General features: G+C 37.6%; 54 protein-coding genes and 1 pseudogene (2 of these 55 only partly in view). 54 read left to right on the top strand and 1 reads right to left on the bottom strand.

The window, feature by feature from the left end; translation table 11 throughout:
- The 11 genes from priA to spoVM form a co-directional block, all read left to right on the top strand.
- Nucleotides 1-783, top strand: partial view of a primosomal protein N' gene (gene priA, locus I6L50_RS25165; RefSeq protein ID WP_219303422.1) — the 3' end only. Its footprint begins 1,623 nt before the window's first position; 783 of the gene's 2,406 nt are visible here — the last part of the coding sequence; the start codon falls outside the window, past its left edge; its stop codon occupies nt 781-783.
- 11 nt (nt 784-794) lie between these two features.
- On the top strand, nt 795-1,265 hold the full coding sequence (gene def, locus I6L50_RS25160) for a peptide deformylase (protein WP_219303421.1): 471 nt from the start codon (nt 795-797) through the stop codon (nt 1,263-1,265).
- A gap of 22 nt (nt 1,266-1,287) precedes the next feature.
- A complete protein-coding gene (fmt, locus tag I6L50_RS25155; protein WP_219303420.1) occupies nt 1,288-2,232 on the top strand; it encodes a methionyl-tRNA formyltransferase in 945 nt (314 codons plus the stop codon).
- Nucleotides 2,229-3,563 carry a 16S rRNA (cytosine(967)-C(5))-methyltransferase RsmB gene (gene rsmB, locus I6L50_RS25150; protein ID WP_219303419.1) on the top strand — a complete coding sequence of 445 codons (1,335 nt, stop codon included), beginning with the start codon at nt 2,229-2,231 and terminating at the stop codon, nt 3,561-3,563. The genes fmt and rsmB overlap by 4 nt, the downstream gene beginning before the upstream one ends.
- Nucleotides 3,564-3,567: 4 nt before the next feature.
- Nucleotides 3,568-4,656 carry a dual-specificity RNA methyltransferase RlmN gene (gene rlmN / locus I6L50_RS25145; protein ID WP_002014500.1) on the top strand — a complete coding sequence of 363 codons (1,089 nt, stop codon included), beginning with the start codon at nt 3,568-3,570 and terminating at the stop codon, nt 4,654-4,656.
- Nucleotides 4,657-4,660: 4 nt separating this feature from the next.
- Nucleotides 4,661-5,413 carry a Stp1/IreP family PP2C-type Ser/Thr phosphatase gene (locus tag I6L50_RS25140; protein ID WP_002137950.1) on the top strand — a complete coding sequence of 251 codons (753 nt, stop codon included), beginning with the start codon at nt 4,661-4,663 and terminating at the stop codon, nt 5,411-5,413.
- An 8-nt stretch (nt 5,414-5,421) separates the two neighbouring features.
- Complete coding sequence (pknB, locus tag I6L50_RS25135) at nt 5,422-7,395, top strand: Stk1 family PASTA domain-containing Ser/Thr kinase (protein ID WP_002088215.1); 1,974 nt, start codon at nt 5,422-5,424, stop codon at nt 7,393-7,395.
- A 270-nt stretch (nt 7,396-7,665) separates the two neighbouring features.
- Nucleotides 7,666-8,547, top strand: a complete 882-nt coding sequence (gene rsgA, locus I6L50_RS25130; RefSeq protein ID WP_002088214.1) for a ribosome small subunit-dependent GTPase A — start codon at nt 7,666-7,668, stop codon at nt 8,545-8,547.
- A 2-nt stretch (nt 8,548-8,549) separates the two neighbouring features.
- Nucleotides 8,550-9,194 (top strand): ribulose-phosphate 3-epimerase, encoded by a 645-nt coding sequence (gene rpe / locus I6L50_RS25125; protein ID WP_002014505.1) that lies wholly within the window; start codon nt 8,550-8,552, stop codon nt 9,192-9,194.
- Between the two features lie 96 nt (nt 9,195-9,290).
- Nucleotides 9,291-9,971, top strand: a complete 681-nt coding sequence (locus I6L50_RS25120; protein WP_002088210.1) for a thiamine diphosphokinase — start codon at nt 9,291-9,293, stop codon at nt 9,969-9,971.
- A gap of 66 nt (nt 9,972-10,037) precedes the next feature.
- Complete coding sequence (gene spoVM, locus I6L50_RS25115) at nt 10,038-10,118, top strand: stage V sporulation protein SpoVM (RefSeq protein WP_001213599.1); 81 nt, start codon at nt 10,038-10,040, stop codon at nt 10,116-10,118.
- A 73-nt stretch (nt 10,119-10,191) separates the two neighbouring features.
- On the opposite strand, the gene rpmB is transcribed toward spoVM, so the two are convergent.
- The gene (rpmB, locus tag I6L50_RS25110; protein ID WP_000124776.1) at nt 10,192-10,380 is read right to left on the bottom strand and encodes a 50S ribosomal protein L28; all 189 of its coding nucleotides are present in this window, start codon (nt 10,378-10,380) and stop codon (nt 10,192-10,194) included.
- 378 nt (nt 10,381-10,758) lie between these two features.
- On the opposite strand from rpmB, the gene I6L50_RS25105 reads away from it, so the two are divergent.
- From I6L50_RS25105 to rnpM, 43 genes and pseudogenes are all read left to right on the top strand, one after another.
- On the top strand, nt 10,759-11,121 hold the full coding sequence (locus I6L50_RS25105; protein ID WP_002014507.1) for an Asp23/Gls24 family envelope stress response protein: 363 nt from the start codon (nt 10,759-10,761) through the stop codon (nt 11,119-11,121).
- Nucleotides 11,122-11,143: 22 nt separating this feature from the next.
- Nucleotides 11,144-12,820 carry a DAK2 domain-containing protein gene (locus I6L50_RS25100; RefSeq protein WP_113936790.1) on the top strand — a complete coding sequence of 559 codons (1,677 nt, stop codon included), beginning with the start codon at nt 11,144-11,146 and terminating at the stop codon, nt 12,818-12,820.
- 424 nt (nt 12,821-13,244) lie between these two features.
- Nucleotides 13,245-15,293: an ATP-dependent DNA helicase RecG gene (gene recG, locus I6L50_RS25095; RefSeq protein WP_219303418.1), complete on the top strand. Its 2,049-nt coding sequence runs from the start codon at nt 13,245-13,247 to the stop codon at nt 15,291-15,293.
- An 88-nt stretch (nt 15,294-15,381) separates the two neighbouring features.
- A complete protein-coding gene (gene fapR, locus I6L50_RS25090; RefSeq protein ID WP_000747354.1) occupies nt 15,382-15,975 on the top strand; it encodes a transcription factor FapR in 594 nt (197 codons plus the stop codon).
- The gene (gene plsX / locus I6L50_RS25085; protein WP_002088207.1) at nt 15,972-16,964 is read left to right on the top strand and encodes a phosphate acyltransferase PlsX; all 993 of its coding nucleotides are present in this window, start codon (nt 15,972-15,974) and stop codon (nt 16,962-16,964) included. Before fapR ends, plsX begins: the two co-directional genes overlap by 4 nt.
- A gap of 14 nt (nt 16,965-16,978) precedes the next feature.
- On the top strand, nt 16,979-17,923 hold the full coding sequence (gene fabD, locus I6L50_RS25080) for an ACP S-malonyltransferase (RefSeq protein WP_219303417.1): 945 nt from the start codon (nt 16,979-16,981) through the stop codon (nt 17,921-17,923).
- Nucleotides 17,923-18,663, top strand: a complete 741-nt coding sequence (gene fabG / locus I6L50_RS25075) for a 3-oxoacyl-[acyl-carrier-protein] reductase (protein WP_219303416.1) — start codon at nt 17,923-17,925, stop codon at nt 18,661-18,663. The genes fabD and fabG overlap by 1 nt, the downstream gene beginning before the upstream one ends.
- Before the next feature lie 69 nt (nt 18,664-18,732).
- Nucleotides 18,733-18,966 carry an acyl carrier protein gene (acpP, locus tag I6L50_RS25070; RefSeq protein ID WP_002014515.1) on the top strand — a complete coding sequence of 78 codons (234 nt, stop codon included), beginning with the start codon at nt 18,733-18,735 and terminating at the stop codon, nt 18,964-18,966.
- Between the two features lie 58 nt (nt 18,967-19,024).
- Nucleotides 19,025-19,762, top strand: a complete 738-nt coding sequence (rncS, locus tag I6L50_RS25065) for a ribonuclease III (protein WP_113936793.1) — start codon at nt 19,025-19,027, stop codon at nt 19,760-19,762.
- A 148-nt stretch (nt 19,763-19,910) separates the two neighbouring features.
- A complete protein-coding gene (gene smc, locus I6L50_RS25060; RefSeq protein WP_219303415.1) occupies nt 19,911-23,480 on the top strand; it encodes a chromosome segregation protein SMC in 3,570 nt (1,189 codons plus the stop codon).
- 14 nt (nt 23,481-23,494) lie between these two features.
- A complete protein-coding gene (ftsY, locus tag I6L50_RS25055; protein WP_002088200.1) occupies nt 23,495-24,484 on the top strand; it encodes a signal recognition particle-docking protein FtsY in 990 nt (329 codons plus the stop codon).
- Between the two features lie 132 nt (nt 24,485-24,616).
- The gene (locus I6L50_RS25050; RefSeq protein WP_002033794.1) at nt 24,617-24,949 is read left to right on the top strand and encodes a putative DNA-binding protein; all 333 of its coding nucleotides are present in this window, start codon (nt 24,617-24,619) and stop codon (nt 24,947-24,949) included.
- A gap of 12 nt (nt 24,950-24,961) precedes the next feature.
- Nucleotides 24,962-26,311 carry a signal recognition particle protein gene (gene ffh, locus I6L50_RS25045; protein WP_002014519.1) on the top strand — a complete coding sequence of 450 codons (1,350 nt, stop codon included), beginning with the start codon at nt 24,962-24,964 and terminating at the stop codon, nt 26,309-26,311.
- A gap of 100 nt (nt 26,312-26,411) precedes the next feature.
- Nucleotides 26,412-26,684, top strand: coding sequence for a 30S ribosomal protein S16 (rpsP, locus tag I6L50_RS25040; protein WP_000268750.1), 273 nt, complete (start codon nt 26,412-26,414; stop codon nt 26,682-26,684).
- 14 nt (nt 26,685-26,698) lie between these two features.
- Nucleotides 26,699-26,926, top strand: coding sequence for a KH domain-containing protein (locus I6L50_RS25035; protein ID WP_002088196.1), 228 nt, complete (start codon nt 26,699-26,701; stop codon nt 26,924-26,926).
- Between the two features lie 121 nt (nt 26,927-27,047).
- Nucleotides 27,048-27,563 carry a ribosome maturation factor RimM gene (gene rimM / locus I6L50_RS25030; protein ID WP_002014521.1) on the top strand — a complete coding sequence of 172 codons (516 nt, stop codon included), beginning with the start codon at nt 27,048-27,050 and terminating at the stop codon, nt 27,561-27,563.
- Nucleotides 27,563-28,297 carry a tRNA (guanosine(37)-N1)-methyltransferase TrmD gene (gene trmD / locus I6L50_RS25025; protein ID WP_219303414.1) on the top strand — a complete coding sequence of 245 codons (735 nt, stop codon included), beginning with the start codon at nt 27,563-27,565 and terminating at the stop codon, nt 28,295-28,297. The genes rimM and trmD overlap by 1 nt, the downstream gene beginning before the upstream one ends.
- A gap of 146 nt (nt 28,298-28,443) precedes the next feature.
- Nucleotides 28,444-28,788, top strand: coding sequence for a 50S ribosomal protein L19 (rplS, locus tag I6L50_RS25020; RefSeq protein WP_002014524.1), 345 nt, complete (start codon nt 28,444-28,446; stop codon nt 28,786-28,788).
- Nucleotides 28,789-28,888: 100 nt separating this feature from the next.
- Nucleotides 28,889-29,440 carry a signal peptidase I gene (gene lepB, locus I6L50_RS25015; RefSeq protein ID WP_219303413.1) on the top strand — a complete coding sequence of 184 codons (552 nt, stop codon included), beginning with the start codon at nt 28,889-28,891 and terminating at the stop codon, nt 29,438-29,440.
- Nucleotides 29,441-29,460: 20 nt separating this feature from the next.
- Nucleotides 29,461-30,351, top strand: a complete 891-nt coding sequence (ylqF, locus tag I6L50_RS25010) for a ribosome biogenesis GTPase YlqF (protein WP_002088188.1) — start codon at nt 29,461-29,463, stop codon at nt 30,349-30,351.
- Nucleotides 30,352-30,406: 55 nt separating this feature from the next.
- Nucleotides 30,407-31,180 (top strand): ribonuclease HII, encoded by a 774-nt coding sequence (locus I6L50_RS25005; protein WP_219303412.1) that lies wholly within the window; start codon nt 30,407-30,409, stop codon nt 31,178-31,180.
- Nucleotides 31,181-31,373: 193 nt separating this feature from the next.
- Nucleotides 31,374-32,534: an ADP-forming succinate--CoA ligase subunit beta gene (gene sucC / locus I6L50_RS25000; protein ID WP_002014529.1), complete on the top strand. Its 1,161-nt coding sequence runs from the start codon at nt 31,374-31,376 to the stop codon at nt 32,532-32,534.
- 19 nt (nt 32,535-32,553) lie between these two features.
- Complete coding sequence (sucD, locus tag I6L50_RS24995; RefSeq protein WP_002033796.1) at nt 32,554-33,456, top strand: succinate--CoA ligase subunit alpha; 903 nt, start codon at nt 32,554-32,556, stop codon at nt 33,454-33,456.
- Between the two features lie 88 nt (nt 33,457-33,544).
- Nucleotides 33,545-34,414: pseudogene (dprA, locus tag I6L50_RS24990) on the top strand (DNA-processing protein DprA).
- A 144-nt stretch (nt 34,415-34,558) separates the two neighbouring features.
- Nucleotides 34,559-36,637: a type I DNA topoisomerase gene (gene topA, locus I6L50_RS24985; RefSeq protein ID WP_002088184.1), complete on the top strand. Its 2,079-nt coding sequence runs from the start codon at nt 34,559-34,561 to the stop codon at nt 36,635-36,637.
- Between the two features lie 48 nt (nt 36,638-36,685).
- On the top strand, nt 36,686-37,990 hold the full coding sequence (trmFO, locus tag I6L50_RS24980) for an FADH(2)-oxidizing methylenetetrahydrofolate--tRNA-(uracil(54)-C(5))-methyltransferase TrmFO (RefSeq protein ID WP_002066796.1): 1,305 nt from the start codon (nt 36,686-36,688) through the stop codon (nt 37,988-37,990).
- A 71-nt stretch (nt 37,991-38,061) separates the two neighbouring features.
- Nucleotides 38,062-38,961 carry a tyrosine recombinase XerC gene (gene xerC / locus I6L50_RS24975; protein ID WP_078175468.1) on the top strand — a complete coding sequence of 300 codons (900 nt, stop codon included), beginning with the start codon at nt 38,062-38,064 and terminating at the stop codon, nt 38,959-38,961.
- Between the two features lie 42 nt (nt 38,962-39,003).
- Nucleotides 39,004-39,546, top strand: a complete 543-nt coding sequence (hslV, locus tag I6L50_RS24970) for an ATP-dependent protease proteolytic subunit HslV (protein WP_002014538.1) — start codon at nt 39,004-39,006, stop codon at nt 39,544-39,546.
- Nucleotides 39,547-39,568: 22 nt separating this feature from the next.
- Nucleotides 39,569-40,960, top strand: coding sequence for an ATP-dependent protease ATPase subunit HslU (hslU, locus tag I6L50_RS24965; RefSeq protein WP_002014539.1), 1,392 nt, complete (start codon nt 39,569-39,571; stop codon nt 40,958-40,960).
- Between the two features lie 77 nt (nt 40,961-41,037).
- Nucleotides 41,038-41,817 carry a GTP-sensing pleiotropic transcriptional regulator CodY gene (codY, locus tag I6L50_RS24960; protein WP_002014541.1) on the top strand — a complete coding sequence of 260 codons (780 nt, stop codon included), beginning with the start codon at nt 41,038-41,040 and terminating at the stop codon, nt 41,815-41,817.
- Nucleotides 41,818-42,170: 353 nt separating this feature from the next.
- Nucleotides 42,171-42,872 carry a 30S ribosomal protein S2 gene (rpsB, locus tag I6L50_RS24955; RefSeq protein ID WP_002088178.1) on the top strand — a complete coding sequence of 234 codons (702 nt, stop codon included), beginning with the start codon at nt 42,171-42,173 and terminating at the stop codon, nt 42,870-42,872.
- A 103-nt stretch (nt 42,873-42,975) separates the two neighbouring features.
- A complete protein-coding gene (gene tsf / locus I6L50_RS24950) occupies nt 42,976-43,863 on the top strand; it encodes a translation elongation factor Ts (protein WP_002088177.1) in 888 nt (295 codons plus the stop codon).
- 66 nt (nt 43,864-43,929) lie between these two features.
- Nucleotides 43,930-44,652, top strand: coding sequence for a UMP kinase (pyrH, locus tag I6L50_RS24945; protein WP_002014544.1), 723 nt, complete (start codon nt 43,930-43,932; stop codon nt 44,650-44,652).
- A gap of 3 nt (nt 44,653-44,655) precedes the next feature.
- Nucleotides 44,656-45,213 (top strand): ribosome recycling factor, encoded by a 558-nt coding sequence (frr, locus tag I6L50_RS24940; RefSeq protein ID WP_000531506.1) that lies wholly within the window; start codon nt 44,656-44,658, stop codon nt 45,211-45,213.
- A gap of 85 nt (nt 45,214-45,298) precedes the next feature.
- Complete coding sequence (locus I6L50_RS24935; protein ID WP_002014545.1) at nt 45,299-46,075, top strand: undecaprenyl pyrophosphate synthase; 777 nt, start codon at nt 45,299-45,301, stop codon at nt 46,073-46,075.
- Between the two features lie 17 nt (nt 46,076-46,092).
- Nucleotides 46,093-46,884 carry a phosphatidate cytidylyltransferase gene (cdsA, locus tag I6L50_RS24930; RefSeq protein WP_113936799.1) on the top strand — a complete coding sequence of 264 codons (792 nt, stop codon included), beginning with the start codon at nt 46,093-46,095 and terminating at the stop codon, nt 46,882-46,884.
- A gap of 23 nt (nt 46,885-46,907) precedes the next feature.
- Complete coding sequence (dxr, locus tag I6L50_RS24925; protein WP_002014547.1) at nt 46,908-48,050, top strand: 1-deoxy-D-xylulose-5-phosphate reductoisomerase; 1,143 nt, start codon at nt 46,908-46,910, stop codon at nt 48,048-48,050.
- A gap of 17 nt (nt 48,051-48,067) precedes the next feature.
- Nucleotides 48,068-49,324, top strand: a complete 1,257-nt coding sequence (gene rseP / locus I6L50_RS24920) for an RIP metalloprotease RseP (protein ID WP_002088169.1) — start codon at nt 48,068-48,070, stop codon at nt 49,322-49,324.
- Between the two features lie 109 nt (nt 49,325-49,433).
- On the top strand, nt 49,434-51,134 hold the full coding sequence (locus I6L50_RS24915; RefSeq protein WP_219303411.1) for a proline--tRNA ligase: 1,701 nt from the start codon (nt 49,434-49,436) through the stop codon (nt 51,132-51,134).
- A 124-nt stretch (nt 51,135-51,258) separates the two neighbouring features.
- Nucleotides 51,259-55,560 carry a PolC-type DNA polymerase III gene (locus I6L50_RS24910; RefSeq protein WP_002014551.1) on the top strand — a complete coding sequence of 1,434 codons (4,302 nt, stop codon included), beginning with the start codon at nt 51,259-51,261 and terminating at the stop codon, nt 55,558-55,560.
- Between the two features lie 333 nt (nt 55,561-55,893).
- Nucleotides 55,894-56,364: a ribosome maturation factor RimP gene (rimP, locus tag I6L50_RS24905; RefSeq protein ID WP_002146103.1), complete on the top strand. Its 471-nt coding sequence runs from the start codon at nt 55,894-55,896 to the stop codon at nt 56,362-56,364.
- A gap of 17 nt (nt 56,365-56,381) precedes the next feature.
- A complete protein-coding gene (nusA, locus tag I6L50_RS24900; protein WP_219303410.1) occupies nt 56,382-57,488 on the top strand; it encodes a transcription termination factor NusA in 1,107 nt (368 codons plus the stop codon).
- Nucleotides 57,489-57,499: 11 nt separating this feature from the next.
- A protein-coding gene (gene rnpM / locus I6L50_RS24895; RefSeq protein ID WP_002088161.1) for an RNase P modulator RnpM crosses the window boundary here: on the top strand, nt 57,500-57,671 show its 5' portion. The gene runs 101 nt beyond the window's last position; only the first 172 of its 273 coding nucleotides appear in the window; it begins with the start codon at nt 57,500-57,502; its stop codon lies off the right edge, out of view.

Below are 57,671 nucleotides of genomic sequence, written 5' to 3'. Positions count from 1 at the left end.
AATATGCCAACGGAGTGTCCTGCTTGTAATAGTACGTATATTCGTTTCTTTGGTACAGGGACGCAAAAGGTTGAAGAAGAAATCACAAAACTATTCCCTGAGGCGCGGGTCATTCGAATGGATGTGGATACAACAAGCCGTAAAGGAATGCATGAAAAATTATTAAAGGCGTTTGGTGAAGAGAAAGCAGATATATTACTTGGAACACAAATGATTGCAAAAGGGCTTGATTTTCCGAAGGTGACGCTTGTTGGGGTTTTAACGGCGGATACGATGCTTCATCTACCTGATTTTCGGGCGAGTGAAAAGACGTATCAGCTATTGACACAAGTGAGTGGACGTGCAGGAAGACATGAATTGCCAGGGGAAGTTGTAATTCAAACGTATACGCCGGAACATTACAGTGTAGAATTAGCAAAGAATCAACAATATGATGTATTTTATGAGCACGAAATGCAAATGAGGCAAATGAGACAATATCCGCCATATTACTACGTTGTACTTGTAACTGTATCTCATCCGGAATTATTAAAGGCAGTCCAAGTGACGGAAAAAATTGTCGGTCATTTACGAACGCATTGTTCAAGGAAAACGATGGTGTTAGGGCCGGTTGCTTCAGCAATTCCAAGGATAAAAGATAGATATCGTTACCAATGCATGATAAAATACAAACGGGAACCAAACTTAAAGAACGTGCTCAAAATGGTAAATGAACATTATCAAGCAGAAATGCAAAAAGAGCTACAAATCTCAATTGATTTTAATCCAACAATGTTAATGTAGCGGAGGGAAATATGTCAGTTTTAGAAATTGTAAAGCATCCAAATGAAGTGTTAGAAACACCATGCGAAAGAGTAATTAACTTTGATAAAAAGTTAGTGAAATTGTTAAAAGATATGCATGAAACAATGTTAATTGCAGACGGAGTTGGTCTAGCTGCGCCACAAGTGGGTGTAAGCTTACAAGTCGCTGTTGTTGATATAGGTGATGATACGGGTAAAATTGAATTAATTAATCCTGTTATTTTAGAAAAACGTGGTGAACAAGTAGGTCCCGAAGGCTGCTTAAGCTTTCCGGGACTTTATGGTGAAGTGGAGCGCGCAGATTACATTAAAGTACGTGCACAAAATCGTCGCGGTAAAATATTTTTATTAGAAGCGGATGACTTCTTAGCGCGTGCAATTCAGCATGAAATCGATCATTTACACGGTGTTTTATTTACATCTAAAGTGAAAAGGTATTATGAAGCAGGCGAATTAGAATAGGTTTAAAAGGAGCGGTTTTTGAATGATGAAAGTAGTATTTATGGGGACACCGGACTTTTCTGTGCCGGTGCTTCGTCGTCTTATCGAGGACGGATATGACGTAGTTGGTGTTGTAACGCAACCTGATCGTCCAGTTGGTAGAAAAAAGGTTTTAACACCTACTCCTGTTAAAGTAGAAGCGGAAAAACATGGTATTCCAGTAGTACAGCCGTTAAAAATTCGTGAAAAAGACGAATATGAAAAAGTATTAGCACTAGAGCCAGACTTAATTGTAACAGCAGCATTTGGACAAATCGTACCGAATGAAATTTTAGAAGCGCCAAAGTATGGATGTATTAATGTCCACGCATCATTACTTCCAGAACTTCGCGGTGGTGCACCAATTCATTATGCGATCATGGAAGGTAAAGAGAAAACAGGTATTACAATTATGTATATGGTAGAAAAATTAGATGCTGGCGATATATTAACGCAAGTAGAAGTAGAAATTGAAGAGCGTGAAACAACAGGTTCATTATTTGATAAGTTAAGCGAAGCAGGAGCACACCTTTTATCTAAAACGGTTCCTTTACTAATTCAGGGTAAACTAGAACCAATTAAACAAAGTGAAGCTGAAGTGACGTTTGCATATAATATAAAACGTGAGCAAGAGATAATTGATTGGACAAAAACAGGTGAAGAAGTATACAATCACATTCGCGGATTGAATCCATGGCCAGTTGCTTATACGACTTTGGCAGGACAAGTTATTAAAGTATGGTGGGGAGAGAAGGTCTCTATTGCAGAGAAAGCTGAACCAGGTACAATAGTAGCTCTTGAAGAAGATGGATTTGTTGTTGCAGCAGGGAACGAGACAGGCGTTAAAATCACTGAATTGCAACCATCTGGTAAAAAGCGTATGAGTTGTTCACAATTTTTACGTGGAACAAAACCTGAAATTGGTACGAAGTTAGGAGAAAATGCATGAGACAAAATGTTCGTGAGTTAGCTCTGGATGGCTTAATTCAAGTAGAAAAAAGTGGTGCATATAGCAACTTACTTTTAAATAATTTGATTGAAAAAAATACAATTGACAGAAAAGATATTGGTTTATTAACTGAAATGGTATATGGAACAATTCAACGTCGTGACACACTAGATTATTATTTACAACCATTTTTAAGAAAAAAGGTTGAAGCGTGGGTAAGAGTGTTGCTTCGCCTATCTCTATATCAAATGCTATATTTAGACCGAGTTCCAGAAAGAGCGGCTATTCATGAAGCAGTTGAGATTGCAAAGCGTCGTGGGCATAAAGGGATTTCAGGCATGGTGAACGGAGTATTGCGTTCAATTCAGCGAGAAGGTGTACCTTCGTTAGAAGAAATTGAAAATCCAGTAGAACGACTTGCGATTGCAACGAGTCATCCAATGTGGCTTGTACAAGAATGGGCATCCGAATATGGTTTAGAGACAGCAGAGAAAATGTGTGAAGTAAATATGTTGCCACCTGTACCAACAGCACGTGTAAATGTTGATAAAGTAACGGTAGAAGAAGCGGTTGCGTTATTAGCTGATGAGGGTATAGAAGCAAAACGTGGCGAATTGTCAGAGGATGCAATTCAAATTGAAAGAGGAAATGTCGCACATACAGAAGCGTTCAAAAAAGGTTTCCTTTCTATTCAAGATGAAAGCTCAATGCTTGTAGCACGTGCTTTAGAACCGAATAAAGGAGATACAGTTCTAGATAGTTGTGCTGCTCCTGGCGGAAAAACAACTCATATTGCAGAGCGTTTGGACGGAACTGGTAAGGTAATGTCGCTTGATTTACACGCACATAAAGTACGTTTAATTGAACAACAGGCGAAGAGACTTGGTTTAGAAAATGTAGAAACGATGGCTTTAGATGCTAGAAAAATTCAAGAGCATTTTGCAAATGAATCTTTTGACAAAATATTAGTAGATGCACCATGTTCTGGATTTGGTGTTATTAGACGTAAACCTGATATTAAGTTAGGTAAAGATAAGGGCGATAGTGAAAGGTTATCAACGATTCAACTTGCGATACTAGAAAAAATAGCACCATTGTTAAAACAAGGTGGTCGCCTTGTTTATAGTACGTGCACAATTGAAAAAATAGAAAATGAACAAGTAATAAAGCAATTTTTACAAGAGCATCCTGAATTTGAATGGGATACTACGATAAAAGATCGCATGCCAGAAAAGTTAAATCCGTATATTGATGAAGGTCAAGTACGAATTTTACCGCATTATTTTGCAACAGATGGCTTTTATATTGCTTGTTTAAGAAAGAAGGTGTAGCATCATGGAAACGACTGTAAAAAAACAAAAGAAAAATCTAGAAACAAAGAAACCATCAATTTATTCTTTACAACTTCATGAAATGCAAGATTGGTTAAAGGAACAAGGGGAACCTAAGTTCCGTGCAGGACAAATTTTTGATTGGCTATATAAAAAACGTGTAAAAAATTATGAGGATATGTCAAACCTTGCTAAAGGATTGCGCGATAAATTGTCGAATTCCTTTGATATTACAACTTTAAACACTTTAGTAAAACAAACGTCTTCGGATGGAACGATTAAATTCCTATTCCAGTTATATGATGGGTACTCTATTGAAACTGTACTAATGCGACATGAATATGGAAATTCCATTTGTGTAACAACACAGGTGGGTTGCCGCATTGGCTGTACATTCTGTGCATCTACACTTGGTGGATTAAAACGAAACTTAGAGGCTGGAGAAATTGTAGCGCAAGTAGTAGAAGTTCAGCGTGCGCTTGATGAAACAGAAGAACGTGTAAGTTCTCTTGTTGTTATGGGAATTGGAGAACCATTTGATAATTATGATAACTTAATGTCATTCTTACGCATTGTAAATCATGAAAAAGGAATTCATATTGGTGCAAGACATATGACAGTTTCAACAAGTGGAATTGTTCCAAAAATTTATAAGTTCGCTGAAGAAGATATGCAAATTAATTTTGCGATTTCATTGCATGCTGCAAATACAGAGATACGTTCAAAATTAATGCCGATCAACCGTGCTTATAAGCTACCTGATTTAATGGAAGCTGTTAAATACTATGTAAATAGAACAGGGCGTCGTATTACATTTGAATATGGCTTATTTGGAGGAGAAAATGACCAAGTTGAGCACGCTGAAGAACTTGCTGCGCTCTTAAAAGGTGTAAAATGTCATGTAAACTTAATTCCGGTAAACTACGTGCCAGAACGTGATTATGTACGTACGCCACGAGAGCAAATTTTCTTATTTGAAAAGACGCTAAAAGATCGTGGAGTGAATGTAACCATTCGCCGTGAACAAGGTCATGATATTGATGCAGCCTGCGGTCAGTTGCGTGCAAAGGAGCGCAAAGAAGAGACGAGGTGACTAGATGAAAGCCGTGTTTCTATCGGATAAAGGAAAAGTTCGTCAACATAATGAAGATAGTGCAGGAGTTTTTCGCAATTTAGATGGAAATATTTTAGCGGTAGTAGCAGATGGAATGGGAGGTCATCGAGCTGGCGATGTAGCTAGCTCGATGGCTATTCAATTATTCCATGATTATTGGAAGCAAACGCATAATATGAATGAGCCTAAAAAGGTAGAAAAGTGGTTACATACTAACGTTGGAATTATTAATGAGCGCATATATGCTTACTCTCAGCAGCATGTAGAATGTAATGGCATGGGAACAACGGTTATCGTGGCGATTTGTACACCTAGTTTTGTAACAATAGGTCATATAGGAGATAGTCGTTGTTATATGGTATCAGAGGGAGAAATATCGCTTGTAACGGAAGACCACTCACTTGTAAATGAACTTGTTAGGCACGGTGAAATTTCAAAAGAAGATGCAGAATATCACCCGAAAAAGAATGTTCTGTTAAGAGCGTTAGGAACAGAAGAAAAAGTCGGACTAGATGTTAAAACATTGGTGCTCGAAGAAGACGATCAATTGCTTCTTTGCTCTGATGGATTGTCTAACAAAGTCCCTATGGCTGATATGCAACAAATTTTACAATTGAATGAACAGCTCGAGGCGAAGGGAGAGCATCTCATTCAATTAGCAAATGATCGTGGTGGAGAAGATAATATTACCCTCGTTATTATTGATTATACGGATTCGACAAACGAAAGTAGGTGAAGTGCAACGTGCTGATTGGAAAACGCTTAAATGACCGTTATAAGCTGCTGAAAATGATTGGCGGTGGAGGAATGGCCAATGTATATTTAGCTCATGATGATATACTTGGTCGAGATGTAGCGGTAAAAATATTAAGACTCGACTATTCAAATAATGAAGAGTTTATTAAACGTTTCCATCGAGAAGCGCAATCTGTTACAACGTTGTCGCATCCAAATATTGTGAATATGTATGATGTTGGGGAAGAGGATGATATATATTATCTTGTAATGGAATATGTACCTGGACGAACATTGAAGCAATACATAATTGATCGAGGGATGTTACCGATAGGAGAGGCTCTTGATATAATGGAGCAGTTAACGTCCGCTATGGCACACGCCCATCATTTTGAGATTGTACATCGCGATATTAAACCGCACAATATTTTGATTCGAGATGACGGAGTGGTCAAAGTAACAGACTTTGGAATTGCGACAGCTACAAGTGCAGCAACGATTACACATACAAATTCGGTGCTCGGTTCGGTGCATTATTTATCACCAGAACAAGCGCGCGGCGGTATAGCGAATAAACAATCAGATATTTATTCACTTGGAATTGTTATGTTTGAATTGTTAACAGGAAGACAACCGTTTTCTGGTGAATCTGCTGTTGCAATTGCGTTAAAACATTTACAAAATGAAATGCCATCTCCAAAAAGATGGAATGAAAATATTCCACAAAGTGTTGAAAATATTATATTAAAGGCAACTGCGAAAGATCCGTTCCATCGATATCAATCTGCTAACGCGATGAAACGAGATATTGAAACAGCACTATACCCAGAACGAATAAATGAACAACCATTTTACATACCAGAAGATATGGAAGCAACGAAAGCGATTCCAATTATTCAACAAGAACAACTATTTCAAAATGTAAGTGATGAAACGATTGTATTAAAAGGAAGTAAAGTGGATGAACAAGTAAGAAAAGAAGAGACCAAATCAGGTAAGAAGAAAAAGCGAAATAATAAATGGCTGAAAGTTTTAATTACAACATTTTTACTTTTAGCGATAGGGATAACCTTAGCACTTACTGTTATTCCAGGCTTCTTTATTCCGAAAGATGTGAAGGTTCCTGATGTGGCTGGTATGAAATATACGACAGCTGTAAATACATTAGTTGAAAAAGGTTTTGAAGTTACTGAACCTAATCTTGTATATACAGATGATGTTGAAGCCGGAAAAGTGATAAAAACAGATCCTATAGCAGGAAGAGTAGTGAAAGAAAACTCTAAAATTACTATCTATCAATCAGGTGGGAAAAAGAAAAGCAAGATGCGTGATTTGACAGGAAAAGATTTCGAGAGTATAAGAGCTGAGTTAGAAGAAAAATATAAACAAGTTACAATAAATTATATTGAAAATGATAAGCCGAAAGGTGAAATTGTAGAGCAAATACCAACGCCTGATCAAATGGTTATAGAGGCAGAACAAGAACTGAAAATTTGGGTAAGTAAAGGACCTTATCAAATAAGACCAGGTGACTTTTCAGGATGGACTGAAAATAGTGTAAAAGGTTATTTAAATGAAAGAAAGCTTGTTTCTGATATAAAAAGAGAGTATTCAGATACGGTTGATAAAGGTCTTGTTATTTCACAGTTACCAAAGCCTGGGACACCTTTAAAAGAAGGAGATAAAGTATCGATTGTTATCTCCGATGGTCCGAAGCCTAAAGTGACGAAAACGGTAAAAGTGGATAACATTTCTATCCCATATGAAGCTTCTGCAACAGGTGAGAAAAAGCCGCAAACAATAGAAATTTATAAAGAAGATATGCAGCAAAAAATGGATAAACCAGTTGAAACGAGAACAATTACTGAGTCAGCGATTATTTCTTTAGAATTTGTAATTCAAGAAGGTGCAAAGGGACACTATAAAATTGTCCGAGATGGAGTAACGATTATGGACAAGGAAGTACCATATCCAGCTCAATAATAGTGAATTCCATCGTCCTTATATAGAAGATGGAATTTATTACTCTTGCCTGTTATGCTGTCTACATCGTGGACTGTATAACAGGCAAAAATATATGATTCAAAAAGCTGTAAAAGTGATACTGTTGTAAATAATATTTCAAATTTGATGGTAGATTAAATATATGAACCTGGATATATATTTGGTGGGCTTTGAAATAATTGTTTAAAGAACGCTAGTCTATTCATATTTAATTGCAGTTTCATTTTATACAAAATAAAGGAGAATTATATGCCAGAAGGAAAAATTGTAAAAGCTCTAAGTGGGTTTTATTATGTGCAGAATGAGGAAGGGATTACACAATGTCGTGGGCGTGGTGTATTTAGAAAGAATAAAATTACGCCACTTGTAGGAGACCAAGTTGTTTTTCAAGCGGATAATCCGAGTGAGGGTTATGTGTTAGAAGTATTTGATCGGAAAAATGAACTTGTTAGACCTCCTATTGCTAATGTTGATCAAGCTATTCTTGTTTTCTCAGCGGTAGAACCAGATTTTAATCCAGGACTGTTAGATCGATTTTTAGTATTAATTGAATATCATAACATCAAACCAATTATTTGTATTAGTAAGATGGATTTAGTAGATGAAAAAATGAGAGAAACTGTTGAATCTTATGCAAATGATTATCGTGAAATGGGTTATGATGTGTTGTTTACTTCTATAAATACATCGGAAAGTATTGATATTCTGAAACCATTCTTAGAAGGTTGTATTTCCGTCGTTGCAGGCCAATCTGGTGTTGGGAAATCTTCAATGCTAAATGTATTACGTCCAGATTTAGAATTGAAAACTAATGATATTTCTTCACATTTAGGACGTGGAAAGCATACGACAAGACACGTAGAATTAATTACAGTTGGAAGCGGACTTGTTGCGGATACACCTGGTTTTAGTTCGCTTGATTTCATAGATATAGAGGTAGAAGATCTTACATATTGTTTTCCAGAGTTGAAAGAAGCGAGCCAATACTGTAAATTTAGAGGGTGTACACACCTTGCTGAACCGAAATGTGCGGTGAAAGCTGCGGTTGAAGAAGGAAAGATTACCGAATATCGTTATAAGAATTACAAACAATTCGTAGAAGAAATTAGAGAGAGAAAGCCGAGGTATTAGTCATGATTAAAATTGCACCATCGATTTTATCAGCAGATTTTTCAAGATTAGGGGAAGAGATTAAAGATGTAGAAAAAGGCGGAGCTGACTACATTCACGTCGATGTAATGGATGGGCATTTCGTACCAAATATTACGATTGGACCATTAATTGTAGAAGCAATCCGTCCGATTACATCATTACCGCTAGATGTACATTTAATGATTGAAAATCCTGATAACTATATCCCAACTTTCGCAAAAGCGGGAGCGGATATTATTACTGTTCACGTAGAAGCGTGTCCTCATTTACATCGTACAATTCAGTTAATTAAATCTCATGACATTAAAGCAGGGGTTGTATTAAATCCGCATACTCCAGTTTCAACGATTGAGCATGTATTAGAAGATATAGACATGGTATTACTTATGACAGTAAACCCTGGATTTGGCGGACAGAAGTTTATTCATTCTGTATTACCGAAAATCAAACAAGTTGCAGAAATGGTTAAAGAGCGAAATCTAGAAGTGGAAATTGAGGTTGATGGTGGTGTCAACGCTGAAACGGCAAGACTTTGTATTGAAGCAGGAGCGAATGTTCTTGTAGCGGGATCAGCAGTATACAATCAAAAAGACCGCGGTGAAGCAATTCGTGTAATTCGCGGATAAAGAACGAACCTTTATCCTAGTGAAGCTTCTAGTTCATTAAGACTTCACTATTTATACATGTTAGAGTGACAAATAAGGAGAAAGGCAATCTACCGAATGGCAGATTGCCTTTTTACAATAGAAGGGGAAGGAAAAATGATTATTCATATTTTAGCGGGAGGACCTGCAGAATACTGCGCAGATTTTTCTCGGTATGAAAATGAAGAAGTAGTTTGGGCGGCCGTTGATAGAGGAGTGTACCGTTTGTTGAAAAGAGGGATCACTCCGGCTGTTGCGTTTGGGGATTATGATTCAGTTACTGATGAGGAATTAGCATGGATGAGGCAGCAAACAAATGAATTACATATTGTCCCGCGAGAAAAAGATCAAACAGATTTAGAAATTGCAATTAGCTGGGCTTTAGAACAGAAACCAAAGTTAATTCGTATTTTTGGTGCTACTGGTGGAAGACTTGATCATGGTTTAGCAAATATTCAGATGCTTTTAAAGGGATTAGAAGTAAACATAGAAATGTGTATTGTGGACAATAAAAATGAAATAATGGTGAAAAAGTTTGGTATGTATATAATTGAAGGAAACGAACATTTTCCATACGTATCATTTGTACCAGTTACTGAAAGGGTAGAAGGTATTACACTTCACGGTTTTAAGTACCCTCTTACTAATAAAACAATAGAGTGGGGATCGACACTTTGTATTAGTAATGAACTCATTGAGGAAAAAGGTAATTTTTCATTTACTTCTGGCATATTAATGATGATAAGAAGCACTGATTGAAGAAACAATTTTGCTCCTTGCATCATATAGTGAACAAGTGGAGTAATGGGGATTAGGAGGGAAACCATGAGATTTTATACAATTAAGTTACCTAAATTTCTTGGTGGAATTGTTCGTGCGATGTTAAATACCTTCAAAAAAGACTAAAAAAAGCACCTATTACCGGTGCTTTTTCCAATGGTATAATAAAAAAAGAGCCTAGCGGCTCTTTTTTTTATTATTAAACACGTTCGATTTTGCCAGATTTTAATGCTCTAGCAGAAACGTAAACACGTTGAACTTTTCCGTCGATGCGTACGCGAACTTTTTGAAGGTTAGCGCCCCATTTACGTTTTGTAGCGTTCATTGCGTGAGAACGAGAGTTACCAGAACGAGCTTTTCTTCCAGTGATAGCACAAACACGAGCCATTTATATTTCCCTCCCTTAACTACCGTAACATACGTAATTTTTCAATGTTAGTCTTTTATGCGATGCTAAAAACACTACTATAATTTAACACAACTAAAAAGAGAATGCAACACCGTAGGAAAAAGAAATCAAGAAAAAATACTTGACACTATATGTCAATGAAGAAAAGGTGAAATCAAGAAAAATTGCTTGACATATTATAGTGGTACATGTTGTATAATAACAATGGACTATTTTGCTCATCATAAAAAAATGTAATTTAAAACATAAAATATGAGAGTGAAAAAGAAAGAACGATGGAATTTTCTTTAAAAAGATTATATGATAGTAACTAAAGTAGTCTAGCTCACTTTCACCATTTATGAAGGGGGAAACGAGATGTCAATTGAAATTAAAACGAAGTACGGTCAAATTGATATTAGTACAGATGTAATTGCAACAATTGCTGGAGGTGCCGCAGTAGATTGCTACGGTATCGTAGGCATGGCATCAAAAAATCAGTTAAAAGATGGATTAACAGAAATTTTACGAAAAGAAAACTTCACTAGAGGCGTTATTGTTCGTAAAAATGAAGATGAAGTACATATTGATATGTATATTATTGTGAGCTATGGTACGAAAATTTCAGAAGTAGCACATAACGTGCAGACTAAAGTGAAATATACATTAGATCAAACTGTAGGACTAGCAGTAGATTCTGTAAACATCTACGTACAAGGAGTTAAAGTAATAAACTTGTAATGTGCATTAAGGAGGAAAATCTGTGTCAATTCAAAAAATTGATGGAAAACGTTTATCACAAATGATCATTCAAGGAGCCAATAATTTAACAAATAATGTTCAGCTTGTTGATGCATTAAACGTATTCCCAGTTCCAGATGGCGATACCGGTACAAACATGAACTTATCAATGACTTCAGGCGCGCGTGAAGTGAAAGCAAATCCTTCACAGCATGCTGGTAAAGTTGGTGTAAGTTTAGCCAAAGGATTATTAATGGGAGCTCGTGGTAACTCTGGGGTTATTTTATCTCAGTTATTCCGTGGTTTCTCTAAATCCATTGAACAAAAAGAAGAATTAACGACAGTTGATTTTGCTGCAGCTTTAGAAGCTGGAGTAGAGGCAGCTTACAAAGCGGTTATGAAACCAATTGAAGGAACGATTTTAACGGTTGCAAGAGAAACGGGTAAATATGCAGTGACAGTTGCGAAAAAACAGCGCGACTTTGTTTTGTTTATGGAAGACGTTGTAAAAGAAGCGAACGCATCGTTAAATCGTACGCCAGATTTATTACCTGTATTAAAACAAGTTGGCGTTGTAGATAGCGGTGGTAAAGGTCTTGTTGTTGTATATGAAGGGTTTTTAGCTGACTTAAAAGGAGAAACGATTTCTTCTAATATGCCTGCCCAATCATCTATGAATGACATGGTACGTGCAGAACATCACCGTAGTGTACAAAGCCAATTGAGTACAGAAGATATTAAGTATGGATATTGTACGGAATTCATGGTGAAATTAGAGCCTGAAAAAATGAAGGAACATAATTTCTCTGAACAAAAATTCCGTGAAGATATTAGTGTGTACGGAGATTCACTACTTGTTGTATCGGATGATGAGGTTGTAAAGGTTCATATTCATGCGGAACATCCTGGAGATCCTATGAACTATGGACAACGTTACGGTAGTCTAATTAAGATCAAAGTAGAAAATATGCGTGAACAGCATACTGCTTTATTAGATGAACCTACCATGGTACCTGAACAAACGAATCAGCCAATAGAGAAACAACCGTATGGTATTGTAACTGTAGCTATGGGATCGGGTATTAAAACTCTATTTGAGAGCATTGGTGCAACGAAAGTTATCGAAGGTGGCCAAACGATGAATCCGAGTACGGAGGATATTGTGAAGGCGATTGAAGAGGCGAATGCTGAAAAAATCATCATCTTACCAAATAACGGGAATATCGTGATGGCAGCAGAACAAGCAGCGTCAGTTGTAGAACAAGAAGTTATTGTTATTCGTTCAAAAACAGTTCCTCAAGGTATGGCTGCAATGTTAGCATTTAATCCAGTTGGAACGCTAGAAGAGAATGAAGAAAACATGAAAGAAGCTTTAGCTCATGTGAAAACAGGTCAGATTACGTATGCTGTTCGTGATACGGAAATTGACGGTGTAGCGATTCAAAAAGATGATTTCATGTGTATTGCAGATGGAAAAATTGTATCTACAAATGCTGAGAAAGTAGGAGCTGCAAAGCAATTACTAGAAGCGCTAATTGATGAGGATTCTGAAATCGTAACGATTCTACAAGGTGAAGATGCAACAGATGAAGAAGTGGCTAAATTAGTTGCGTTTGTAGAAGAGAACTTTGAAGATGCAGAAGTAGAAGTACATGCAGGGAACCAACCGGTGTATTCTTTCATCTTCTCTGTAGAATAAGAAAAGATTCGATTTGAAAATAAATGGGTTACTTACTTGCTAATGGATAAGGAATAGTGATATGAAGTTTATTACTAGTTTTTATTCAAAAGGCTAGCATATTGATGATAGAAAAGAGCCTTGCTGCTAATAGTGAGGCTCTTTTCTTACGTATTGTACAACTTTGTTTTATCCCGCTATTTGTGGGCAGTAAAACTTCCACCCCCTATATTCGGCTGGAGCAAAGAAGTTAAGTGGGAGAATAACTGCCCGTAAACCCCCAATGATTATAGTTTCACTTTATATAGAGGGATTAGAGTAGTTTCTCTTAGAATGCCTATGATAGAATATATAAGGTGAAAGAGAGCGATTACAGATGTCAATGATATTAATGGATAATCAATAGAATGAATCAAAGAAAATAATGTGACGGAGCGTGAGAATCTTGAATGAAGTTGTACAAGTTCCTGTTACGGATGTAAAGGGAATCGGAGGAGAAACATCTGAGTTGTTACACGAGATGGGAATTTATACAGTTTCTCATCTATTAGAACATTTTCCGTACCGCTATGAAGACTATGCGATGAAAGATCTTGCTGAAGTAAAGCATGACGAGCGTGTAACGGTTGAGGGGAAAGTTCATAGTGCTCCTTTACTGCAATATTATGGGAAGAAGAAGTCACGTCTTACAGTTCGTGTTCTCGTCGGTCGTTATTTAATTACAGCTGTATGTTTTAATAGACCATACTATAAACAAAAGTTAAATTTAGATGAAACGGTAACGATTACTGGTAAATGGGATCAGCATCGCCAAACAATTGCTGTATCAGAACTGAATTTCGGACCGGTTGTACGACAACAAGAAGTAGAACCTGTATATTCAGTGAAAGGAAAACTGACAGTAAAACAGATGCGCCGGTTTGTTGCACAAGCATTTAAGGAGTATGGAGATTCTATAGTCGAAGTGTTACCAGATGGTTTGTTAAGTCGATATAAATTATTATCACGCTATGAAGCGCTCAGAGGGTTACATTTTCCAGTGGGACAGGAAGACTTAAAGCAAGCGCGTCGCCGTTTTGTATATGAGGAGTTTTTCTTGTTTCAGTTGAAAATGCAAACATTACGGAAAATGGAAAGGGAAAACTCGAAAGGGACGAAAAAGGAAATTTCATTAGTAGAATTGCAAGAGTTTACTGATGCGCTTCCGTTTCCATTAACTGGCGCACAACGCCGGGTTGTAGATGAAATAATGAAAGATATGATATCTCCGTACCGAATGAATCGATTATTGCAAGGGGATGTAGGTTCTGGGAAAACAGTTGTGGCTGCGATTGCTCTTTATGCGGCGAAATTGGCTCATTATCAAGGTGCTTTGATGGTTCCTACAGAAATTTTAGCCGAGCAACATTATCAGTCGCTCGCGGAGACGTTTTCACATTTCGGTATGAAGGTTGAATTGCTAACAAGTTCTGTTAAAGGTGCGAGACGTCGAGAAATTTTGTCGAGATTAGAACAGGGAGAAGTAGACATCCTTGTTGGAACGCACGCTTTAATTCAAGACGAAGTTATATTTCATAGGTTAGGTCTCGTTATTACCGATGAACAGCATCGATTTGGTGTGGGGCAGCGCCGGATTTTACGTGAGAAAGGTGAAAGTCCAGATGTATTGTTTATGACGGCGACCCCAATCCCGCGTACGTTAGCTATCACTGCATTTGGAGAGATGGACGTTTCTATTATTGACGAAATGCCAGCTGGTAGAAAGGTAATCGAAACGTACTGGGCAAAACATGATATGTTAGATCGTGTCCTCGGCTTTGTGGAGAAAGAGATAAAAAAAGGAAGACAGGCATATGTTATTTGCCCTCTTATTGAAGAGTCTGAGAAGCTTGATGTACAAAATGCTATCGACTTACATAGTATGCTGACTCATCATTATCAAGGGAAATGCCAAGTTGGATTAATGCATGGGAGACTATCATCTCAAGAAAAAGAAGAGATAATGGGACAGTTTAGTGAAAATAAAGTGCAAATTCTTGTGTCGACAACAGTTGTTGAAGTAGGCGTGAATGTACCAAATGCGACTGTTATGGTTATTTATGACGCGGAACGTTTCGGTTTATCGCAGCTCCATCAGCTGAGGGGGCGTGTTGGGCGTGGTAGTGAACAATCATATTGTTTATTAATTGCGGACCCGAAATCAGAAACAGGAAAAGAAAGAATGCGCATTATGACTGAAACAAATGATGGATTTGTATTGTCAGAAAAAGATTTAGAGTTACGAGGTCCTGGGGATTTCTTTGGAAGTAAGCAAAGTGGTCTACCAGAATTTAAGGTTGCTGATATGGTACATGATTATCGGGCGTTAGAAACGGCAAGACAAGATGCAGCGATACTAGTTGATTCAGAAGCGTTTTGGCATAATGATCAGTATGCTTCGCTGCGTACTTATCTTGATGGGACAGGTGTGTTCCAGGGAGAGAAGCTCGATTAAAAGTAGTCTGCAAAAGTTTTTGTTGCATTCTACTTTTAATGATTATATACTACTTTTAGTACCTAGTCATAAAAATGGATGGTGCGGTATGAAAAAAAGAAGAAGTAAAAAAGAAAGACAAGAATTATTACAACAAACAATAGAAACGAATCCTTTTATAACGGATGAAGATTTAGCGGAAAAATTTCAAGTGAGCATACAAACTGTTCGTCTTGATCGTATGGAATTATCTATTCCTGAATTAAGAGAACGAATTAAGCATGTGGCTACAAAACAACATGAAGAAGATGTGAAATCTTTACCGTTAGAAGAGGTTGTCGGAGAAATTATTGATATAGAATTAGATAGACATGCGATTTCTATCTTTGAAGTAAAGGTGGAACATGTATTTAAAAGAAATCAAATTGCTCGTGGGCATCATTTGTTTGCACAAGCAAACTCACTAGCTGTTGCGGTTATTGATGAAGAATTAGCTTTAACTGCAAAGTCCACCATTCGATATATTCGTCCTGTAAAATTAGGAGAGCGTGTTGTTGCAAAAGTACGTGTTGAAGATGTAGAGAATGATAAAGGACGGACGGTTGTCAAAGTGCGTAGCTTTGTTGGAGAAGAACTTGTCTTTACAGGCACTTTTGAAATGTATCGATCTAGTAATTATAGTGAGGAAGGTAACAACTTATGAAAATCGCAATAGATGCAATGGGCGGCGATCATGCACCAAAGGCTGTAGTATTAGGAGCAATGAAAGCTATTAAGGAATACTCAGATTTACATATTACGTTAGTAGGGAAAGAAGAGGGGATTCGTCAATATTTAACGAGTGAAGAGCGAATTACTATACTTCATACGGACGAAAAAATCGAATCGACAGACGAACCAGTAAGAGCGGTTCGTCGAAAAAAACAAGCTTCAATGGTACTAGCGGCGCAGCAAGTAAAAGACGGCGTAGCGGATGCTTGTATATCAGCAGGTAGTACAGGAGCTTTGATGGCAGCTGGATTGTTTGTTGTTGGTCGTATGGAAGGAATTGAACGACCAGCTTTATCGCCTACAATGCCAACTGTTGATGGAGAAGGTTTTGTTATGTTAGATGTTGGAGCCAACGTTGATGCAAAACCAATTCATTTATATCAATATGCAGTAATGGGCTCTGTTTACGCAGAGAAGGTAAGAGGAATTAAAAATCCACGCGTTGGACTTTTAAACGTTGGAACAGAGGATGGTAAAGGAAACGAGCTTTCAAAACAAGTCTTTGCTATGCTCAAGGATGCACCAATTAATTTCGTTGGAAACGTTGAATCAAGAGATTTATTGCAAGGTGTAGCAGACGTTGTTGTATGTGATGGTTTTACGGGTAATGTAGCGCTAAAATCATTAGAAGGAACAGCACTTGCGTTATTCTCTATGTTAAAAGAACAATTAATGAGTTCGTTTACGAGCAAATTAGCAGCAGTGGTATTAAAACCAAAACTTATGGTATTGAAAGATAAAATGGATTATTCGGAGTATGGAGGAGCGGCGCTGTTTGGATTGAAAGCTCCTGTCATTAAGGCTCACGGTTCTTCTAATGACCAATCGATATTTAGTGCGATCCGTCAAACGAGAGAAATGGTAGCGAAAGAAGTAATTCCTACAATTTCAAGTGTAATGGAGAAGGAGCCGCTTCAATAAGAGGAGGATTTGAAATGGGAAAAATAGCATTTCTTTTTCCGGGCCAAGGTTCACAGGCAGTTGGAATGGGTAGACAGTTAGCGGAGAATAATAAAGAGGTTGCGAAAGTGTTTGCAAAAGCGGATGAGGTTTTGCATGATTCTCTTTCAGAAGTGATTTTTGAAGGACCGCAAGAAAATTTAACATTAACGACAAATGCGCAGCCGGCACTATTAACAACGAGCTTTGCAATTTTAACAGCTTTGAAGGAGTATGATATTACACCTGATTTTGTCGCAGGACATAGTTTAGGTGAATATAGCGCTCTTGTAGCTGCTGGTGCATTAACATTCGAAGACGCTGTATATGCTGTAAGGAAACGCGGGGAATATATGGAAGAAGCTGTTCCAGGCGGGGAAGGTGCAATGGCAGCTATTTTAGGTGCGGATCCGGATATGCTGAAACGAGTTACAGCAGAAGTAACAAGTGAAGGATATGCAGTACAAATTGCTAATATGAATAGTACGAAGCAAATTGTTATTTCTGGAACAAAGCAAGGAGTAGAACTTGCTTCTCAAAGAGCGAAAGAAAATGGTGCTAAAAGAGCAATTCCGCTCAAAGTAAGTGGACCGTTTCATTCCTCGCTTATGAAACCAGCTGCTGAGAAATTCCAAAGTGTTTTAAATGAAATTACAATTCAAGACACGAATATTCCTGTTATTGCAAATGTTACGGCAGATGTTATTACGAGTGGTACAGATATTCAAGCAAAGCTAATTGAACAGCTCTATTCGCCTGTATTATGGTACCCATCTATTGAGTATATGGTGAATCAAGGGGTAGATACATTTATTGAAATCGGACCTGGAAAAGTACTTGCTGGTCTTATGAAGTCGATTGATTCTTCAGTGAAAGCATATGCGGTATATGATGAAGAGACATTAAAAGATACCATTTCAAATTTGAGAGGAGAAAGCTGATGTTAAAAGGGAAAGTAGCATTAGTAACTGGTGCTTCACGTGGGATTGGTCGTGCGATTGCTATTGATTTAGCGAAACAAGGGGCAAATGTTGTAGTAAATTATGCTGGTAATGAGCAAAAGGCGAATGAAGTAGTTGATGAAATAAAGAAATTAGGTCCAGATGCCATTGCAGTAAGAGCAGATGTTGCAAATGCTGATGATGTTACTGCAATGGTGAAACAAACTGTAGATACGTTTGGACAAGTGGATATTCTTGTAAATAACGCTGGTGTAACAAAAGATAATTTATTAATGCGTATGAAAGAAGAAGAATGGGATACAGTTATTAATACAAACTTAAAAGGTGTTTTCTTATGTACGAAAGCAGTATCGCGCTATATGATGCGTCAACGTCATGGACGTATTATTAATATCGCTTCTGTTGTTGGTGTAACAGGAAACCCAGGACAAGCAAATTATGTTGCTGCTAAAGCTGGTGTAATTGGATTAACAAAAACATCAGCAAAAGAATTAGCGAGCCGAAATATTACTGTAAATGCAATTGCTCCAGGGTTTATTGCGACTGATATGACGGATGTATTAGATGAAAATATAAAAGCCGAAATGTTAAAATTAATTCCTGCAGCTCAGTTTGGAGAAGCACAAGATATCGCAAATACTGTAACGTTTTTTGCTTCTGATCAAAGTAAATATGTTACAGGTCAAACGTTAAATGTTGATGGCGGTATGGTAATGTAATAAAAGAATCGATTTCACCTAGTTTTTTTGGACAATATTTTATATAATATTTGAGGGGAGGTGAATAGAATGGCAGATGTTTTAGAGCGTGTAACCAAAATTGTCGTTGATCGTTTAGGAGTAGAAGAAACTGAAGTAGTACCAGCTGCAAGCTTCAAAGAAGATTTAGGCGCAGACTCCCTAGATGTAGTAGAACTTGTAATGCAATTAGAAGATGAATTTGAAATGGAAATTTCTGATGAAGATGCTGAAAAGATTGCTACTGTTGGCGATGCTGTGACTTACATAGAGAGTCATCTATAATGCTTAAGTGAAGTCCCGTTTTTTAACGGGGCTTCTCGGCTTATATCTGGAGGGACCTATGCCGTACCGAAAACATAAAGAAAAAAAATACGAAGCAAAATATCGTGAAGCTTTTAAAGTATTTCAAGAAAAGATAGGTATTACGTTTACAGATGAAAAATTATTGATTCAAGCATTTACGCATTCATCGTATGTGAATGAGCATCGAAAAAAACCGCATGAGGACAATGAGCGTCTTGAGTTTCTTGGCGATGCTGTATTGGAACTCACTGTATCACAGTATCTGTTTCAAAAATATCCGACAATGAGCGAAGGAGAGTTAACAAAACTACGTGCAGCTATTGTATGTGAGCCATCTCTTGTTCGTTTTGCAAACGAAATGTCATTTGGTAGCCTTGTTTTATTAGGGAAAGGTGAGGAAATGACGGGTGGACGTGAACGACCAGCTTTATTAGCGGATGTCTTTGAAGCGTTTATTGGTGCCCTTTATCTTGATCAAGGGCTAGAAACAGTTTGGGGATACTTAAAAGAAGTTGTATATCCAAAAATTAATGAAGGTGCTTTTTCTCATGTGATGGATTATAAGAGTCAATTGCAAGAATTGATTCAGCGTGATGGTAGTGGCAATATTGAGTATCAAATTTTGCAAGAAAAAGGACCGGCCCACAACCGAGAATTTGTGTCCCGTGTAACTTTAAATAATGAGGCATTAGGTCTTGGAAGTGGTAAGTCAAAAAAAGAGGCAGAGCAACAAGCTGCTGCAGAAGCATTGAAAAAATTAAAAGAACAATCATGAGGAATCCCCCTTTGAATGAGGGGGATTCCTTATGCATAGAATGAAACTTTCCTTTTATTTATAAATAAAAGGAGTGGGAAATCCGTATAGTAGTTTGTTTTCGTACAGACAACGTTTACAACAACGGAGAATAGGAGGAAGGCCTTTCGTGTTTTTAAAAAGATTAGAAATAGCAGGATTTAAGTCTTTTGCTGAGCGTGTATCTGTCGATTTTGTTCCAGGTGTAACTTCTGTAGTAGGACCTAACGGGAGCGGGAAAAGTAATATTACTGATGCAATTCGCTGGGTACTTGGTGAACAATCTGCAAAGTCATTACGCGGTGCAAAGATGGAGGATATTATTTTTGCCGGCAGTGATACGAGAAGAGCGGTTAATGTTGCTGAAGTTACATTAACTTTAAATAATGAAGACCAACGCTTACCGATTGAGTATAACGAGGTGTGTGTAACGCGTCGTGTATCTCGTTCGGGTGATAGTGATTTTTATATTAATAAACAATCTTGTAGATTAAAAGATATTATTGATTTATTTATGGACTCTGGTATGGGAAGGGAAGCTTTTTCGATTATTAGCCAGGGGAAAGTCGAAGAGATTTTGAGTAGTAAATCAGAAGAACGTCGTGGTGTATTTGAAGAAGCTGCGGGTGTGCTGAAATACAAACTTCGTAAAAAGAAAGCTGAAGGGAAATTGGCGGAAACACAAGAAAACTTAAATCGTGTACAAGATATTATTCACGAATTAAGTAGTCAAGTAGAACCACTAGAAAGACAAGCTTCTATTGCGAAAGATTATCTTGAGAAAAAAGAAGAATTAGAGAAAGTAGAAGCTGCGCTTATTGTACATGAAATTGAAGAATTACATGAAAAGTGGGAAGCGCTTCGAAATCAATTTGGGCATAATAAAGATGAAGAAGCTAAAATGTCGGCGAACTTACAAAAAAGTGAAGAAGAGCTTGAGGAATTACGCGGGCAATTACAAGCCGTTGATGAATCTGTAAATTCCTTACAAGAAGTTCTACTTCTGTCTAGTAAAGAACTAGAAAAACTAGAAGGGCAACGCGAGCTGTTAAAGGAAAGAAAGCAAAATGCAACGACACATTGTGCGCAGCTTGAAAAGCTAATTGTTGAGTTGACAGAGAAAACTACAAGTTATGATGGCGAAATTGAAACAAGTACAGAAGCTTTAATGCAATTTGTGAATCAAGTAAAAGAATTGGAGAAGAAATTGCATGATAACGAGCAATTACTTGCGACTTTTGCTGAGAATTTAGAGGAACAAATTGAGAATTTAAAAGGTGACTATATTGAACTTTTAAATCAACAAGCAAGTCTTCGTAATGAATTATCTATGATTGAAGAACAATCAAAACAGCAAAACTCTAAAAACGAACGACTTGATGAAGAAAATGAAAAGTATGTACAGATGCGTGTGGAAATTACAGCAAAAAAGGCGAAACTTGTAGACAGTTATGAGCAAGCGAGAGAGAAAATAGCTGGCATTATTTCTAACATACAGAAGACAGAAACGGCACTTGGGAAATGTAAGTCACAGTATAGTGAAAATGAAACGAAACTGTATCAAGCGTATCAATTTGTGCAACAGGCGCGCTCTCGGAAAGAAATGTTAGAAGAGATGCAAGAGGACTACTCTGGCTTCTATCAAGGGGTACGTGAAGTATTAAAGGCTAGAGAAAATAGACTACAAGGTATTGAGGGAGCTGTTGCAGAACTTCTGACCGTGCCGAAAGAATATGAAATCGCAATGGAAATCGCCCTTGGGGCAGCGATGCAACATATCGTAGTACAAACAGAAGAGCATGCTCGTAATGCAATTGCATTTTTAAAGCAAAATAAACATGGCCGTGCAACGTTTTTACCTCAAGCTGTTATTAAAAGCCGATCGCTATCATTTGATCAATTACGCATTGTGAATCAGCATCCATCGTTTGTCGGTGTAGCGGCAGAACTTGTGCAGTACAATAATAAATATGAGAATGTAGTTTCAAGTTTATTAGGTACAGTTGTTGTTGCGAAAGATTTACGCGGAGCAAATGAGTTAGCGAAACAACTGCAATACCGCTATCGTATTGTAACACTCGAAGGTGACGTAGTGAACCCGGGTGGTTCTATGACGGGTGGAGCTGTAAAACAGGCGAAATCCTCTTTATTGGGACGTCAACGTGAACTGGAAGAGTGGACTAAGAAACTAACTGACATGGAAGAAAAAACAACGAAGCTAGAAAACTTTGTTAAAGCAGTAAAGCAAGAGATTCAAGAAAAAGAAGTACAAATACGAGAGCTACGCCAAGGTGTAGAGACCGAACGTGTAGATGAACAGAAGCTAAGAGAAGAAATTAATCGTTTAGAATTAGATGAACATCGTATTAATGATCGTTTATCGATTTACGATTTAGAGATTGAAGGATTTTTACAAGATCAAGTAAAAATGCAAGGGCGCAAAGAAGAGTTAGAAAAGATTTTAGCGACTCTTCAAGCTGAGATTGGGGAATTAGATAGCAAAATCGTCGTTTTAACGAAACAAAAAAGTGAACAATATTCTTCAAAAGAAAAAGTTCAGAAGGAAATGACGGAGCTAAAAGTACAAGCTGCTGAACAACAACAACGTTTGTCTAATCAAAAAGAAAAAGTCGAACGATTGACGAAGGAAAAAGAAGAGACTGATGCGACGCTTGTAAAAACGAAAGAAGATTTAGCGTTCTTAAAGCAAGAGATGACATCTAATTCAAGTGGCGAAGAACAAATTACGAATATGATTGAGAAGAAAGCGTATGATCGTAATCAAACTTCGGAGTTAATTCGTTCTCGTCGTGAACAACGCGTATCATTGCAAGAAAGAGTCGAGCATTTAGAGCGCGGTGTGAAAGAAACAATAGGTAAACATAAATATATTCTTGAGATGCTGAAAGATCAAGAAGTGAAAATTAACCGACTTGATGTAGAGCTGGAAAATAGATTGCAACATTTACGTGAAACATATACTATTTCATTTGAAGCAGCAAAACTTAAGTATACAATGATGATGCCTGCAGAAGATGCACGTAAAAAGGTGAAACTAATTAAACTATCCATTGAAGAGTTAGGCGCAGTAAATGTAGGGGCAATTGATGAGTATGAACGTGTAGCAGAGCGCCATACATTCTTATTAGAGCAAAGAGATGACCTAGAAGAAGCAAAATCGACATTGCATCAACTTATTACGGAAATGGATGAAGAGATGAAAAAACGCTTTTCTACTACGTTCGAAGGGATTCGAACAGAGTTTCAATCTGTATTCTCTGAATTATTCGGGGGCGGTAGAGCGGATTTAGTAATGACAAACCCAGAAGATTTACTAAATACGGGTATTGATATTGTAGCGCAACCACCAGGAAAGAAACTACAAAATTTAGGTTTACTTTCAGGGGGAGAGCGTGCTTTAACGGCAATTGCGCTCTTATTTGGTATTTTAAAAGTACGCCCAGTTCCATTCTGTGTTCTAGATGAAGTGGAAGCAGCTCTTGATGAGGCAAACGTTGCTCGTTTTGCGCAGTATTTAAAGAAATTTAGTGATGAAACGCAGTTTATTGTAATTACACACCGAAAAGGTACAATGGAAGAGTCTGATGTATTGTACGGTGTAACAATGCAAGAATCAGGGGTGTCGAAGCTTGTTTCTGTTCGTTTAGATGATGGCGAAGAACTTGTTGCAAGTAGATAGGAAGGATGGGAAGTATGAGCTTTTTAAAAAAATTAAAAGAAAAAATTTCAAAACAAACGGATACGGTAACAGAGAAGTTTAAACAAGGATTAGAAAAAACGAGAAATTCATTTGCTGATAAAGTAAATGACTTAGTGTACCGTTACCGCAAAATAGACGAAGATTTCTTTGAAGAATTAGAAGAAATTTTAATTAGTGCGGATGTCGGAGTTTCGACAGTGATGGAATTAATTGATCAGTTGAAAGAAGAAGTGCAACGTCGTAACATTCAAGATCCGAAAGAAGTACAGGCTGTTATTTCTGAAAAGCTAGTGGGCATTTACAAAGGTGACAGCGATTTTAGTAATGAAGTTAATATACAAGAGGATCAATTAACAGTAGTTTTATTTGTTGGTGTGAATGGTGTGGGGAAAACGACGACGATTGGTAAGCTTGCACATAAATTTAAATCAGAAGGTAAGTCTGTCCTATTGGCGGCAGGAGATACATTCCGTGCTGGGGCGATTGAGCAATTAGAAGTATGGGGCGATCGTGTTGGTGTAGAAGTAATTAAGCAAGGATCAGGATCTGATCCAGCGGCTGTTATGTATGATGCTGTACAAGCGGCAAAGGCCCGTAAAGTGGATGTATTGCTATGTGATACAGCGGGACGCTTACAAAATAAAGTAAACTTAATGAATGAGTTAGAGAAAGTGAAGCGTGTAATTGAGCGTGAAGTACCAGGGGCTCCTCATGAAGTATTACTTGTTATTGATGCAACAACAGGGCAAAATGGTTTAAGCCAAGCGAAAACATTCCGTGAAGCAACGAATGTTACTGGTATTGTTTTAACGAAGTTAGATGGAACTGCTAAAGGTGGTATCGTCTTAGCGATTCGTAACGAAATGGATGTTCCGGTGAAATTTGTTGGGCTAGGAGAGCAAATGGATGATCTGCAACAGTTTGATCCAGAACAATATGTTTATGGTTTGTTTGCGAACGTAGTAGAAACAGAAGAAGTGTAAGTGAAAGAAGTGGTATTTCCGCTTCTTTTTTTATAAAAATATGTGATGTTAAGAAAAAAACTTGACACTCTTTTATACTCCATGTAAACTAAGTCATGTAAAGGGAAATCACTTAACAAAGGATGATCCAACATGCTCGAGAAAACAACGAGAATGAACTATTTATTTGATTTTTATCAATCGTTGTTAACGCAAAAACAAAGAAGTTATATGTCGCTTTATTATCTAGATGATTTATCTCTTGGTGAAATTGCGGAAGAATTTGATGTAAGTCGCCAAGCCGTGTATGATAACATTAAACGGACTGAAGCGATGCTTGAAGAATATGAAGATAAATTAGTATTACTTCAAAAGTTTCAAGAGCGACAGCGACTTGTTGCAAAGCTAAAACAGCTACTCAGCGAAGAAGAGCATGTGAATGAAGAAATGAAACAAGTTGTTGAAGCTATCGAAAAATTAGATTAGGAGGGCGGCAATATGGCATTTGAAGGATTAGCCGACCGACTTCAACAGACAATGCAAAAAATCCGCGGCAAAGGAAAAGTTTCTGAAGCCGATGTAAAAGAAATGATGAGAGAAGTTCGTCTAGCTCTTTTAGAAGCGGATGTTAACTTTAAAGTAGTAAAAGATTTTATAAAGCGTGTGTCTGAGCGTGCTGTCGGACAAGATGTAATGAAAAGTTTGACACCTGGACAACAAGTAATTAAAATCGTACAGGAAGAACTTACAGAACTTATGGGCGGAGAGCAAAGCAAAATTGCTGTTGCTAATAAGCCACCTACTGTTATAATGATGGTTGGTCTGCAAGGTGCGGGTAAAACAACGACGACAGGTAAGCTTGCAAATTTGCTTCGTAAAAAGCATAATCGTAAACCGATGCTTGTTGCAGCGGATATTTACCGTCCAGCAGCGATTAAACAGCTTGAAACATTAGGGAAGCAATTGGACATGCCTGTTTTCTCTTTAGGAGATCAAGTAAGTCCGGTTGAAATTGCGAAACAAGCGATTGCGAAAGCAAAAGAAGATCATCACGATTACGTTTTAATCGATACAGCGGGTCGCCTGCATATTGATGAAGAACTAATGGGTGAATTAGCGAAAGTCAAAGAAGTTGCGAAGCCGGATGAAATTTTCCTTGTTGTCGATGCGATGACAGGACAAGACGCGGTAAATGTAGCACAAAGTTTCCATGAACAGTTAGGATTAACAGGTGTTGTACTAACGAAATTAGATGGTGATACGCGCGGTGGTGCGGCATTATCTATTAAGGCTGTAACAAATACACCAATTAAATTTGCTGGTATGGGTGAAAAACTAGATGCAATTGAAGCGTTCCATCCAGAACGTATGGCATCCCGTATTTTAGGGATGGGCGACGTCTTAACATTAATTGAAAAAGCGCAAGCTACAGTTGATGAAGAGAAAGCAAAAGAACTTGAGCAAAAAATGCGTACGCTTTCGTTTACGCTTGACGATTTCCTAGAACAACTTGGACAAGTGCGTCAACTTGGACCACTTGACGAATTGTTAGGAATGCTTCCTGGTGCAAATAAAATTAAAGGGCTGAAAAATGCACAAGTTGATGAAAAACAAATTGGGCATATTGAGGCAATTATTCGTTCTATGACTAAAGTAGAACGAGAACAACCGGAAATAATCAATGCTAGTCGTAAAAAGCGCATTGCCAAAGGTAGCGGTACAACGGTACAAGAAATCAATCGTCTAATCAAGCAATTTGATGATATGAAAAAAATGATGAAGACGATGACGGGAATGCAAAAAGGTAAGAAAAAAGGACTAGGTGGATTGAAGTTTCCATTCATGTAAGGAAAAAAGATGGCTCTGTTAAGAAAAAATACTTTACAAAGCAATAGTCTTTTTGCTAATATAATTATCTGTGTGAAATAAATTCGGAGGTGCTTTATAAATGGCAGTTAAAATTCGTTTAAAACGTATGGGAGCTAAAAAAACTCCTTTCTATCGTGTAGTTGTTGCAGATTCTCGTTCTCCTCGTGACGGACGTTTCATTGAGGAAATCGGTACTTACAATCCGGTTGCTCAACCAGCGGAAGTTAAGATCAACGAAGAAGCAGCATTAAAATGGTTAGGAAATGGTGCTAAACCATCTGATACAGTTCGTAACCTTTTCTCTAACCAAGGTATCATGGAGAAATTCCACTTATCTAAACAAGGTAAGTAATTGAGGCAATGACAATGAAAATGTTAGTCGAGACAATTGTTAAACCTCTTGTGGATCATCCTGGAGATGTAAAAGTTACACAGGAACTTTGCAACGGAGAAATAAAGTATCGATTAACTGTACATCCTGAGGATGTTGGAAAAGTCATTGGAAAGCAAGGGAAAGTTGCGAAAGCGATTAGAATGCTCTTGTATTCAGTGGGACATCATAATGATGAGAACGTCACACTGGAAATTCAATAAACGTAAAAAGGGCGAGGAGTTATTTCCTCTCCCTTTTTTAACATTTAAAGAGAAATTGCATGTTCCATATATAAAATGGAAATGCTTAATTTATATAGAAACCAGGGGTGACATACTATTTATGACAAAGTGGTTTAATGTAGGGAAAATTGTAAATACTCATGGCGTAAAAGGAGAAATTCGTGTTATTTCTCGTACTGATTTTCCAGAAGAGCGATATAAAGTAGGGAACACGTTATACATATGGGATGAGAAAGGTACAGACTATCTTACAGTGAAGGTAACTTCTCATCGTCAACATAAGACATTTGATTTATTAACACTTGAAGGATACAACAATGTAGATGAAGTAGAGAAGTTAAAAGGTTCTTTAATAAAAGTGCCAGAAGAGCAGTTAGGCGAACTAGCTGAAGGCGAATACTACTACCATGAAATTATTGGTTGCAACGTTGTAACGGAAGAAGGAGAAGCGTTAGGGACAATCAAAGAGATTCTATCTCCTGGTGCGAATGACGTTTGGGTGATTAAACGTCCAAAGGGTCAAGATTTGTTAATTCCTTATATTGATGACGTTGTACTTCAAGTTAACATTGAAAATAAATTAGTAACCATTCATGTAATGGAAGGGCTACTATAATGAAAATTGACATTTTAACATTGTTTCCAGATATGTTTACGGGTGTATTTGGGTCTTCAATTTTAAAGAAAGCACAAGAAAAAGAAGCGGTAGAGCTTCGTGTTGTCAATTTTCGTGAGTATACAACTAGTAAGCATAATAGTGTAGATGATTATCCGTATGGTGGGGGCGCTGGTATGGTATTAACCCCACAGCCTATCTTTGACGCAGTAGAAGAGTTAACGAAGGAAACAGACCGTAAGCCGAGAATCGTCTTAATGTGTCCACAAGGAGAGCGTTTCACGCAGAAGAAGGCAGAAGAGCTTGCTGGAGAAGAGCATGTTATTTTTGTATGTGGCCATTATGAAGGATACGATGAACGAATTCGTGAGCATCTTGTAACAGACGAGATTTCTATTGGGGATTACGTATTAACGGGTGGAGAATTGGCTTCTATGGTAGTCACTGACAGTGTTGTACGTCTTTTGCCAGGAGTGCTTGGGAATCAAGCGTCACAAGTGGAAGACTCTTTTAGCACAGGTTTGTTAGAACACCCACATTATACACGTCCTGCTGATTTTCGTGGTATGAAGGTACCGGATGTACTAATGTCAGGAAATCATAAAAACATTGATGAATGGCGCCATAAAGAGTCACTACGTCGTACGTACACACGTAGACCGGATTTACTGGAAGAACGAGAATTATCTAAGCAAGAAGAGAAATGGCTGGAACAGATTAAAGAAGACCGATAAGGGCTTGATATATTTTCTATTGCAACAGTCCTAGCAATATGCTATTATAACATTTGTGCTACTGAAATCAGTAGCCGTATTAACGATGTTCCGCTGTAATTTAATAAGACTTTATAAGAGCATCTGTTTAAAGGAGAGAATTTAATATGCAACAATTAATCACAGAAATCACAAAAGGCCAATTGAAAACTGACCTTCCTTCATTCCGTCCTGGAGACACTTTACGTGTACACGTAAAAGTAGTTGAGGGAACTCGTGAAAGAATTCAGCTTTTCGAAGGTGTTGTAATTAAACGTCGTGGTGGCGGAATCAGTGAAACATTCACAGTTCGTAAGATTTCTTACGGTGTAGGTGTTGAGCGTACATTCCCAGTTCACACGCCAAGAATCGCGAACATCGAAGTACTTCGCCGTGGTAAAGTACGTCGTGCTAAGTTATACTACTTACGTAACCTTCGCGGTAAAAAAGCACGTATTAAAGAAATTCGATAAGACATGTATGGGAGCTTGTAAATACACAAGCTCCCTTTTTCCAATCTATATGAAATTTTGGTATAATACGAGCAGCTTACATAACAGTGGAGGGGAAAGCATGAAGAAAGAGAAGAGCTCACTTTGGGAATGGATCAAAGCAATTTTGATTGCTGTTGTATTAGCGGGCGTAATTAGACAGTTTTTCTTTGCCCCAATTCTCGTAGACGGTGTATCGATGTCGCCGACTTTACATGACCGTGATCGAATGATTGTTAATAAAATTGGCTATCACATAGGTGATCCGAAACGCTTTGATATTATTGTATTCCGAGCGACGGAAGAAAAAGATTATATTAAGCGTATTATTGGCCTGCCAGGCGACGAAATCGAATACCGTAATGATAAACTATATGTTAACGGGAAACCTTATGAGGAGCCGTATTTAGATAAGCAGAAAAAACAACTTGCTGACGGACCGCTTACATATGATTTTACTCTTGAAGAAATGACAGGAAAGAAAATTGTTCCAGAAGGTCAATTATTTGTTTTAGGCGATAATCGTCGTTTTAGTAAAGATAGCCGTTCGATTGGTACAATTTCAATGGACCAAATGATAGGTAAAGCAAATATGCTATATTGGCCGTTAAAAGATGCACGTATTGTGAAATAAAAGAAAAAGAAGGTGGCAACATGGTAATTCAATGGTTCCCAGGACATATGGCAAAGGCTAGACGCCAAGTAACAGAAAAATTAAAGTTAATTGATGTTGTAATTGAGCTTGTAGATGCTCGATTACCTTTATCTTCTCGTAATCCAATGATTGATGAAATTATTACACATAAACCAAGGCTTGTTGTTTTAAATAAAGCGGATATGGCGGATGATCGTCTTACAAAGCAGTGGATTGCATATTTTGATGAAAGAGGTCAAAAGGCAATTTCAATTAATGCGCAAGCTGGACAAGGTATGAAAGAAATTGCAGCAGCTTGTAAAGTTCTTGTCAAAGAAAAATTCGATAAAATGGTTGCTAAAGGTATTAGACCAAGAGCAATTCGTGCTTTAATTGTAGGTATTCCAAACGTTGGTAAATCTACACTGATTAATAAATTAGCGAAGAAAAATATAGCAAAAACAGGAGATCGTCCTGGTGTGACAACGGCCCAGCAGTGGATTAAAGTTGGGAAAGAAATGGAATTATTAGATACACCAGGTATTTTGTGGCCTAAATTTGAAGATGAATTAGTTGGTCTTCGTTTAGCGACGACTGGTGCAATTAAAGATTCTATATTAAATTTACAGGATGTAGCTATTTATGCGTTACGTTTTATGGAAAAACATTATCCAGAACGTTTAAAAGAGCGATATAATTTAAATGACATTCCAGAAGAAATTGTGGAGTTATTTGATGCGATTGGAAAAAACAGAGGTTGCTTAATGGGCGGCGGAATGATTGATTATGATAAAACATCTGAGCTTATACTTCGTGAGCTTCGTGGTGGAAGATTTGGAAAAATGACGTTTGAAACACCAGAAGAGTTTGCAGAGCAGGTAGAAGATGTGGAAAAAGTAGAAGAAGTATAAGACGTGCGTTTGTACGTCTTTTCTTTTTGGTTACGTTTAAAAGGAGTGTAAATAGATGCAAAAAATGACTATTCAAGAAGTTGAATGTTTGCTGCAAGAAATTATGAATGAAGAAGACGAGCGTTTTCAAATGTTAGTGAACGATGAGCGAAAAGGTGTTCAAAAACTAATTTTGAAGTGGTATAAACAAAAAGAGTTAGCGCAAAAAGAAAGAGAAAAATTTCTAGAAATGTCAAAGTACGAAAATGAGTTACGTGAAAAAGGGCTCACATACATTGCTGGTATTGATGAAGTGGGTCGTGGGCCGTTAGCAGGACCGGTTGTGACGGCGGCTGTCGTCCTTCCGGAAGATTTTTATATTCCAGGATTAAATGACTCGAAAAAATTAAGTGAAGCGAAACGTGAGCGTTTTTATGATGAAATTAAAGAGCATGCAATTGCGATTGGAGTTGGAATTATATCACCACAAGTTATTGATGAAATAAATATTTATCAAGCGACGAAGCAAGCGATGTTAGATGCCGTTGCTAATTTATCGTGTACACCAGAATATTTATTAATCGATGCGATGAAGCTTCCTACATCAATTCCGCAAACATCAATCATTAAAGGTGATGCGAAAAGTGTCTCTATTTCAGCTGCATCTATTATTGCGAAAGTGACGAGAGATCGCATGATGAAAGAGTTAGGAGGAAAGTATCCTGCATATGGATTTGAACAACATATGGGATATGGGACGAAACAACATTTAGAAGCGATTGAAGCGCATGGAGTATTAGAGGAACATCGAAAATCATTCGCGCCAATTAAAGATATGATTCAAAAATAAGCTGTATATTCACAGCTTATTTTTTATTTTGGTATATAAACATTATTATTTCCGAAAAAGAATAAAGCGATTTCAGTTTTCTGACACTTTATTGTAGACAGCGTGCCAATCATCTTATACAATGGCAATGTAATGTTTTTTAAACATTAAAAAACTTTTCGAGTAAAACAGGAAAACAGGGGAGGATGGGACCATGAATATCCATGAGTACCAAGGTAAGGCAGTCCTTAGAAGCTATGGGGTTAGCGTTCCGAACGGGAAGGTTGCATTTACAGTAGAAGAAGCTGTAGAAGCAGCGAAAGAATTAGGAACGGAAGTATGTGTAGTTAAAGCGCAAATTCACGCTGGTGGACGCGGCAAAGCTGGCGGTGTAAAAGTTGCGAAAAATTTAGAAGAAGTTCGTACATATGCAGAAAGCATTTTAGGAACTACACTTGTGACGCATCAAACAGGTCCTGAAGGTAAGGAAGTAAAACGCTTACTTATCGAAGAAGGTTGCGATATTAAAAAAGAATATTATGTAGGTCTTGTATTAGATCGTGCAACTTCTCAAGTTGTTTTAATGGCATCTGAAGAAGGTGGAACAGAAATTGAAGAAGTAGCAGAAAAAACGCCTGAAAAAATCTTTAAAGAATATATTGATCCAGCAGTAGGTTTACAAGGTTTCCAAGCGCGTAGAATCGCGTTTAACATCAATATTCCAAAAGAACTTGTAGGACAAGCTGTGAAGTTTATGATGGGCTTATACAGTGCGTTTATCGAAAAAGATTGCTCTATCGCTGAGATTAATCCACTTGTTACAACAGGTGACGGTAAAGTTATGGCGTTAGATGCAAAATTAAACTTTGATTCTAATGCGTTATATCGCAATAAAGATATTTTAGAACTTCGTGATCTTGAAGAAGAAGATTCAAAAGAAATTGAAGCTTCTAAATATGACTTAAACTACATTCCTTTAGATGGAAATATCGGTTGTATGGTTAATGGTGCAGGTTTAGCAATGGCTACAATGGATATCATTAAACATTACCATGGTGACCCGGCTAACTTCTTAGATGTTGGTGGCGGCGCAACAGCTGAAAAAGTTACAGAAGCATTCAAAATTATCCTTTCTGACAAAAATGTAAAAGGTATCTTCGTTAACATTTTTGGTGGCATTATGAAGTGTGATGTTATCGCAGAAGGTGTTATTGAAGCGACGAAGCAGGTAGGTCTTGAGTTGCCTTTAGTTGTACGTCTTGAAGGTACAAACGTAGAGCTAGGAAAGAAAATTTTAAATGAGTCTGGTTTAAATATTGTTGCAGCAGAATCTATGGCAGACGGTGCACAAAAAATTGTTTCACTAGTGGGCTAATAGAAAGCGGGGGAGAAAAATGAGCGTATTAGTTAATAAAGATACAAAAGTTATTGTTCAAGGTATTACAGGTTCTCAAGGATTATTCCATACAAAGCAAATGATTGAATACGGTACGAAAATTGTAGGTGGTGTAACACCAGGTAAAGGTGGCACTGATATTGAAGGCGTACCAGTATTTGATACAGTAGAAGATGCTGTGAAAGCAACAGGCGCAAACGCTTCAGTTGTATACGTTCCACCCGCTTTTGCGGCTGATGCAATTATGGAAGCAGTTGATGCAAAGGTTGATTTAGTAGTATGTATTACTGAAGGAATCCCTGTATTAGATATGGTAAACGTAAAGAGATATATGGCGGGTAAACATACACGTTTACTTGGACCAAACTGCCCTGGTGTCATTACACCTGACGAATGTAAAATTGGTATTATGCCAGGATATATTCACAAAAAAGGTCATGTTGGTATCGTATCTCGCTCTGGTACATTAACGTATGAAGCTGTACATCAGTTAACGCAAGAAGGTATTGGCCAATCTACTGCTGTAGGTATCGGGGGAGACCCTGTTAACGGTACGGACTTTATTGATGCGTTAAAAGCATTTAATGAAGATGAAGAAACGCATGCTGTAATTATGATTGGTGAAATCGGCGGTACGGCAGAAGAAGAAGCAGCAGAATGGGTACAAGCTAATATGACAAAACCAGTTGTAGGCTTCATTGGTGGTCAAACAGCGCCTGAAGGCAAACGTATGGGTCATGCTGGGGCGATCATTTCTGGCGGCAAAGGAACTGCTGCTGAAAAGATTAAAACAATGGAAGCTTGTGGTATTAAAGTAGCGGAAACACCAGCTGTTATGGGTGAAACATTAATCTCTGTTTTAAAAGAAAAGGGATTATTTGAGACTTGTAAAAACTACTAATCTTTTTGAAAGGCACCTTCTTATTAGAGGGTGTCTTTTTACACATTTTTTGTTTACATAATAAAAATTATGGGTAAGGAGAATTTGGATGAAAAGAGAACGTTTATTGCACCTTCATTACATGTTGGCGGATCATTGGAAGGCGATGGAGAGACTACTATATCTTGATCCAGAACTGAAGGGAATATACAATTTTAGTCCGAAACAATTTGAATATCACGCTGGAATATCCTCGGAAAAATCTTTAGAACTAGTAAATTTTCTTCAAATTTCAAATCTCCAACAATATGTATCCCAGTTAGAATAAAAGAGAATATTTTATATAACAATATGGGATAAGGACTATCCACAATTACTGCGAGAAATACAAGATCCCCCTTTTGTTTTATACGGAAAAGGAGAAAGAGATTTTCTAAATAAAGTAAATAAATTAGCAATTGTTGGAACGAGAGAACCGTCTTTATATGGAAAGGAGAGTATGAGGTTTATCTTACACCCTTTGCTTGAAAAAGAATGGCTTATTGTTAGTGGGTTTGCAAGAGGGATAGATACAATTGCTCATGAAATTACAGTAAGGCAGCATTGCCCGACCATTGCAATATTAGGACACGGATTATCTTATATGTATCCAAAGGAGAATAGAGGTTTGTATGACATGTGGAAAGATTATATATTGTTATTGACAGAGTATCCGCCTCATTATGTGCCGAAAAAATGGTATTTCCCCAAAAGAAATCGAATTATTAGCGGTATAAGTAAAGGTGTTCTAGTTGTAGAAGCAAAAACGAGAAGTGGATCCCTTATTACTGCAGACCTTGCGCTAGAACAAAATAGAGAGGTGTTTGCGCTTCCTGGACCTATATTTATAGAGAGTGCAGCGGGAACGAATCATCTAATTCAACAAGGCGCAAAGCTAGTAAGAAATGCGGAGGATATCCTTGAAGAAATTTTAAATTAACCATATATTTTTATGTTTTTATTAAACAATTATTGACAAATGGTAGATTGTCGCTGTATGGTATATTCATTCTTGATTGACAAAAACAAGAGAAATCAATAAGATTGATGAAGACTTGAATCCACCTCTTAAGGAGGCACTAGCATGTCAGATTACCTCGTAATCGTGGAGTCGCCTTCTAAGGCGAAGACCATTGAAAAATATTTAGGGAAAAAATACAAAGTCGTCGCGTCCATGGGACATGTCCGCGATTTACCTAAAAGCCAAATGGGGATAGAAGTAAAGAATAACTTCACCCCGAAGTATATTACCATTCGTGGTAAGGGTCCCGTTTTAAAAGATTTAAAATCAGCGGCAAAAAAAGCAAAGAAAGTCTATCTCGCGGCCGATCCGGATCGTGAAGGAGAAGCAATTGCTTGGCATTTAGCAAATACGTTAAATGTGGACGTTGAATCAGATTGCCGAGTTGTATTTAATGAGATTACAAAAGATGCAATAAAAGAATCATTTAAATATCCTCGTGCAATTAATATGGATTTAGTAGATGCACAACAGGCAAGGCGTATACTCGATCGTCTTGTTGGTTACAATATTAGTCCTTTATTATGGAAGAAAGTAAAAAAAGGATTAAGTGCAGGACGCGTACAATCTGTAGCAGTTCGTTTAATCATCGAACGTGAAAAAGAAATTCAAAGTTTTGAACCTGAAGAATTCTGGACAATTAAAACAGAATTTGTGAAAGGGAAAGACACATTTGAAGCAAGCTTTTACGGTGTAGATGGTGAAAAAGTTCAATTAACGAACGAAGCACAAGTGAACGAAATAATCGAAAAGATGAAAGACAATGCGTTTTCGGTTGAAAATGTAACGCGAAAAGAGCGAAAGCGTAACCCTGCATTACCGTTTACAACATCTTCCTTGCAACAAGAGGCAGCGCGTAAGTTAAATATGCGAGCAAAGAAAACAATGATGCTTGCACAGCAGCTGTATGAAGGGATAGATCTTGGAAAACAAGGGACTGTAGGTCTTATTACGTATATGAGAACTGATTCAACACGTATCTCAGAAACAGCTCAAACAGAGGCTCGTGATTACATTACTGAGGCGTTTGGTGCGGAATACATAGGAACAGAGAAGAGGAAAGAAACGAAAAAGTCGAAAGCACAAGATGCGCATGAGGCGATTCGTCCTACTTCGGTAATGAGAAAGCCAGAGGAACTAAAAAGTTTCTTAAGTCGTGATCAACTCCGTTTGTATAAACTGATTTGGGAGCGATTTGTTGCAAGTCAAATGGCATCTGCTATAATGGATACTGTTACAGCGAAACTCATTAATAACAATGTTCAGTTCCGTGCAAGTGGATCAGTTGTAAAGTTCCCAGGATTTATGAAAGTGTACGTAGAGTCGAAAGATGATGGTGCGGAAGAAAAGGATAAGATGTTGCCACCGTTAGAAGTAGGTGAAACTGTATTTTCAAAAGATATAGAACCAAAGCAACATTACACACAGCCTCCGCCGCGTTATACAGAGGCTCGTCTAGTAAGAACACTTGAAGAGCTTGGAATTGGGAGACCGTCTACTTATGTACCGACACTTGAAACAATCCAAAAACGAGGATACGTTGCTTTAGATAATAAACGCTTCGTTCCGACTGAGCTTGGTGGAATAGTAATCGAACTTATTTTAGAGTTTTTCCCAGAAATTATTAACATTGAATTTACTGCCAATATGGAGCAAAGCCTTGATGAAGTAGAAGAAGGAAATGCAAATTGGGTGAAAATTGTTGATGATTTCTACGTAGGATTTGAACCGCGTTTAGAAAAAGCGGAAAAAGAAATGCGTGAAGTGGAAATTAAAGATGAACCAGCTGGGGAAGACTGTGAATTATGTAGTCACCCGATGGTTTTTAAAATGGGTAAATATGGGAAGTTTATGGCTTGTTCAAATTTCCCGGAATGTCGTAATACAAAACCGATTGTAAAAGAAATCGGTGTTACTTGTCCGAAGTGTGATAAAGGGCAAATTATTGAACGACGTAGTAATAAAAAGAAACGCCTTTTCTACGGATGCGGTACGTATCCAGAATGTGACTTTGTATCTTGGGATAAGCCGATTGGTCGTAAATGTCCGAAGTGTGAAGGTATGCTCGTAGAGAAAAAGTTAAAAAAAGGCGTGCAAGTACAATGTATTTCGTGTGATTATGAAGAAGAACAACAAATGTGAGCGTAACTGCTCACATTTTTTTCGGGAAGAAAAGGAAAGGTGATATATATGACAACACAAGTAGTAAACGTCATTGGCGCAGGTCTTGCAGGAAGCGAAGCAGCTTACCAAATTGCAAAGCGTGGTGTCCAAGTAAAATTATATGAAATGAGACCAGTAAGGCAAACACCAGCTCATCATACAGATAAATTTGCTGAATTAGTATGTAGTAACTCACTTCGTGCAAACACATTAACAAATGCTGTTGGTGTTATTAAAGAAGAAATGCGTCTAATGGATTCTGTCATTATTCGTGCAGCTGATGAGTGCTCTGTACCAGCAGGAGGTGCTTTAGCTGTAGACCGTCATGAATTCGCGGCGAAAGTGACTGAATATGTGAAAAATCATCCGAACGTAACTGTAATGAATGAGGAAATCACTGAAATTCCAGAGGGACCAACTGTTATTGCGACAGGTCCACTTACGTCTCCGGATCTTTCTGCACAATTAAAAAAATTAACAGGTGAAGATTATTTTTATTTCTATGATGCTGCAGCGCCGATCGTTGAGAAAGACAGCATTGACATGAATAAAGTATATTTAAAATCCCGTTATGATAAAGGTGAAGCGGCATATTTAAACTGTCCAATGACAGAAGAAGAGTTTGATCGTTTTTATGAGGCTTTAATTGCTGCTGAGACAGTGCCTTTAAAAGAATTTGAAAAAGAAATTTTCTTTGAAGGTTGTATGCCAGTAGAAGTTATGGCAAGTAGAGGGAGACAGACGTTAGTATTTGGACCGATGAAGCCTGTTGGGTTAGAAGATCCGAAAACAGGGAAAACACCGTACGCGGTTGTTCAGTTACGTCAAGATGATGCAGCAGGAACATTATACAATATTGTAGGCTTCCAAACACATTTAAAGTGGGGGCCACAAAAAGAAGTGTTACAGCTAATTCCAGGACTAGAAAACGCAGAGATTGTACGTTATGGTGTAATGCATCGTAATACGTTTATTAATTCGCCTAATTTGCTTCGTCCAACATATCAATATAAACAACGTGATGATTTATTCTTCGCTGGTCAAATGACTGGTGTAGAGGGTTATGTTGAATCAGCAGCATCAGGATTATTAGCGGGTATTAACGCTGCTCGACTTGTACAAGGTGAAGAGCCAGTTGTATTACCACCTGTAACTGCAATGGGAAGTATGGCGAATTATATTACTGCGACAAATGCGAAAAACTTCCAGCCAATGAATGCAAACTTCGGTTTATTTACACCGTTAGAGAAGAAAATTAAAAAGAAACAAGAGCGAAATGAAGCATATGCTACACGCGCTTTGGAAACAATTCAAAATTTTGTAAATATTTAATTAAATTTCTTGCAAAGGCTACTAAGTTGTGATACGATTTAGTAGCCTTTATTGAGGTGAATTATATGGATGTGAATGTGAAGAAATTGTTACAATTATTCGTTGGATATTTACAAATTGAAAGAAATTATTCAAAATATACAATTGCAAGTTATCAAAATGATTTAGAACATTTTGTGCAATTTATGGAGCGAGAAGGCATATCCTCTTTTTTAGATGTTACATACGCGGATGTTCGTTTATACTTGACGACGTTGCACGATCAGAAGTTAGCCCGTAAATCTGTCGCAAGGAAAGTATCAAGCTTACGAAGTTTATATCGTTTTTTGATGCGTGAAGGTTATCAAAAAGATAATCCGTTTGCACTTGCGTCACTTCCCAAGAAAGAATTGTCAATCCCAAAGTTTTTATATGCTGAAGAGTTAGAGGAATTGTTTGAAGTTTCTGATACAGGGGCACCATTAGGTCAAAGGAATCAAGCTTTATTAGAGTTGATGTATGCAACTGGGATTCGTGTAAGCGAATGCGTTAATTTGCAACTTACCGACATTGACTTTGCAGTGGGAACAATTTTAGTGATGGGAAAAGGGAAAAAACAAAGATATATTCCGTTCGGAAGCTATGCACAAGATGCTTTAATTACTTATATAGAGAACGGGAGAAAACAGTTAGCTCAAAAGACTGAAGAACAATCTCATATGGTATTTTTAAATGCGAAAGGTAAGCCGTTAACAGATCAGGGTGTACGTTATGTTTTGAACGAACTCATTAAGAAAGCTTCACTTACAATGCGAATAAGTCCCCATATGTTAAGGCATACATTTGCTACACATATGTTGGATGAAGGAGCGGATTTACGTACTGTGCAGGAGCTATTAGGTCATGAGAATTTGTCAACCACACAAATTTATACGCATGTCTCTAAAGAAAGATTGCGTTCTGTGTACATGAAGCATCACCCGCGGGCATAAATTGCTTTTAAGGCTATAAAAACATATAAAGGAGTTTTTTCTATGGGAAATTTCCACGCTACAACGATATTTGCAGTTCATCATAATGGAGAATGTGCAATGGCTGGAGATGGTCAGGTAACGATGGGGAATGCTGTTGTAATGAAACATACAGCTCGCAAAGTTCGCAAACTTTTCCAAGGGAAAGTTTTAGCTGGTTTTGCAGGATCAGTTGCTGATGCATTTACTCTTTTTGAAATGTTTGAAGGAAAATTAGAAGAGTATAATGGCAACTTGCAGCGCGCTGCAGTTGAGATGGCGAAACAATGGCGTGGTGATAAAATGCTACGTCAGCTAGAAGCAATGCTCATTGTCATGGATAAAACAACGATGCTCCTTGTTTCAGGTACAGGAGAAGTGATTGAACCAGATGATGGTATTTTAGCAATTGGTTCAGGCGGACATTATGCACTTGCTGCTGGTCGTGCTTTAAAGCAACATGCAAGTGAACATTTAACAGCGAAACAAATTGCGAAGGCCAGTTTAGAAATTGCAGGCGATATTTGTGTTTATACGAACCACAACATAATTGTTGAAGAATTGTAGAATCGTAAGGGAGGCATTTTATATGCATTTACATTTTACTCCGCGTCAAATTGTGGAAAAATTAGATCAATACATCATCGGTCAAAAAGATGCAAAGAAAGCGGTTGCTGTAGCTCTACGAAATCGATACCGTCGCAGTAAATTAGTTGAAAATTTACGTGATGAAATTGCACCTAAAAACATTTTAATGATTGGACCGACAGGTGTTGGTAAAACAGAGGTAGCACGGCGAATGGCGAAACTCGTTGGAGCACCTTTTATTAAGGTTGAAGCGACGAAATTTACAGAAGTTGGATATGTGGGTCGAGATGTAGAGTCGATGGTCCGCGACCTTGTTGAAACGTCTGTTCGTATTGTGAAAGAGGAAATGGTAGTTAAAGTTCAAGATAAAGCAGAAGAGCAAGCGAATCAACGTCTTGTTGAAATTTTAGTGCCGAGTCCGGAGAAACAATCTGGATTTAAAAATCCATTAGAAATGCTTTTTGGTGGTAATCAAAATTCAAACCAAACATCTGATGCACAGGAAGATGATGAAATCGAAAAGAAACGTCAAGATGTGGAAAGAAAGCTTGCGGCAGGCCTTCTTGAAGATGAAGTGATATCGATCGAAGTGACGGAACAACAGTCTTCTATGTTTGATATGTTGCAAGGAACTGGCATGGAGCAAATGGGAATGAATTTCCAAGATGCACTAGGAAGTATCATGCCGAAAAAAACGAAAAAACGTAAACTTTCTGTAAAAGAAGCAAGAAAACTCTTGACAAATGAAGAGGCACAGCGCTTAATTGATATGGATGAAGTTACACAAGAGGCTGTTTATCGTGCTGAACAGCTCGGGATTATTTTTATCGATGAAATTGACAAAATTGCTGGTAAGCAGTCGAATAGCGTAGATGTATCGCGTGAAGGTGTGCAACGTGACATTTTACCGATTGTAGAAGGGTCGAATGTAGCAACGAAATATGGATCAGTAAAAACGGATTATATTTTATTTGTTGCAGCTGGAGCGTTCCATATGTCTAAACCGTCGGATTTAATTCCGGAATTGCAAGGGAGATTTCCGATTCGAGTAGAATTAACAAAATTATCGGCGGATGATTTTGTTAAAATATTAATCGAGCCTGACAATGCGCTAATTAAACAGTACACGGCGTTATTAGCGACTGAAGGTATAGAAATTGAATTTTCAGACGAAGCTATTCGTAAGATTGCTGAGATTGCTTATCAAGTTAATCAGGATACAGATAATATTGGAGCGAGAAGACTTCATACTGTTATGGAGAAGCTCCTTGAAGATTTATCGTTTGAGGCATCTGAAATTACGTTAGAGAAAATAACGATAACACCTCAATATGTTGAGGAAAAATTAGCGACAATAGCTAAAAATAAAGATGTGAGCCAGTTTATTTTGTAATAGTGTCATCAGGTGACTCGCCCTAGTTTCCAAGTGATGAAAAAATATGTAAGTAACATGTAGGAGGAAATTTTGAAATGGAATTATTAGCAAAAACGAGAAAATTAAATGCGTTATTACAGAGCGCAGCAGGAAAGCCTGTAAACTTTAGAGAGATGTCTGACACAATGTGTGAAGTAATTGAAGCGAACGTGTTCGTTGTAAGTCGTCGCGGTAAATTATTAGGATATGCGATTCACCAACAAATCGAAAACGAACGTATGAAGCACATGCTTGCAGAGCGTCAATTCCCAGAAGAGTATACGCAAAGTTTATTCAATGTTACAGAAACATCTTCAAATTTAGGTGTGGATAGTGACTACACAGCATTCCCAGTAGAAAATAGAGAATTATTCGGTCAAGGTTTAACTACAATCGTACCAATCGTTGGTGGCGGTGAGCGTCTAGGTACACTAGTGTTAGCTCGTCTTGGTCAAGAGTTCTTAGACGATGATTTAATTCTTGCTGAATACAGCTCAACTGTTGTAGGTATGGAAATCTTACGTGAAAAAGCAGAAGAAATCGAAGAGGAAGCACGTAGTAAAGCTGTTGTTCAAATGGCGATTAGCTCATTATCTTACAGTGAGTTAGAAGCAATCGAGCATATCTTCGAAGAATTAAATGGAACAGAAGGTTTACTTGTTGCAAGTAAAATTGCTGATCGCGTAGGAATTACTCGTTCGGTAATCGTAAATGCACTACGTAAATTAGAAAGTGCTGGTGTTATTGAGTCTCGCTCTTTAGGTATGAAAGGAACATACATTAAAGTGCTAAACGACAAGTTTCTACAGGAACTTGCTAAATTAAAAACAAACTAATTTATAAAGAAACTCTCCTCGCTTGAGGAGAGTTTTTTGTTTTTCAAGTGAATGATTTTGCTTACGTAAGGCGTCATGACAACATTCATTAGAAAACTATTAATTAACCTTCAATTCCTTGCTTAAAGGAATTGAAGGTTGGTAATACTAGGATTTGAGCGTGAAAAAAAGAAAGTTTTACATTGTTCGCATTTTCGACTTGATTGTAATATTTCAGTATGATATAGTAAGCAGTGGTGTCAGTACAAAGTACACACGTTTACTGATTTAAGTGTTGGTGCTACGTTCGTAGTTTCGCTTAGAGATGAAGTAAACGGAGGATATCAAAAAAACCATTTAGGAGGAACTAAATTATGTCAGTAATTTCTATGAAACAATTGCTTGAAGCTGGTGTTCATTTCGGACATCAAACTCGTCGTTGGAACCCAAAAATGAAGCGTTACATCTTCACAGAGCGTAACGGTATCTACATCATCGACTTACAAAAAACTGTGAAAAAAGTTGAGGAAGCTTACAGAACGATGCGTGACATCGCTGCTGAAGGTGGAGACATTTTATTCGTAGGTACTAAAAAACAAGCACAAGAAGCTATTAAAGAAGAAGCAACTCGTGCTGGTATGTACTTCGTTAACCAACGTTGGTTAGGTGGAACTTTAACAAACTTCCAAACAATCCAAAAGCGTATCAAGCGTCTTAAAGATATCGAAAGAATGCAAGAAGATGGTACTTTCGAAGTACTTCCTAAGAAAGAAGTTGTTCAACTTAAAAAAGAGTTAGAGCGTCTTGAGAAATTCTTAGGCGGTATTAAAGATATGAAAGGTCTTCCAAGTGCATTATTCATAGTAGACCCTCGTAAAGAGCGTATTGCAGTTGCTGAAGCACGCAAATTACACATTCCAATCATCGGTATCGTTGATACAAACTGTGATCCGGACGAAATCGATCACGTTATTCCAGCAAACGATGATGCAATTCGTGCTGTAAAACTTCTTACATCTAAAATGGCAGACGCGATCCTTGAAACAAAACAAGGTGAAGAAACTGTTACTGCGTAACAAATTTGGAAAGGTGATAAGGGGTTCGGCCTTTTATCACCTTTTTTAAGGTATAAACACCTTTATAAAAGGTATAAATACATATTTTAGGAGGATGAAAAATATGGCAATCACTGCACAAATGGTAAAAGAACTTCGCGAAAAAACTGGCGCAGGTATGATGGACTGCAAAAAAGCTTTAACAGAAACTAACGGCGACATGGAGAAAGCAATTGACTTCTTACGTGAAAAAGGTATTGCGAAAGCTGCTAAAAAAGCAGACCGCATCGCTGCTGAAGGTTTAACTTTCATCGAAACAAACGGTAACGAAGGTTTAATCTTAGAATTAAACTCTGAGACTGATTTCGTTGCGAAAAACGAAGGTTTCCAAGCGTTAATTAAAGAATTAGCTGCTCACTTATTAGCTAACAAACCTGCTAACGTTGAAGAAGCTATGGCTCAAACAATCGAAGGCGGCAAAACAGTAGAAGAGCACATCAACGAAGCAATCGCTAAAATTGGTGAAAAACTTACACTTCGTCGTTTCGAAATCGTATCAAAAACTGATGCTGATGCATTCGGCGCTTACCTACACATGGGTGGACGTATTGGTGTATTAACAGTTCTTGAAGGTTCTACTGACGAAGCAGCTGCTAAAGATGTAGCAATGCACATCGCAGCAGTTAACCCTAAATACATCGACCGCGATGCTGTAACAGCTGAAGAAGTTGAGCATGAGCGTCAAGTATTAACACAACAAGCTTTAAACGAAGGCAAGCCTGAAAAAATCGTTGCGAAAATGGTAGAAGGCCGTCTTGGCAAATTCTTTGAAGAGATTTGCTTACTTGACCAAACATTCGTTAAGAATCCTGACATGAAAGTTCGTCAATTCGTTGAGTCTAAAGGCGGAACATTAAAAGGATTCGTTCGCTACGCTGTTGGTGAAGGTATCGAAAAACGCGAAGACAACTTTGCTGAAGAAGTAATGAACCAAGTAAAAGGTAACAACTAATACAGATTAGGGAACACATTGTGTTCCCTTTTTTAAAATAAAGATGTAAGCAATTGGAGGTTCATTATGAGTAAACCGAAATATAATCGTGTCGTTTTAAAGCTGAGCGGAGAAGCTTTAGCTGGCGAGCAAGGATTTGGAATTAACCCAGCTGTTATTAAGTCAGTTGCGGAACAAGTGAAAGAAATTGCAGAACTTGATGTAGAGGTTGCTGTTGTTGTTGGTGGCGGTAACATTTGGCGTGGGAAAATTGGAAGCGAAATGGGCATGGATCGTGCAGGAGCAGATTACATGGGCATGTTAGCAACAGTTATGAATTCATTAGCTCTTCAAGATAGCTTAGAGAATATTGGAATTCAAACTCGCGTACAAACTTCAATTGAGATGCGTCAAGTGGCAGAGCCTTACATTCGTCGTAAAGCAATTCGTCACTTAGAGAAAAAACGTGTTGTTATCTTTGCTGCAGGTACAGGTAACCCATACTTCTCTACAGATACAACAGCAGCATTACGTGCAGCTGAAATCGAAGCGGACGTTATTTTAATGGCGAAAAATAATGTGGATGGCGTATATAGTGCAGATCCATCTATTGACCCAACAGCTACGAAATACGAAACACTTACTTACTTAGATGTATTAAAAGCAGGTTTAGGTGTAATGGATTCTACAGCTTCTTCTTTATGTATGGATAATGATATTTCATTAATTGTATTCTCGGTTATGGAAAAAGGTAACATTAAACGTGCCGTTTTAGGCGAAAATATTGGAACAGTTGTAAGGGGGAAATAAATTATGGGACAACAAGTATTGAAGTCTTCAAATGAAAAAATGGAAAAAGCAGTTGCTGCTTATTCTCGTGAATTAGCAACAGTTCGCGCTGGTCGTGCAAGCTCGTCTGTATTAGATAAGGTACAAGTTGATTACTATGGTGCACCAACACCAGTTGTGCAATTAGCGAACATTACAGTTCCAGAAGCACGTTTGCTTGTAATTCAACCTTATGATAAAACTTCTATCGGTGATATTGAAAAAGCAATTTTAAAAGCAGATTTAGGCTTAAACCCTTCTAATGATGGAACTGTAATTCGTATTGCATTCCCTGCATTAACAGAAGAGCGTCGTCGCGATCTTGTAAAAGTTGTGAAAAAATATGCTGAGGAAGCAAAAGTTGCTGTTCGTAACGTACGTCGTGACAGTAATGATGACCTTAAGAAGCTTGAAAAAGCTGGCGACATTACAGAAGATGATTTAAGAGGATATACTGAAGATATCCAAAAAGAAACAGATAAATATATTGCAAAAGTTGACGAAATCGCAAAAAACAAAGAAAAAGAAATTATGGAAGTGTAATAGCGATAATTTCGCAAATATGACCCTCTTCTTAAGGGGGTCTTTTTACACTTTTAGGCATACGTCTGCTTGTTGGAGGGTATGAATGATGTTTAAAAAGTTTCCTTTTTTTAAAAGTAAAAAGGTCACATCGTTTGATCATCTCATTGAAAAAGTGAAAAAAGGATATATCCCAGAACATATTGCTATTATTATGGATGGTAATGGAAGATGGGCAAAGAGAAGAGCCATGCCTCGCATTGCTGGTCATCATGAAGGTATGCAAGTTGTGAAGAAAATCACAAAATTTGCAAGTAAACTTGATGTGAAAGTATTAACTCTTTATGCTTTTTCGACTGAGAACTGGAAAAGACCGAAAAAAGAAGTTGATTATTTGATGAAGCTTCCAGAAGAATTTTTAGGTGCATTTTTACCAGAGTTGATTGAAGAAAACGTACAAGTCCGAGTAATAGGGCAAAAAGATCGTCTTCCTACGCATACGCGCAGAGCGATGGAAAAAGCCATGGAAGATACGAAAGAGAATACGGGATTAATTCTTAATTTCGCGTTAAACTATGGAAGTCGAGATGAAATCGTTTCTGCTGTGCAACATATGATGAAAGATAGTGAGGAAGGAAAAATTCGTTCGGAAGAAATAAGTGAAGAAAAGATTTCTTCTTACTTAATGACGAGTTCTTTACCTGATCCAGAGTTGTTAATCCGTACAAGCGGAGAGCTACGTATTAGTAATTTCATGTTATGGCAAATTGCTTATTCGGAATTTTGGTTTACAGATGTGTATTGGCCAGATTTTACCGAGGAACATTTGCTAAATGCGATTACAGACTTTCAACATAGAGGGCGCAGATTCGGAGGCGTGTAGAAAGAGAGGGTTTGGTAGTGAAACAGAGAATTATTACTGGAGTGATTGCTGCCGCGCTATTCATTCCCATCGTAATTTACGGTGGCGTGCCTTTTACAGTTTTAGTGTATGCACTTGCTTCTATAGGTTTATATGAATTAGTTCGTATGAACAAGCTTACGCTTATTTCGGTACCAACAGTTTTAGCTGCAGTATTATTGTGGATTATTTTAATTCCGAGTAGTGCATCAGAACTGTTTACGTGGATTGGGTTAGGTAAATTAGAAATCACATTTGTGATTGTTTTATTACTTTTATCATATACAGTCCTTTCTAAGAATACATTTACTTTTGACAATGCTTCATTTTTACTTATGGCAACGACATATGTTGGAATGGGATTCTTATATTTAAATGAAACGAGAATATTAGGAATCAAATATGTGTTCTGTGCACTATTTGTCATATGGGCAACTGATTCAGGTGCATATTTCATAGGAAAAGCATTTGGAAAAAGAAAATTATGGCCAGAAATTAGTCCGAATAAAACGATTGAAGGTTCATTAGGCGGTATTGTTTGTGGAATTGTTGTTGCACTTGTTTACAATATGTTCTTCCCAGTTGAAGCGAATGTAGGAGTTTTAATCGTTCTGACGATTATCATTTCTATTTTTGGACAAATTGGTGATTTAGTGCAATCTGCATTTAAACGCCATTATGGTGTAAAGGATTCAGGTACAATTTTACCTGGACATGGTGGTATTTTAGATCGAACAGATAGTTGGTTATTTGTGTTACCAATTCTATACTTCTTATTACAATACAATTAATAAATGAACGAGGGGTTGGAGTCATGAAAAACATTAGTTTACTAGGTGCAAGCGGATCAATCGGTACACAAACATTAGATGTGTTACGCTCGCACCCAGACCAATTCCGTCTCGTTGCTTTTTCTGTAGGGAAAAATGTTGATTATGCAGTAAAGGTAATTCAAGAATTTTCCCCGCAAATTGTCTCTGTGCAAAGAGAGGAAGATGTTTTAAAATTACAAGCTGTTTCTGGTAATACAAAAGTAGTATATGGTAGCGAAGGCTTATTAGAAGTAGCGCTGCACCCAGATACAGAAATTGTAGTGAATGCTGTTGTAGGTAGCGTAGGGTTGTTACCGACACTCCGCGCAATTGAGGCGAAAAAAACAATTGGAATTGCAAATAAAGAAACGTTAGTAACTGCAGGGCATCTTGTAATGGAAGCAGCACGAAAACATAATGTATCGTTACTTCCAGTAGACAGTGAACATTCAGCTATTTTTCAATGCTTGAATGGTGAAAATGAAAAAAGAATCTCTCGCTTAATTATAACTGCTTCAGGCGGAAGTTTTCGTGATAAAACGAGAGATGAATTGCATCAAGTGACCGTAGAAGATGCACTTCGTCATCCAAACTGGTCAATGGGTTCGAAAATTACAATTGATTCTGCTACAATGATGAATAAGGGGCTAGAAGTAATTGAAGCACACTGGCTTTTTGGTATCCCTTATGAGCAAATCGATGTTGTTCTACATAAAGAAAGTATTATTCATTCTATGGTTGAATTTGAAGATCGTAGTGTAATGGCACAGCTTGGCTCACCTGATATGCGAGTACCGATTCAATACGCGCTTACATATCCTGATAGATTACCTCTTTCAGACACGAAACAGTTAAATTTATGGGAAATGGGAACATTGCATTTTGAGAAAATGAATCAAGAGCGTTTCCGTTGTCTACGTTTTGCGTATGAAGCTGGAAAGACAGGTGGAAGTATGCCGGCTGTAATGAACGCGGCAAATGAAGTAGCTGTTGAAGCTTTTTTACAAAAGAGAATTGGTTTCTTAACAGTGGAAGACCTCATTGAAAAAGCAATGCACCATCACACTGTCATTGCACGTCCGAGCTTAGAGGAAATTCAGGAAATTGACGCAGCCACAAGACGGTTTGTGATGGAACAAATTTAGCAAAGGTGGTTATGGAATTGAATACAGCGATTGCCTTTATATTAATTTTCGGTGCACTCGTATTTTTCCATGAGCTAGGGCATCTATATTTCGCAAAAAGAGCAGGTATTTTGTGCCGCGAGTTTGCGATTGGTTTTGGTCCGAAAATATTCTCATTTGAAAAGAATGAAACGGTGTATACGATTCGATTACTGCCCCTTGGTGGCTATGTAAGAATGGCTGGCGAGGATGCGGACACAGTTGAGTTAAAACCTGGAAAAAAGGTTGGACTTGTATTAAATGAAAAAGACGAAGTTGTGAAATTAGTTTTTGATGGACATGAAAAGTATCCAAATGTTCGTGTCATTGAAGTCGAACAAGCTGATTTAGAGCATAATCTTACAATTTTGGGTTATGAAGAGTACGAGGAAGAGCTGCAAACATTCCGAGTGAATGAAAAAGCTCGTATCATTTCTGCGGGAGAAGAAATTCAAATCGCTCCGTACAATAGACAATTTGGCTCTAAAAAATTGGGCCAACGTGCTCTAACAATCTTTGCAGGTCCTGCAATGAACTTTATTCTAGCATTTGTTATTTTTGTGATTCTTGGATTTGTACAAGGAGTTCCTGTTGACAAACCGATGGTCGGAAAAGTAATGGAGAATAGTGCTGCAGAACAAGCTGGATTAAAAGAAAACGATACAATTCAAGCAATCAATGGGAAGAACACTAGTACATGGAAAGATGTTGTAACGATTGTACGTGAAAACCCAAATAAAGAAATTACGTTACATGTAAAGCGTGATAGTGAGCAATTTAATGTGAAAGTAACACCAACGCTTGATAAAGAAGGAAAAGACGAAGTTGGTAGAATTGGTGTTTATTCTCCTGTAGAGAAAACAGTGATGGGTTCTATTAAATCAGGGTTTGAACAAACATACGAATGGACGAAACTAATTTTTGATTCTCTTGTGAAATTAGTAACGGGTCAATTTTCTATTAATGAGTTGTCAGGTCCAGTAGGAATTTATAATCTAACAGATCAAGTTGTAGATTATGGATTTACGCGTGTACTAAGTTTAGCGGCAGTTTTAAGTATTAACCTTGGTTTATTTAATTTATTACCAGTCCCAGCTTTAGACGGTGGACGTTTGTTCTTCTTCTTAATTGAAGCGTTACGAGGAAAACCAATTGATCGTCAAAAAGAAGGAATGGTTCACTTTATTGGGTTTGCATTATTAATGTTGCTTATGTTAGTTGTAACATGGAATGACATCCGTAAGTTTTTCTTGTAAAATAAGAAGAAGGTTATAATGAAATAGAGCTCATAGAATAAAATCCCTCACCTAACTCGAGGTGAGGGGTTTTATTGCGTGTAAGAGTAAAATGAAGAGGTGCGAATAAATGAAACAAAGTATGGTATTCAGTCCTACATTACGTGAAGTTCCAGCAGATGCTGAAATTAAGAGTCATCAATTATTACTTCGCGCAGGGTTTATGCGTCAAAATGCTTCTGGTATTTATAGTTTTCTACCATTTGGTTTAAAAGTGTTACACAAAGTAGAACGTATTGTTCGTGAAGAAATGGAGCGCGCAGGGGCAGTAGAACTATTAATGCCAGCTATGCAAGCTTCTGAATTATGGCAAGAATCAGGCCGTTGGTATTCTTACGGATCAGAATTAATGCGTATGAAAGATCGTAATGCTCGCGAGTTTGCGCTAGGGGCAACTCATGAGGAAGTAATTACAGATCTTGTACGTGATGAAATTAAATCATACAAAAAATTACCATTAACATTATATCAAATTCAAACAAAATTCCGTGATGAGCAAAGACCACGTTTCGGTTTATTACGCGGAAGAGAATTTTTAATGAAAGATGCGTATTCTTTCCATGCAACACAAGAAAGTTTGGATGAAGTATATAGCGGTTTATACAAAGCGTATTCTAATATCTTTGCTCGTTGTGGTTTGAATTTCCGTGCAGTTATAGCTGATTCTGGAGCAATGGGTGGAAAAGATACACACGAATTTATGGTGTTATCTGATGTAGGTGAAGATACAATTGCGTATTCTAATACATCTGATTATGCGGCAAATATTGAAATGGCTCCTGTTGTTGCTACATATACGAAGAGTGATGAAGTCGAAAAAGCACTTGAAAAAGTAGCAACTCCAGATCAAAAAGCTATTGAAGAAGTATCTGCATTCTTAAATATCGCAGCGGAAAAATGCATTAAATCTATGGTGTTTAAAGTAGATGCGAAATTAGTAGTAGTACTTGTTCGTGGCGATCATGAAGTCAATGATGTAAAAGTGAAGAATGTATACGGAGCTTCAGTCGTTGAGCTTGCTTCACATGAAGAAATAAAAGAGTTATTAAACTGTGAAGTGGGTTCTTTAGGACCGATTGGTGTTACAGGGGATATCGAAATTATCGCTGACCATGCTGTAGCATCAATTGTCAACGGATGTTCAGGAGCGAATGAAGAAGGATTCCATTATGTAAATGTAAATCCAGAACGTGACTTTAAAGTAAGTCAATATACAGATTTACGCTTCATCCAAGAAGGAGACCAATCTCCAGATGGAAATGGAACAATTCTTTTCGCACGTGGAATTGAAGTTGGTCATGTATTCAAATTAGGAACTCGTTATAGTGAAGCAATGAACGCAACGTTCCTAGATGAAAACGGAAAAACAAAACCACTTATTATGGGTTGTTACGGTATCGGTGTATCTCGTACAGTGGCAGCAATTGCAGAGCAGTTTAATGATGAGAATGGTTTAGTTTGGCCAAAATCTGTTGCACCGTTCCATGTGCATGTAATTCCAGTAAATATGAAATCTGATGCACAACGTGAAATGGGTGAAAATATCTATAACTCATTACAAGAGCAAGGATACGAAGTATTACTAGATGATCGTGCAGAACGTGCAGGTGTTAAATTTGCAGATGCAGATTTATTCGGCCTTCCAGTTCGTGTTACAGTTGGTAAAAAAGCAGATGAAGGTATTGTAGAAGTGAAAGTACGTGCTACAGGCGAGTCTGAAGAAGTGAAAGTAGAAGAACTTCAAACATATATTGCTAATATTTTAAAATAAGAAGAGGTACCTCGTAATGAGGTACCTTCTCTTTCTTTGTAAACGTATTTTGTAAAAGAAGAAGGAAGAAATCTTTCTTTGTAGTACGTTTCAATTTATAATAGCAAATGGAAGGAGAGTGCTTATGTCATTAACAAATGAACAACAAGAGCGATTTCAAATTTTGCTCCAACAGTTGCAAATACCAGAAGACCTTATAAATCAATATTTACATGGCGGTGGTATTGAAAAGCTAGTTATTGATAAAGCGAATAAAAGTTGGCATTTTGACTTACAAGTGCCACGTATTTTGCCGACAGAATTATATGAGTTGCTAGAAACAAAGCTTAAGCAATCATTTTCTCATATTGCAAGAACAACATTTGCATTAGAAGCAGAGAATAAACAATTTACAGAAGAAGAAGTGAAGGCATATTGGCCGCTTTGTACAGAACGAATTACATTTTCACCTATGTTCGCGTACTTAAAGAAGCAACTTCCGCAGGTCAATGGCGTGAAGTTGCTATTAAATGTGAATAATGAGCTGGAATCTACTACTTTAAAGAAAAACGTTGCGAAACCAGTAGGTGATCAATACGAAGCTTTTGGATTCCCGCGTTTTCAGTTAGACACACATATAAAGCAAAATGCAGAAGAAATGCAAAAGTTTCGTGAGCAAACACAGGAAGAAGATCGTCAACGAGTTATACAGGCTATGGAAGAGATGGCTAAAAGGCAAGCTGAAGAAAGTGATGTTGTTCATGAAGGACCAGTTGTGCTTGGTTATCTTATTAAGCCAGATGAAGAGATTACGCCGCTGCGTGAAATTCAAGATGAAGAAAGAAGAAAAACCGTTCAAGGGTATGTTTTCCATGTAGAGACGAAAGAACTTCGTAGTGGACGTACATTATTAACTTTAAAGATAACTGACTATACGGACTCTATTATGATTAAGATGTTCTCACGTGATAAAGAAGATATCCCGATGTTACAATCTTTGAAAAAAGGAACTTGGGTAAAAGCGCGTGGTTCAGTTCAAAATGATACATTCGTGCGCGATTTAGTTATGATCGCAAATGATATAAATGAAATAACGGGACCTTCTCGTAAAGATAAAGCAAAAGAAGGGGAAAAAAGAGTAGAACTTCATCTTCATACTCCAATGAGTCAAATGGATGCTGTTACTTCTGTTTCTAAGCTCGTTGCCCAAGCCGGAAAATGGGGGCATGAGGCTATTGCAGTTACAGACCATGCTGTTGCACAGTCGTTCCCAGAAGCATATTCTGCTGGTAAAAAGGCTGGAGTTAAAGTTCTATATGGTGTAGAAGCAAATTTAGTTAATGATGGTGTGCCGATAGCATATAACGAAGCGCATCGTCTACTTGCAGAAGAAACATATGTTGTCTTTGACGTTGAGACAACAGGGCTATCTGCTGTATATGATACAGTCATTGAGTTAGCTGCTGTAAAGATAAAAGGTGGAGAAATTATTGATCGCTTTGAATCTTTCGCAAATCCTCATCAACCATTATCGGCGACGATTATTGAATTAACAGGCATTACAGATGATATGTTAACTGATGCACCAGAAGTGGACGAAGTGTTTAAAAAGTTTGAGGAATGGATGGGTGACCATACACTTGTTGCTCATAACGCAAGCTTCGATATGGGCTTTATTAACGTAGGTTTTAAAAAGGCTGGGATAGAAAAAACGAAAAATCCAGTTATTGATACGTTAGAACTTGCACGGTTCTTATTCCCAGAAATGAAAAATCATCGATTAAATACGATGTGTAAAAAGCTTGATATTGAATTAACGCAACATCACCGTGCGATTTATGATACAGAAGCAACGGGATATTTACTTGTGAAGATGTTAAAAGATGTGATTGAAAAGGGATTTGAATATCACGATCAACTAAACGATAGTATGGGACAAGGGGATGCGTATAAACGTGGGCGTCCAAGTCATATGACGTTACTTGCCACATCAGATGTTGGGTTGAAAAACTTATATAAACTTGTTTCATATTCTCACCTGAATTACTTTTATCGTGTACCACGTGTACCACGATCACTATTAAAAAAATATCGCGAAGGCATTTTAGTAGGAACAGCTTGTGACAAAGGTGAAGTATTTGAAGCTATGATGCAAAAAGCGCCTGAAGAAGTAGAAGAAATTGCACAGTTTTATGATTACATTGAGGTTATGCCTCCAGAAGTGTTACGTCATTTAGTGGAACGTGAACTCGTTCGAGATGAAGGACAGTTAAAAACAATAATTTCTAACTTAGTAAAACTAGGTGAGACGTTAGATAAGCCAGTTGTTGCTACTGGGAATGTGCATTATTTAGATCCAGAGGACGCGATATATCGGAAAATTTTAGTCAGTTCGCAGGGAGGAGCTAATCCGTTAAATCGCCATTCATTACCGCCTGTACATTTCCGTACAACAAATGAAATGCTAGATTGTTTTTCATTCTTAGGTGAAGACAAAGCAAAAGAAATTGTTGTGACAAATACAAACAAGATCGCATCATTAATTGGTGATGTTCGTCCAGTAAAAGATGATTTATACACACCGAAAATTGAAGGTGCTGATGATGAAACACGTGATATGAGCTATGTAATGGCACGAAGTATCTATGGAGATGAACTACCGGAAATTGTAGAAGCTCGTTTGGAAAAAGAATTGAAAAGTATTATTGGACATGGATTCGCTGTTATTTATTTAATTTCACATAAGCTTGTGAAAAAATCGTTAGTGGACGGTTATCTAGTAGGTTCGCGTGGATCGGTAGGTTCATCATTTGTTGCAACGATGATGGAAATTACAGAAGTAAACCCATTACCACCGCACTATGTATGTCCAAAGTGTAAACAATCAGAGTTCTTTAATGACGGTTCTGTAGGTTCTGGTTTTGATTTACCAGATAAAGAATGCCCAACATGTAATGTTCCATATGTGAAAGATGGGCATGACATTCCTTTCGAAACGTTCCTTGGATTTAAAGGGGATAAGGTACCGGATATCGATTTGAATTTCTCCGGAGAATACCAACCACGCGCCCATAACTATACGAAATTACTGTTCGGTGAAGATTATGTATACCGCGCAGGAACAATTGGTACGGTTGCGGAAAAAACCGCTTATGGGTATGTGAAAGGTTATGCTAATGATCATAACTTAACAATTCGAAATGCAGAGATTGATCGCTTAGTTGCGGGATGTACAGGTGTAAAGCGTACGACCGGACAGCATCCAGGTGGTATTATCGTTGTACCAGATTACATGGATATTTTTGACTTTTCACCAATTCAGTTTCCGGCTGATTCAATAGGTGCTGAGTGGAGAACAACGCACTTTGACTTCCACTCAATTCATGATAATTTATTGAAACTTGATATATTAGGACACGATGATCCGACTGTTATTCGTATGCTTCAAGATTTAAGTGGTATTGACCCGAAAACAATCCCAACGGATGATCCAGAAGTAATGAAAATTTTCTCTGGTCCAGAATCTTTAGGGGTAACGGAAGAACAAATTAACTGTAAAACAGGTACACTTGGTATACCAGAGTTTGGTACGAAATTCGTAAGACAAATGTTAGAAGAAACGAAACCAACAACGTTTTCAGAGCTTGTCCAAATTTCTGGACTGTCCCATGGTACAGATGTATGGTTAGGTAATGCGAATGAATTAATTTATAATGGTACGTGTACACTGAGTGAAGTTATCGGTTGTCGTGATGACATCATGGTATATTTAATTTATCAAGGCTTGGATCCATCATTAGCCTTCAAAATCATGGAGTCGGTGCGTAAAGGTAAAGGTGTACCAGAAGAATGGGAAGAGGAAATGAGAAATAACAATGTACCAGGTTGGTATATTGATTCATGTAAGAAGATTAAGTACATGTTCCCTAAAGCCCATGCGGCTGCTTACGTACTTATGGCTGTGCGTATTGCATACTTTAAAGTACATTTCGCACTTTTATTCTATGCGGCATATTTTACAGTTCGTGCAGATGACTTTGATGTAGAGGCGATGGCGAAAGGTTCAGCATCCATACGTGTAAAAATTGATGAAATTGCACAAAAAGGATTGGATGCAGCACCGAAAGAGAAGAGTTTATTAACGGTACTAGAAATGACACTTGAAATGTGTGAGCGTGGTTATTCATTCCAAAAGGTTGATTTATACCGCTCGCATGCAACCGAATTTATAATTGATGGGGATACTTTAATTCCTCCATTTAATGCAGTTCCTGGTCTTGGTACAAACGCAGCTTTCAGTATTGTTGAAGCTCGTAAAAATGGTGATTTCTTATCAAAAGAAGACTTACAGCAGCGCAGTAAGGTTTCTAAAACGATTATTGAGTATTTAGATGGTCAAGGTTGTCTAGGAGATTTACCGGATCAAAACCAATTGTCACTGTTCTAATAGGTAGGAAAAATCTTTGCAAATCAACATTTGCTATGGTATACTATAAACTGAGATAACCATGTCATGTATATTTTGTGAAAAAGAGAGTGGGGAAACCCACTCTTTCGTGTTACTATCTACATTTTGCTTATGTAGATAGTAATGATATTTCTGTCGTATATACATATTTTGTTACAAGTTTTACTTCTTAAATTTGGTAATACTAAGACAGATATTCCCTGCTTAACGGCAGGGGCTTTTGTTAGCTAACGAGAAAGAATAAGATAGACCGTCTTTATGAACGGGATCTTTTCTTGTAAATGGTACATGGCGGCAGGAAGGAGGCTGTTTATGGATAAGAAAGTCACAGAAATTGTAGAAGCATTTGCGCAGCCAATCGTTGAAGAGTTAAATCTTGAACTTGTAGATGTAGAGTATGTGCAAGAAGGACAAGACTGGTTCTTACGCGTATTCATTGATTCTGAAAAGGGAGTCGAAATTGAAGAATGCGGTGCGGTAAGTGAACGTTTAAGCGAAGCTTTAGATAAAGAGGATCCAATTCCTCATCTTTACTTTTTGGATGTATCATCTCCTGGAGCGGAACGCCCATTAAAGAAAGAGAAAGACTTCCAGCAAGCGGTAGGAAAACAAGTGGCAATTAAAACATATAAGCCGATTGATGGTGAGAAGATGTTTGAAGGAAAGCTACTTTCCTACGACGGTACTACAATTACACTACTATTAACAATTAAAACACGTAAAAAAGAAATCCAAATTCCAATGGATAAAGTTGCAAATGCGCGACTTGCTGTTACGTTTTAGTAAGAAGGGGGATCTTCATGAGCACTGAGTTGTTAGATGCTTTGCTCGTATTAGAGTCAGAAAAAGGTATTAGCAAAGATATTATTATTGATGCGATTGAAGCAGCATTAATCTCTGCTTATAAACGCAATTTTAACCAAGCACAAAACGTTCGTGTGAGCTTTAACCCAGAAGTGGGAACAATTCAAGTTTTAGCACGTAAGGACGTTGTAGATAATGTGTTTGATCCACGTCTTGAAATCTCTGTAGAAGAGGCAAGACAAATTAATCCAAACTACCAAGATGGTGACGTACTAGAAATTGAAGTAACGCCAAAAGATTTTGGTCGTATTGCAGCACAAACTGCAAAACAAGTTGTAACACAACGAGTTCGTGAGGCGGAACGTGGTGTAATTTATTCAGAATTTGGTGATCGTGAAGAAGACATTATGGTTGGTATTGTACAGCGCCAAGATGCTCGTTTCATCTATGTAAGCTTAGGTAAAGTAGAAGCTTTATTACCTGTAAGTGAGCAAATGCCAAATGAGCAATATAAACCACATGATCGTATTCGCGTATTTATTACAAAAGTAGAAAAGACAACAAAAGGACCACAAATTTACGTATCACGTACACATCCTGGTCTTTTAAAACGTTTATTCGAAATGGAAGTTCCAGAAATTTATGATGGAACTGTAGAAATTCGCTCTGTAGCACGTGAAGCAGGCGACCGTTCTAAAATTTCTGTATATGCAGAGAATATCGATGTTGATCCAGTAGGTTCTTGTGTAGGACCGAAAGGACAACGTGTACAACGCGTTGTAGATGAACTAAAAGGTGAAAAGATTGACATCGTTCGCTGGTCGAATGACCCAGTTGAATATGTTGCAAATGCTTTAAGTCCATCACAGGTTGTTAAAGTACTTGTAGATGAAGCAGAGAAAGCAACAACTGTTGTTGTTCCAGACCACCAGCTTTCATTAGCGATTGGTAAGCGTGGACAAAATGCGCGTCTTGCAGCTAAATTAACAGGCTGGAAAATTGATATTAAAAGTGAGTCTGATGCGAAACAACTTGGTATTGTGACAGAAGAAGATAGCGTAATCGCATTCGGATTCGATTCAGCTGAAGACGAAATCGAATAGAGGTGATGAGTATGAGCAATCGAAAAGTTCCGTTACGAAAATGTATTGCGACGCAAGAGATGAAATCAAAACGAGAGCTAGTTCGCATTGTTCGTTCCAAAGAGGGCGAAGTGTCTATTGATTTATCAGGAAAAAAATCAGGACGAGGTGCATATTTATCAAAAGATAAAGAAAGCATTATTC

The sequence above is a fragment of the Bacillus sp. FDAARGOS_1420 genome (assembly GCF_019344915.1).
GTDB classification, from domain to species: Bacteria; Bacillota; Bacilli; order Bacillales; family Bacillaceae_G; genus Bacillus_A; species Bacillus_A mycoides.
The sequence above is the reverse complement of the archived record's forward strand: the minus strand, read 5'-3'. Positions and strand labels throughout refer to the sequence as shown.

Coding starts and splice junctions, on each gene's coding strand:
- fmt (WP_219303420.1), top strand. CDS start 1,288: ATGATGAAAGTAGTATTTATGGGGACACCGGACTTTTCTGTGCCGGTG.
- ylqF (WP_002088188.1), top strand. CDS start 29,461: ATGGTAATTCAATGGTTCCCAGGACATATGGCAAAGGCTAGACGCCAA.
- tsf (WP_002088177.1), top strand. CDS start 42,976: ATGGCAATCACTGCACAAATGGTAAAAGAACTTCGCGAAAAAACTGGC.
- sucD (WP_002033796.1), top strand. CDS start 32,554: ATGAGCGTATTAGTTAATAAAGATACAAAAGTTATTGTTCAAGGTATT.
- fapR (WP_000747354.1), top strand. CDS start 15,382: ATGAAAAAAAGAAGAAGTAAAAAAGAAAGACAAGAATTATTACAACAA.
- rsgA (WP_002088214.1), top strand. CDS start 7,666: ATGCCAGAAGGAAAAATTGTAAAAGCTCTAAGTGGGTTTTATTATGTG.
- I6L50_RS25120 (WP_002088210.1), top strand. CDS start 9,291: ATGGCAGATTGCCTTTTTACAATAGAAGGGGAAGGAAAAATGATTATT.
- rimM (WP_002014521.1), top strand. CDS start 27,048: ATGACAAAGTGGTTTAATGTAGGGAAAATTGTAAATACTCATGGCGTA.
- pyrH (WP_002014544.1), top strand. CDS start 43,930: ATGAGTAAACCGAAATATAATCGTGTCGTTTTAAAGCTGAGCGGAGAA.
- I6L50_RS24910 (WP_002014551.1), top strand. CDS start 51,259: ATGTCATTAACAAATGAACAACAAGAGCGATTTCAAATTTTGCTCCAA.
- rimP (WP_002146103.1), top strand. CDS start 55,894: ATGGATAAGAAAGTCACAGAAATTGTAGAAGCATTTGCGCAGCCAATC.
- I6L50_RS25035 (WP_002088196.1), top strand. CDS start 26,699: ATGAAAATGTTAGTCGAGACAATTGTTAAACCTCTTGTGGATCATCCT.
- rplS (WP_002014524.1), top strand. CDS start 28,444: ATGCAACAATTAATCACAGAAATCACAAAAGGCCAATTGAAAACTGAC.
- fabD (WP_219303417.1), top strand. CDS start 16,979: ATGGGAAAAATAGCATTTCTTTTTCCGGGCCAAGGTTCACAGGCAGTT.
- rpsB (WP_002088178.1), top strand. CDS start 42,171: ATGTCAGTAATTTCTATGAAACAATTGCTTGAAGCTGGTGTTCATTTC.
- frr (WP_000531506.1), top strand. CDS start 44,656: ATGGGACAACAAGTATTGAAGTCTTCAAATGAAAAAATGGAAAAAGCA.
- lepB (WP_219303413.1), top strand. CDS start 28,889: ATGAAGAAAGAGAAGAGCTCACTTTGGGAATGGATCAAAGCAATTTTG.
- rpe (WP_002014505.1), top strand. CDS start 8,550: ATGATTAAAATTGCACCATCGATTTTATCAGCAGATTTTTCAAGATTA.
- dxr (WP_002014547.1), top strand. CDS start 46,908: ATGAAAAACATTAGTTTACTAGGTGCAAGCGGATCAATCGGTACACAA.
- rsmB (WP_219303419.1), top strand. CDS start 2,229: ATGAGACAAAATGTTCGTGAGTTAGCTCTGGATGGCTTAATTCAAGTA.
- rpsP (WP_000268750.1), top strand. CDS start 26,412: ATGGCAGTTAAAATTCGTTTAAAACGTATGGGAGCTAAAAAAACTCCT.
- I6L50_RS25050 (WP_002033794.1), top strand. CDS start 24,617: ATGCTCGAGAAAACAACGAGAATGAACTATTTATTTGATTTTTATCAA.
- hslU (WP_002014539.1), top strand. CDS start 39,569: ATGCATTTACATTTTACTCCGCGTCAAATTGTGGAAAAATTAGATCAA.
- hslV (WP_002014538.1), top strand. CDS start 39,004: ATGGGAAATTTCCACGCTACAACGATATTTGCAGTTCATCATAATGGA.
- topA (WP_002088184.1), top strand. CDS start 34,559: ATGTCAGATTACCTCGTAATCGTGGAGTCGCCTTCTAAGGCGAAGACC.
- spoVM (WP_001213599.1), top strand. CDS start 10,038: ATGAGATTTTATACAATTAAGTTACCTAAATTTCTTGGTGGAATTGTT.
- nusA (WP_219303410.1), top strand. CDS start 56,382: ATGAGCACTGAGTTGTTAGATGCTTTGCTCGTATTAGAGTCAGAAAAA.
- I6L50_RS25140 (WP_002137950.1), top strand. CDS start 4,661: ATGAAAGCCGTGTTTCTATCGGATAAAGGAAAAGTTCGTCAACATAAT.
- fabG (WP_219303416.1), top strand. CDS start 17,923: ATGTTAAAAGGGAAAGTAGCATTAGTAACTGGTGCTTCACGTGGGATT.
- rncS (WP_113936793.1), top strand. CDS start 19,025: ATGCCGTACCGAAAACATAAAGAAAAAAAATACGAAGCAAAATATCGT.
- acpP (WP_002014515.1), top strand. CDS start 18,733: ATGGCAGATGTTTTAGAGCGTGTAACCAAAATTGTCGTTGATCGTTTA.
- codY (WP_002014541.1), top strand. CDS start 41,038: ATGGAATTATTAGCAAAAACGAGAAAATTAAATGCGTTATTACAGAGC.
- I6L50_RS24915 (WP_219303411.1), top strand. CDS start 49,434: ATGAAACAAAGTATGGTATTCAGTCCTACATTACGTGAAGTTCCAGCA.
- rpmB (WP_000124776.1), bottom strand. CDS start 10,380: ATGGCTCGTGTTTGTGCTATCACTGGAAGAAAAGCTCGTTCTGGTAAC.
- I6L50_RS25005 (WP_219303412.1), top strand. CDS start 30,407: ATGCAAAAAATGACTATTCAAGAAGTTGAATGTTTGCTGCAAGAAATT.
- rlmN (WP_002014500.1), top strand. CDS start 3,568: ATGGAAACGACTGTAAAAAAACAAAAGAAAAATCTAGAAACAAAGAAA.
- sucC (WP_002014529.1), top strand. CDS start 31,374: ATGAATATCCATGAGTACCAAGGTAAGGCAGTCCTTAGAAGCTATGGG.
- plsX (WP_002088207.1), top strand. CDS start 15,972: ATGAAAATCGCAATAGATGCAATGGGCGGCGATCATGCACCAAAGGCT.
- def (WP_219303421.1), top strand. CDS start 795: ATGTCAGTTTTAGAAATTGTAAAGCATCCAAATGAAGTGTTAGAAACA.
- ftsY (WP_002088200.1), top strand. CDS start 23,495: ATGAGCTTTTTAAAAAAATTAAAAGAAAAAATTTCAAAACAAACGGAT.
- I6L50_RS25105 (WP_002014507.1), top strand. CDS start 10,759: ATGTCAATTGAAATTAAAACGAAGTACGGTCAAATTGATATTAGTACA.
- ffh (WP_002014519.1), top strand. CDS start 24,962: ATGGCATTTGAAGGATTAGCCGACCGACTTCAACAGACAATGCAAAAA.
- trmFO (WP_002066796.1), top strand. CDS start 36,686: ATGACAACACAAGTAGTAAACGTCATTGGCGCAGGTCTTGCAGGAAGC.
- I6L50_RS24935 (WP_002014545.1), top strand. CDS start 45,299: ATGATGTTTAAAAAGTTTCCTTTTTTTAAAAGTAAAAAGGTCACATCG.
- trmD (WP_219303414.1), top strand. CDS start 27,563: ATGAAAATTGACATTTTAACATTGTTTCCAGATATGTTTACGGGTGTA.